This is a genomic window from Limosilactobacillus portuensis (assembly GCF_014838735.1).
Lineage (GTDB): Bacteria > Bacillota > Bacilli > Lactobacillales > Lactobacillaceae > Limosilactobacillus > Limosilactobacillus portuensis.
In genome coordinates, this window is sequence record NZ_JABUXQ010000008.1 from 1 (window position 1) to 57,671 (window position 57,671).

A 57,671-nucleotide genomic window follows, 5' to 3' on the forward strand; every position below is an offset into this window, starting at 1 on the left:
TAAAATAGTGGTGCCCATTAAGGTCCTTCTTTCTAATGGAATGTTGTGGTAACACCATTAAAGACCTTGATGGGTTTTTCTGTCTACTTAAATGTTCAACTTAAATTTTACAATCTGCCATAGTAAAAAGTCCCCGTAGTTAAATTAATACCGTCAGAATAAATTGTATATTCAAATTGTCCAGGAGCTACTTGATCGAGGCCCTTTTGTTGTTCAACCGCATGCAGATTATGAAAATAATTAGTGATATTTTCAATTTCCGATTTTCCCTTGGGTGCATGTGCTTTGGTGAAAACTTCTTTGACAAACCGGCTTTCTGAATCCATCCCACCCGGTAAGAAGCGGGAACCAAATCCACGGCTATAAGTATTGAGCTTAACTTCAGGGATCAAAGTGTTCTCTGGATAGGCTGGCGAAATACTCTGATAGTTACTCAAATTTAGCAATTGCTTAGGAAATTCAGGATTATTAGTCAAAACGCCAACAGGATTATCGTAAACATTTAATCCCTCTGCCGTTGACTCAACCACAATTGCCTCACCGGATTTATCAGCAATAAGCCAGTGAAGCGGTGATAAGTGGAGCTTTGCGGAGAAATCAATCTTAACTAAGTTCAAATTACTAAGTAGCTTGCGTGCTTCAGTAACATTTTTACATTGTCCTAATATGTAAGGGATAAATTCGAATGGGGTTACGTTATCCTTTGCTGGATCCTCCGGGAAATAGCGGCAAGGTCCGTCAAAATTTAACCCAGCCATTCCCAAACCTTCTTCATTTGCTCCATCAAAATACAATGGATAGCCATCTTCAACTAATGCCATCCCGGTAATGGCATAGTGGTGACCCAATGATGGCATTTTACGGAAATTAAATGGATAGTTTCGCGGTGTCACAACCACCTCTTGACCAAACGAAATTTCTAAATCAAGGTTCCGGCCGAAATAGCTGTCACCAGCCGTATAAATAATCGATGTACACATATTTCTTATCCCAATATAAAGCTACTTATTCAATTCTTCCTTAACGGTTTGGTTAACTGACTTACCGTCAGCTTGTCCCTTAACCTTAGGCATCACAGCACCCATGACCTTACCAAAGTCCTTCATGCTAGAAGCATTAACTGCCTTAATCGTTTCATCAACGATTTTCTTAACATCATCAGCAGAAAGTTGTTGTGGCATATACTTTTCAACAACTTTCATTTCTGCTTTAGTCTTGTCAACCAGATCTTGGCGTCCTGCTTGTTCAAATTCTTCAAGTGATTCTTTTCGTTGTTTATATTCACGAGCCATTACCGCAACTTCTTCATCTGAAGTTAAATCATGACCTTGTTCAATCTGTTCATTTTGAACAGCCGCCTTTAACATCCGGACTGTTGCTAACGTTTCCTTATCACGGTTTTTCATAGCAGAAACCATATCTGCAGTTAGATCATTTAATAAACTCATTATCCTGCTCGCTCCTTTAGCTAAAATTAAAGATGAAAAAACTCCTACCCGTCATGGAGAGGTAGGAGTTAAAAATTAATAACGACGGCGCTTGTTCTTACGCTTCCGTGCCGCTTCAGATTTCAACTTACGTTTTACACTTGGCTTTTCGTAAAATTCGCGTTTACGGTATTCTTGCAAAGTTCCGTTGCGTGAAACTGTACGTTTAAAGCGTCGAAGAGCGTCATCCAAAGATTCATTCTTACGAACGACTGTTTTTGACATGTTGATTCCCTCCCTCCGAGCTTAAAGTTACGTATTAGAACGGTATAATCCCGCTCTTTCACTACAAGAGCAATTGTAACCAATTAGATTCTGAGTGTCAATATTACTTCCTAAATATTTAAGATAAATTTTCTTACTATATTATCAATCTAATCTCTGCATCGAAAGCGCTTTTATTCATCCATGATTTAATTATTCATATTTACTGAATAAAATACACTATTTTTTAAATATCTATTGCATATTTACTCATTTAAGCGTATATTACATACCAATGTAATTATTTTAAGAAATTGAAGGAGTTATTGATTATGAAATGTTTCAAACATTGGTTAATGCTAATAATCATTGCGTTTCCAATACTATGCGCACCAGTGTCAGCATTAGCCGCCGATAAAAGTAGCAGCTCAAGTTCAGCTACTAATACTTCACAGGTAGCCGAGAATGATTCTCTGCAAAAGATTAAACAAAAAGGAACCTTAGTTGTCGGAACAAGTGCCGACTATCCACCATATGAATTTACGACCAAGGAACACGGCAAAACAAAGTATGTTGGGTTCGAAGTATCACTCATGAAGCAATTTGCTAAAGACATCGGTGTTAAATTAGTAATTAAAAACATGGACTTTGATTCACTTTTAGTTGCTCTAGAAACCGGGAAAATTGACTGTATTGCCGGTGCGATGAACATCACCAATGAACGGAAAAAGAGTGTTGACTTTTCCGATGTCTACTATACCGGTGACAGCTACTTCCTCATCAATAAGAGCGACAAGGATAAGCTAGTTAACGCCAAAAGTTTCAATGGCAAGACTGTTGGTGCCCAAAACGGGACCTTACAATCAACAATGATTTCTAAGGACATGCCACAAGCTAATGGAAAGGGATTAGCAAAACTTTCTTCATTAGTAATCGGTTTACAATCCCATAAATATGACGGTATTTTAATGGATGCGGCGACCGCAAAAGCATACGCATCTAATAATTCTAACCTCTACGCTTTTAACTCAAAATTACCGGTTACTGCCGGTGGAATCGCCCTCGCCTTTCCAAAGGGTGATACCTCCCTTGTAAATGCTGCTAACCAAACGATCAAAAAAGTCAACGATGAAGACTTAATTAATAAAAAATGGATTCCAGAGTCAGCCCAATATATGAAGAGCTATAAAAAGCAAAACACCGTTCTTAGTTACTGGCGTTACTTTGCAAAGGGGCTTGAGTACACACTGATTATTACGATCGTCTCAGTATTCTTCGGCTTCATTTTAGGGACCCTCTTCGCTCTTATGCGTCTTTCAAAGAATAAGCTTCTGCATACAATTGCGGTTTGCTATATCGAATTCCTCCGGGGAACCCCAATGATGGTTCAAATCATGTTTGTTTACTTTGGTATTGGTGCAATTATCCAATCCCTCCCCGCCTTACTTGCCGGGATCATCGCCGTTTCGTTAAACTCTGGGGCCTACGTTACTGAAATTATTCGTTCTGGGATTCAGTCAATTCCGCTCGGTCAAACTGAAGCAGCTCGAAGCTTAGGAATGGATAAAAATAAGGCTTTCCGTTATGTAATCATGCCTCAAGCACTTAAGAATATTTGGCCTGCTTTAGGGAACGAATTAATTACCTTGCTAAAGGATAGTTCACTAGTTTCCGTTATTGGTGTAACTGAATTAATGTTCCAAACACAATTAGTTCAATCTGCAACCTACAAAGGAGTTCTCCCATTATTCATTACTATGATGATTTACTTCATCTTAACGTTTACACTTTCTAGAATTCTACTTTACTTTGAAGGGAGAATGAAACATGTCCACTAAAATGATTGAAATTCAAAATTTGCAAAAAAAGTTCAAGAATAACATTGTCCTTAAAGATATCACCGAACATGTTGATAAAGGTCAGGTTATCTGTGTAATTGGTCCCTCTGGTGCTGGTAAAAGTACCTTTCTTCGTTGCCTGAACTGTCTCGAACAGCCAACTAGCGGCAAGGTCTTTTTTGAGGGAAATGACTTAACTAAGATTAACGATAAGCAACTTAATCAGTTACGGGAAAAGATGGGAATGGTTTTCCAAGGATTCAACCTCTTCCCAAATATGAACGTGATTGAAAACATTAAACTAGCACCAATGAAGGTCAAAAATATTCCCGAGAAGCAAGCCGAAGAAACCGGAATGAAGCTTCTGGAGAAAGTCGGTTTAGCAGAAAAGGCAAAGCAGTATCCTGACCAGCTATCTGGTGGGCAAAAACAACGGGTGGCGATTGCTCGTGCTTTAGCAATGGATCCTGAAGTAATGCTCTTTGACGAACCAACAAGTGCCCTCGATCCAGAAATGGTTGATGAAGTGTTAACCGTAATGCACGATCTTGCTGACTCTGGAATGACAATGGTAGTTGTTACTCATGAAATGGGATTTGCTCATGAAGTAGCGGATCAAATCTGGTTTATGGCCGATGGTTATATTCAGGAAACTGGTAAACCGGATGAGTTCTTTGCCCACCCGATAAGTGACCGGGCAAAGGAATTCTTAAAGAAGATTCTCAAGTAATCAAGGATCTACAATAATAATCATTGATAATATCCGATAAAATTAAAGAGACAGAAAAACCGGTTTGTTTTTCTGTCTCTTTAATTTTATTCTGCTAATTATTTATCCTGCTTATAATCAACCTGATCGTCAAACTGAACCTTCAAGTCATCCAGTTGTTGTTGACTAACCTTACCAGGTGCTGCTGTTAATGGCTCAACAGCCTTAGAGTTCTTAGGGAACGGAATGACATCCCGGATATTGTCTGCTTGTGCAAGTAACATTACCCAACGATCCAGTCCAAAAGCTAATCCACCTTCTGGAGGCATCCCCATCGTCAATGCCTTCAAGAGGAAGCCAAAGCGAGCTTCCGCACGTTCCTTAGTGTATCCCAATGCCTTCAAGACTTTTTCTTGAACCTTTGGATCGTGAATCCGGATTGAACCGCCACCAATTTCTTGACCATTAAGAATAATATCGTAACTTTGGGCATGCGCCTTGTGAGGATCTTCGCCATCTTCAAGGTAGTGAAGATCTTCTTCGTTTAACATGGTGAATGGGTGGTGAGCTGCAATCCACTTTCCAAACCCTTCATCATATTCAAACATTGGCCAGTTAACAACCCAAAGGTAGTTCCATTGGTTAGGCGCAATCATATCTTGTTCCTTAGCAATCTCACGACGTAAATAGCCAAGAGCATCACAAACAACGTGGAATGAATCAGCGACAAAGAGGATTAAGTCTCCTGGCTTAGCCCCCATTTCTTCATTAATTGCATCAGCGTTATCATTAATAAACTTTGCAATTGGCCCAGAATAACCGTCTTCAGTAACCTTAACCCAGGCAAGCCCTTTAGCTCCGAAACGCTTAATATACTCTTCCTTCTTAGAAATATCCTTCCGGGAGTACTTGTCAGCCCCACCAGGAACACAGATTGCTCGAACAAAGTTTCCTTTAGCTACGGTTCCAGAGAAGACCTTAAATGAACTGTCCTTAACAATTGAAGATAAATCATGAATTAACATTCCAAACCGGGTATCAGGTTTGTCAGAACCATACTTATCCATTGATTCCTGCCACTCCATCCGTGGGAATGGGGTCTTAACATCAACACCTAAAACTTCCTTCATAACCTTCTTAATTAATCCTTCGGTTACTGTTTGGATGTCTTCAGGGGTAGCAAAACTCATTTCAGTATCAATTTGAGTAAATTCAGGTTGGCGGTCACCACGTAAATCTTCGTCCCGGAAGCATCGTGCAATTTGATAATACTTATCAACTCCGGCAGCCATAAGTAATTGCTTAAATAGTTGTGGTGACTGTGGCAAAGCATAGAAATGTCCTGGATAAACACGTGATGGAACAATGTAATCACGAGCACCTTCTGGAGTTGAACGAGTTAAATCCGGTGTTTCAACGTCCATGAACCCTTGATTATCATAGTAATGATGAACAACAGACGTAACCTTACTCCGGAGCATCAAATTCTTCATCATTTCAGGACGACGAAGATCAAGGTAACGATACTTCATCCGTAAATCTTCACTTGCATCAACGTCATCAACAATATCAAATGGCGTTGTTTCAGACTTTGCCAGAACCTTAATCTGATCAACCGCAACTTCAACTTTTCCGGTCTTCATTTCAGGATTAATTTCTTTTTCAGCCCGCAATTGAACCTTTCCTTGAACTTCAAGAACGTATTGGTTCCGAACCGCATTAGCAACCTTAAATGCTTCGGGATTTTCCTTCTCATTAAAGACCAGTTGAACGATTCCTTCACGATCCCACAGATCAATAAAAATTAAGCCACCAAGATTACGACGTTTGGCAACCCATCCTTTTAGGACAACTTCTTGACCCACTTGCTTTTCACTGGTTTCCCCAGCGTAATTAGTTCTCTTCATTCTCTAATTACCTCTTTAACCATTTTTAGATTGGTAGTGTTAATACTAATTTCTAATAAAAAAAGCACCCCTTACATCATAAGGGTGCTTTTTGCACGGTACCACCTTAGTATCACTCATTGATAACGTCGAAATACCGACGGGGACAACTGCCCAGCCTCAAAAGCGTCAATTATTACCTCATTGTCATGGGCTTTCACCAGCTCCCACTCGCTATCGACTTAGGTAAATAAGCATTCTTTTTCATTGGCTATTAGTATTAAAATTACATTCTTACAGTACCCGAGTTCAGCAAAAATGTCAATAGCTATAGTTTCATTGGCTTTCTACTAACAAAAGTTTAAAATATAAGCCAAAAGAGGGTGTCTATTTTGAATAATCATCAATTATCTAATACATGGTTATCACAATTACCATTAGACAATATTACCAATTGCCAATCAGTTAGCGGTGGTGACATTAACCTGGCTTATCAAATCACTACTAACCAGGCGACATACTTTGTTAAAGTCCAACCACATCATCCGGCATCTTACTTTAACCATGAACTTGCTGGACTTAGGGAAATTGGTAAGACAGCTAATGTTCCTACTCCCGTGGCTAACGGTGAAATTGATGGTGATGCTTACCTAATATTAAATTGGATTAATAGCGGTTATGGTAATCAATACGCACTTGGTCAAGAGGTTGCCAGAATGCACCAACAACGAAGAGAAGAATTTGGCTTTATGGACAACCACCAAACCAAGGTGTTGGTTAAAAACAACCAGTGGAATCCCAGTTGGCGTGATTTTTATATTAACCAACGATTAAAGCCAGAGATTTCGGCAGCAATAAAGCAAGATTGCTGGAACAAGTGGCGACAAGAACACTTTGACCGGATGGTTGCCAAGTTCGACAATTACTATTCTACACATGAAGTTCGGCCAAGCCTGCTGCATGGTGATCTCTGGGCCGGGAACTTCATGTTTAGTCAAGATCACCAGCCGTACCTAATTGATCCGGATTGTGTTTATGGTGATCGGGAGTTTGATTTAGCCATGACAACAGTCTTCGGTGGCTTCGATGATCAATTTTACCGTGGCTATAATGACACATATCCAATTACTCCGGGAATTAACGAGCGACTTCCGTGGTACAGGTTTTACTATCTCTGCATGCACCTCATCTTATTTGGTGAAAGTTATGGTCCCGCAGTCGATAACATTTTAAGCAGCTATTAATGATTAATAATATAAAGGATCTCCAGAGGCAGTCCGACATTACCGTACTTTGGAGACCCTTTTTCGTACTATTTATTTACTTCTCATAAATAATTGTCGTTGGTCCGTCATTTTCCAGATCAACCTTCATCTCGGCACCGAACCGCCCAGTTTCAACATGAACACCAGTAGCAGCCAGTTTTTCATTAAATCGCTGATAAAGCGGCTCAGCAATTTCAGGACGAGCCGCATCAGTAAAGCCGGGACGATTACCATGTCTTGTATCAGCATACAAGGTAAATTGTGAAATCGAAAGAATGGCACCGTCAACATCTTGAAGGCCAAGGTTCATTTTACCGTTTTGATCTTCAAAGACGCGAAGGTTAACAATTTTATGGACAAGGTAATCCAGTTGCTCATCCCCATCATCAGGAGCAAAGCCAACTAATAACATATAACCACGCTTAATTGCCCCAACAACTTCACCGTCAATTGAAACTGAAGCATGGTTGACCTTCTGCAAAACTACTCTCACTAATCTTCCTCCTCACTAACGAATGGTTCGCTTAACGACATAAACATCCTTAATATTCTTTAACGAATCCATAATGAACTGCAATTGATGAAGATTCCGAACACCAATTGTCATACTAATAGTAACCATCTTGTTATGGTCAACCTTCCCGTTTACGGAGTTTAAGAATTTTGTAGTGTTATTTACTGAACGAAGGACATCGTTTAATAAGCCGCTCCGGTTATAACCCTGTACTTCAATATTCGAGTTATAGTTCGTCTTGTCCCCATTTGGATTAGCCCAATAAACATGAATAATCCGTTGACCACTCTTCTCGGCAGCTTTAATATTGGGGCAATCTGAACGGTGAACCGATACACCGCGCCCTTTAGTAATGTAACCAACAATGTCATCACCGGGAACTGGACTGCAGCAGTGACTGAGACGGGTCAATAGGTTATCAACACCCTCAACAACAATCCCTTCACTCGTTTCCTTAGCCTGTTTCTTTTTCTCTCGTTGATCAGGCTTTTCTAACGTTGCATGTTCTTCAAGAACGGCTTTCTCAGCAGCCTGTTTCCGTGAATCTTCTTCCTTTTTTCGTACATCAGCGGTAAAGCGATTCCGGACGCCAACCGGAGCCATATCGCCAAAGCCAATTGCAGCAAACATATCATCACTGCTTTGATAGTGCATCTGGTTGGCTACTTCTTCGTTCTTTTCCTCAGTCATCAAGGCAAACGGGTCAAAGCCGGCTTCCCGGATTTCCCGTTCAATCATTCGCTTACCTTCCTCGATATTTGTTTCCCGATCATGGGCTCTAAAGAATTGACGAATCTTATTTCGTGCCCGTCGTGTAGACACAAGTTCCAACCAATCACGACTTGGCCCGGCAGATGAAGAAGAAGTCAGAATATCCACAATATCTCCGGTTTTGATTTCATAATCCAGGGGAACAATCCGACCATTAACCTTGGCTCCGGTCGTGTGGTTACCAACTTCAGTATGAATCTGGTAAGCCATATCAAGTGGCCCTGATCCTTGTGGCAATTCGATTACATCACCCTTTGGCGTGAAAGCATAAACCTTATCAGCAAAGATGTCACTTTGGACACCCTGCATAAATTCATCCGTCCCATCGCTTTCGCTACGTAGTTCGAGAATTTCCTTAACCACATTCAGCTTTTGGCTATCGCGGGTCTGTTGAATTCCGTTAGTTTTTCCTTCCTTATAAGCCCAGTGTGCTGCAACACCATATTCTGCAACCTGATGCATATGGTGAGTTCTAATCTGAACTTCTAGCGGTTTACCTCCAGGCCCCATGATCGTCGTATGTAATGATTGGTAACCATTTGCTTTAGGCATTGCAATGTAGTCTTTAAACCTTCCTGGCATTGGCTTCCAGTTAGTGTGGATTGCCCCTAAGGCTGCATAACAATCCTTGATTGAATCAACAACGATTCGCACTGCCAACAGATCATAAATTTGACTAAACTGTTTATGCTGGTTAACCATTTTACGGTAAATTGAATAGATATGTTTAGGCCGACCATATATTTCAACGTTTGGTCCTAAATTGAGATCGCTAATCGCCTTTTTAATCTCTGCAATAGCCTCATCAATATATTCAACTCGTTGGTCCCGCCGCGAATTCATTAGGTGGACAATTCGGTAGTATTGTTGCGGATTAAGGTAACGAAGAGAGAGATCCTCCAGCTCCCATTTAATGGTACTAATCCCCAATCGATCAGCGATTGGCGCATAGATTTCTAAAGTTTCGTTTGAGATCCGACGCTGTTTATCTGGCCGTAAATGCTGAAGGGTTCGCATATTATGAAGCCGATCGGCAAGCTTAACAATCATCACACGAATATCTTTAGACATCGCAAGCAACAGTTTACGGTGAGTAGCAGCCATCTGCTCCTTATTTGATTTATACTGGATCTTCCCCAGCTTCGTATCGCCATCAACAATTAAGGCAATTGTTGGACCAAACAGCTCCTTAATGTCATCTAAAGTTGCCCCGGTATCTTCAACAATATCGTGAAGGTAGCCAGCACAAACTGTCTCCGGATCCATATGAAGATCAGCCAAGATTCCCGCAACTTGAATTGGGTGAATGATATACGGCTCACCTGATTTCCGCCGCTGATCTCGATGACAAACAGCAGCAAACTGATATGCCCGTTCAACTAAAGCAACATGCTCATCATTCATATATGAAGAAACCATTTTAAGAACATCTTCATGTGATAACTCTTTAACCTCTGACAATGTACCACCCCTCCAATCTAAACTACTTTGGTTAGCTCTGTGAACTAATCGACCAAGCTAGGTAAGTAACCCCTAAATAGAATAGAGCAAAATAAACAGTATACTTTGGCATGAATATGGATGAAACAAGAAGGTATAAGACTGGAAATACCAATAAGTTCCACCATTTCAAGCCATTTTTCTTTATATATTGACCGAGCCAAATACTAAAAAGCATATTAACCAAGAACAGAAAAAAGCCAACCATCCATACCCGGTGAATCAACCGAAATTTATCGCTAAATAATGGAAGAACAATTCCAAAAAGGATCCCGAATCCCCATACAGCAATGCTTTTGTTACTTTCAACTTTTTTTAGCCAATCCATAACCTAACTTCCTATACTTAATATGATGAAAATAATTGTACCACAAACTACTAATTATTCTTCGACAATTCAGTAACAAATGAGACGGTTGCCAAGAAATATAAGGGAGCCGTTTCCGTTCGTAAGATTCGTGGCCCAAAGCCAACCGGAATGATCCCGTTTTCTTCCATTATAGTAACTTCTGCCGAACTCAATCCACCTTCTGGACCAAATATGGCAAGAATGGAATCTCCTGTTTGTAACTTAGTCAGCGCTTGAAACAAACGACTGCTCTCTCCCTCCTTTGCCGACTCTTCCCAGGCAACTAAACGGATCGTTGCAGGATAATTAGCAAGGAGCTGTTTTAATGAAGGGCAATATTCAATCTGTGGCTTAACATTTCGGTGTGATTGCTCAGCCGCAGCGTCAGCAATTTTCTGCAAGCGGGCAATTTTCCGTGGTTGCTTTTGGCTATTCCAGTGACTAATCGAACGTTCAGCCTCAAAAAAGACGATCTTATCGGCACCAAGTTCCGTCCCCTTTTGAACAATCAGCTCAGGTTTTTCCTTAGTCTTAGGTAAGCCACAAGCAAGAATCGTTTTCACTGGGAGTTCACTATCTTTACCAAGGTTCTCGATCAATTTGGCTATGACATTGCCTGGAGTTATCGAAATCAGCTCAGCAAGATAAGCCTGATGATCCGCCATTACTAATTCAAACTTGGTTCCAACGGCTGCTCGAAGAACTGTCACAAGGTGGTGGGCAACTTCTTCTGGAAGGATAACTTTACCTGCTGTTTTACTTTGATCTATAAAATAACGTTGCATTATTCCTGACCCTCTACTGCTTTATGAGCAATCATTCCATACCAATCTTTCATTCGTAACTTCTGGTCAATAACAAAGTGGTGGCCCTTTAATTCCCGTTCAACTAAGTCTGCCTTATCCTTAATAATTCCGGAAACAAGGAACCGACCATCTGGTTTTAAATTTTTAAACGCCTGAGGGATTAATGGAACAATTATTTCAGCCAAAATATTTGCAACGATTAGGTCCACCTGGGTATGAATCCCATCAAGCAGGCTATTAACACCAACTTTAACGTCAGCAGCAACCGGATTTAAGTCGATATTCTTCTTTGCGGATCGAACAGCAACCTCATCGATATCATAAGCAGCTACTTGGCCTACCCCTAGCTGTTTTGCTGCAATACTTAAGACTCCAGAACCTGTACCAACATCAATCATTGATTCACCACCACGAGCAACAATTTCAAGTGCTTCAATCATTAAGCGCGTCGTTGGGTGAGTTCCTGTTCCAAAGGCCATCCCTGGATCCAAAACGATTAATTTCTCATTAGCAGAACTTGGTTGATAGTCTTCCCATTGAGGAACAATTGTTAATTGGCTGGTTACTCGCAATGGGTGGTAGTATTTTTGCCAAACGGTTGCCCAATCCTTATTATTGACTGCTTCTGAAACAACAAGGCCTGCTCCAGAATCAAGTTGGTAATCCTTTAACTTTGCAACCCGCCCTTTAATTGTTGAGATAAGTTCAGGAACAAAGACATTTCGCGGAAAGTATCCGGTAACTGCAGCCCCATTTTTCCGGTGGGGGATCTCCTGCGGATCAATGATTTCTCCGTATTTTCCATAACGACCAGGCTTTAAATTTGCGAAATCTTTCGCATCATCAATTTGAACCCCAACCGCTCCTTCGTTAGTTAAAATATAACTAACTGCTTCAACTGCTTCACTGGAAGTAATTACTTTTACTGCTGTCCAATCCATATTATTCTCCTCTTTAAATAAAAAATGACCACCAATATGATGGTCACAGTAATATCGCTCACCTATTCTTCATTCCCAAAATTAACAGGCTGCGATGGATTCTCCTCATCATCTTTTTGGGCAAAGTGACTCTTTAAATATTCAATCAAGTCAGCTTCAGTCCGAAAAATCCGTGGATGATGCTGGTGGTGCAGGCGAACATCAATCTCATTAATCCTTAGTCGCCCCGTCCATGTATGGGAGTAACGAATGATTACCCGATTGTTCAATCGATGCTTCCCAAACCGAAAGACATATACATGCTGCGGCGTCATCATTGGCCGAATATATTCTTTCTTATACATTAAGTCATTATCACGCATAAAACGCTTCGTTTGATTCAACACGGTAATCACCTCCTCTTTTTATATAATCAATTCATTAACATATGTTTCATTTTATCACATGGTTAAGATTGTGCAAAATGTTAACGTGAATTAATCTTTTCAATTTAAAAAATGATATAATTCCTTCACTATTTAGCTTAGGAGGTTAGTGAAGTTGGGAATTTTGATCACATTATTAGTTTTATGGATCATGTGGAAATTAGGTGTTTTTACCCTCAAAGTTCTCGGACTGCTCTTTTTAATTTTCGCGATCGGCTTCATTTTTCATGTCTTACTGATTCCTGCAATCGTAATTGCACTTTTTATTATACTAGTTAGCGGTCTCCAATCATGAGCCAAACTAGCAATTATTAGCTAGTTCCCATAAAAAATGACAATAATTCCGAATTTAATAGCTTTTTTCACAAGGAATGTTATAATTAGTCATGTGAGAGAAATCTCAAATAGCATATTTACTGGATGAAAGGGAGACTGTTTAATTATGTCTAAGAATCATCAAAAAGTTGTTCTTGTTGGTGACGGTGCTGTAGGTTCAAGTTACGCTTACGCATTAGTACAACAAGGTTTGGCTGAGGAATTAGCTATCGTTGATCTTGTTAAGAAGCGTACTGAAGGTGACGCTTTGGATCTTGAAGATGCTACTGTCTTCACTGCACCAAAGCAAATTTACTCTGCTGATTACGACACTTGCAAGGATGCTGACCTGGTTGTTATCACTGCTGGTGCACCACAAAAGCCTGGTGAAACTCGTCTTCAATTAGTTGACAAGAACTTGAAGATCATGAAGTCAGTTGTTGAACCAATTGTTAAGTCTGGCTTTAACGGTATCTTCTTGATTGCTGCTAACCCAGTTGACATTTTAACTTACGCTGTTCAAAAGCTTTCTGGCTTCCCAAAGAACAAGGTTATTGGTTCAGGTACTTCACTTGACTCATCACGTCTTCGTATTGCTTTGGCTAAGTTGTTCGATGTTGACCCACGCGATGTTTCAGCAAACATTCTTGCTGAACACGGTGACTCCGAATTCGCTGCTTACTCAAGTGCAACTATCGGTGGTAAACCACTTCTTGACATTGCTAAGGAAAACAATGTTTCAATGGATCAATTACTTAAGATCGAAGATGATGTTCGTAACAAGGCTTACGAAATCATTAACCGTAAGGGCGCTACCTTCTACGGTGTTGCTACCTGCTTGATGCGGATTACTCGCGCTATCTTACGTGACGAACATGCCGTATTACCAGTTGGTGCTCCAATGGACGGCGAATATGGAATTAACGATCTTTACATCGGTACTCCTGCTGTTATCAGCGCATCCGGTATTGACAAGATTATCGAAGTTCCTTTGGATGAGCGTGAAAAGAAGGCTATGGATGCTTCTGCTGCTGCCCTTGAAAAGGTTGCTAAGGACGGTATGGCTAAGCTCCAAAACAACTAATTTTCACTTATCAATATAAATAATTAAAGAAGACTAGGAAGAATTTGATTTCTTCCCAGTCTTTTTGTTTATTACTTATTAAATTCAGCATTATAGTTCTTCTTAGCGCCTGGTAAAGCGAAGGTATTCTCATAGAGATACTTTTTTGTCAGTTTTTCCAAATAACCATTATCATATAACTTTTTAATTTCCTTATTCAGTGCCCGCGTTAATTTTTTATTCTTTGCATCCTTATGTAAGAGCAAGTATGCTGACCGCTGATCAATTGATTTTGAAACTGTCAATTTCTTTCCATTTTTGGAATTAGCAACCTGTTTATAGGCAGCGTATGGGTATAGTGCAACGTCATATTTACCATTAGCCACTTGAGCTAACGCATCAGCTGAAGATTGGTCACCAATTGCTTTCAAGTTCACCTTTTTACTATGTGATTTATTATAGTCTTCTAAAACACTATAACGGGCATCATCAGTTGAAACGGGAACTAACTTTAAATTCTTCTTAGCAACATCATCTAATGAGCTAGCTTTCTTTCCACTCTTATTATAAACCAGACGTAAGTCGTCAAGCCCGACTGCCCGTGTATGATAGTATGTCTGGAAACGCTGCTTGTTGTACCAAGAATTATTTAAGGCAACGTCATACTTACCACTTTGCAATCCTGAAAAGACCGCGTTTTGGGATGTGAACGTAGTCTTAAACTTATATTGAGGTAAGTCCTGATCAATTTTTTTGATTAGTTCACCGTAATATCCCTCAGGTCCGTTATCAGTATTAACAATATATGCCGGATTACCATTTGGTGCAGCAACATTAACCGTTGTTGTCGCATGAACTGCTGTTGCTGAACTAACTGCACCAGTACTAACTAAACCAATCACCGCTAACTTTGTAAATAACTTTGAAATCTTCATAATAAATAACCTCTCTTTCCCTATACAACGAAATAGCGTTGCCGTAGTTTTCCTTCAACCAATCTAAATAATTGAGCAAAGATCCAGCAAATAATAATGTAAATAATTAATGCATCAGTGTAAGTTTCCAGATACTTAAACCCAATTGATGAAACAATATTTGCCTGTCCCATGATCTCGACTAAGCCAATATTGTAAATCAGCGCTGTGTCCTTGATTAAATCTAAAAAAATGTTCGTAAAATTAGGAATCAAATTAATAATTAACTGGGGAATTACAATTTGAGTCATTGCCCGGAAAGGCGTCATTCCAATTGATAACGCGGCCTCATATTGTCCAAAATCAATCGAATGGTAAGCTGCTCGAATGCTCTCCGACAAGTTAGCCATCGCATTTAAGCCGTAAGCAGAAAAGGCAATGATGATTGCTGGCAGACCATTTGGATTCGTGTTCCAGCCCCATTCATTCATCAATATTAACAATTGAGGTAGTCCATAATAAACAACATATAGTTGAACTAAAATTGGTGTCCCCCGAATAAACGATACTAGTATCGCTAAAAACTGAGAAAGGACCGGGATTCGCTTTTCTCTGGCAATTACTACTAAAATCGCTAGACCTAATCCAATAATAGTTGCAACTAAAGCTACAATTAGCGTTAGTGGTGTGGCTGCCAGAATTTGGTTAAACGAATCCTTCGCGAAATTCAAATCAAACACATAATCACATCCTTCCTAAGCTAGCCACTGGTAACGCCGTCTGATAAGACGAAATAAGACTTCAATTACTAATACCAATCCCCAATAGCTTAAAGCCAAAAGAATAAATATTTGCAACTGGTGTAAGCCGGCAGTTTGGTTTGAAAGATTAGATGCCTGATTATACATGTCATATAAACCAATAACATAAACTAATGAAGTTGCCTTAACCAGCCCCACTACCAAATTTTCAATATTAGGCAAAGCAAGCATTGCCGCTTGAGGCAAGATAATTTGCCTCAAGGTGGTCTGATCCTTCATTCCTACAGAACGAGCAGCTTCAATTTGACCCGTATCGACTGAGAGGTAGGCTGACCGAAACGCTTCCGCTAAATAACCACTCCACCCTAAGGAGAGCCCAAGAATTCCAAACATTAACCTTGTCCAATGATCAATATTGATCCCGATTGCTTTCAACAAAACCGGTAACCCATAATAAGCAAGTAACAACATTAGCAACGGTGGTGTTCCTCGAACCAGATTCAGGTATACTGTTGCAATTCCTTGAGCTAACCTATTTTTACGCAACCCAACCCAAGTTAAGAGCAATCCTAGAAGAGTTGCAAAGATAAAGGAAAAGATTAGCAATTCAATCGTGTTCGGAAAGCCTCGCCAAATAATCCCAATAATCTTCTGACTATTCATTGATCTACCTCCCATTCCTAATAGTTATCAGCCAAAGCATTTAAGAATTGTTTAGTTCTTTGTTTCTGTGGATGCTCAAAGATTTGCACAGGCGTCCCTGACTCGACAATCTCACCATCAGCAAAGAACAACACTCGACTTGCAACATTCCGCGCAAACCACATCTGATGAGTAACAACAATCATCGTTTGTCCCTGTTCAGCTAACTGTTGAATATCTTTTAAGACCGTTCCTACTAACTCGGGATCAAGAGCACTGGTGGGTTCATCGAACAATATAATTTCTGGATTAAGGACTGTTGCCCGAGCAATTCCGATTCTTTGCTGTTGACCACCTGATAGTTGCGAAGGATAATAATCTTTTCGTTTATCCAAGCCCAAATTTTTCAATGCTTGGACTGCTTTTTGGTTTGCCGTCTTAGCATTCTCACCATGACCATAAATTAATCCCTCAGCAATATTTTCTTGGGCAGTTTTGTTCTTAAACAGATTATAATTTTGAAATACCATTGCTGTTTTTCGTCGAACCATCTGAATTTCTGACTTAGTCGCTTGAGCCAGGTTAATTTTTTCTCCAGCAAATTCCATCAAGCCACGATCAGCTTGTTCGAGGAAATTTAAGTTTCTCAATAGGGTTGTCTTTCCTGAACCAGAGGGACCGATAATAACCACTACTTCGCCCTTGTTAATTGAAAGGTCAATCCCATTTAAAATTTGTTGACCATTAAATTATTTTTTCAAATCCGTTATTTTCAATAACATCCCCGATAACCTCCTAGCCCTGGTAAGCCGCTTCAATCGCCCAATTTAACCGTTCATAAGAAATATCACGGGGAACCGTGCAGTCAGCTCCCAAAATAATCCCCCGGTGACCGGCTTCATCAATTAGCCTTTTGACTTCCGTTTGAATTTGCTCCTTAGTTCCGCGATAGAGAATTCCGGTTGTACTATTATCAAAGCCACCCATTACTGGCCGATCACCAAACAGCTTTTTCCCCTCACCTAGCGAATAACCATCAATTCCCGTTGCCCAATTAACAACTTGCAACGGATAATTAGTGAACCATTCAAGATGATTAGTTGCACCATCAAATCCGCAGATATGAAGAATATTCAATCGTGACACTTGGTTAATTCCTTCTTGAACCTTAAGATCAATCGGTTCCATTACTTGCTTAAAGAATTGGGTGTCATCACGTAAACGTGAATCCTGAATTGACTGCGTACTGTAATAAATCCCATCGACTGTAGTGTTAGCCATTATTGCCTGGACAACTTTGATTTGATCGTCAGCAATTACTTCTAAGACCTGAAAAATTAGTGATGGATCTTGTTCATAAAGATCTGTGAATCGTTGATCCGCTAATAAAAGCGGTTCTGTATAATGCTTAATTAACGCCCACTTAAAAAGCAGCATTGGGGAAAACATCGTAATAAAAGTTGGCCGTTCCCCAGCAATCTGCTGTTGTTGTTGAGCAAGTTCAACTTGACCGGTAATCCACGGATCGTCCTGGTTCAGCGGCCGAAGTCTTTGAAGATTAGTTAAACTCCGTGGATCATCAACCCCACGAAATGGGTAAGCAAAATAGCCATCTAACATCGTTTTAGCAAAGTCAACATCTACTGCATCATAGTATTTTTGGTGACCTCCCAAATTTGTTTGGAGGACTGCTGGCTCTTGAAAGACATTCGTAAACTCATCTACCGCAAAATGGCGCCAAAAAGAAATTGGGATTTTACCAGTTTCTTGATTATTTAAAGCCGCAATTACTTCTTCACGTGCCAATGTCATTATCATCACTCTTTTCTCTAATTCAGTGCACAAAAAAAGCTACTAATCACTGACATGATTAGTAGCTTTGACCACTTATTTCGGAGTAGCCGCTCATTTTAAGATTTAATCAACCTCAAAAAGAATGGCCAACTGAACTCATGTCAGAATGTCCATTAATTTTTGAAGTTTGACAACAATTAAATAAACGGTTAACTAACATGAGCCCTGCTCCTTTCTAATAATTAATGACCTTAATATACCGGTTCCCTTACTTTTTGTCAACAGTAAATTCTAATTTTCTCAGATTATTTTAATTTAATAGTGTAAGTCATTTTCAGTAAGTGCTTTTCGCCGACCATCTTGCAAGATGTAAACCGCAATAATAACAAGAGCAATCCCAATTATTTCAATTAATGTTAAGTGCAGATTGAAGAAGAGAACACTTAATAACGAGGTGGTAATTGGCTGTAAAGCATCCATAATGCTTACAACATCGGAAGGAGCATATCGAGTGGCAACCATTAGTAAGCTAAACGGTAAAATTGTTCCAAAAAGCACAACAGTCGCAACTGCTGCGACCAACTCACCGCTAATTTGTGGCGGATTAACCCAAAATGGCCGATAAATGTTAAACAGAATACTTGCGATAATGGTTCCCCAACCTAACACGACAATCGGTGGGTTAGAATCAGCGGCTTTTTGAGGCAAAACAACATATAATGCTGCCGTAATTCCTGAACCAAGACCCCACAATAGTGAATCAACTGGAATATCTAACTGAGTGAAATTCCCCTTGGTTAAAGCAAAGAAAACCCCTAAAAGAGCTAAAACAAATGCAATCAGGTCACTTCTAAATGGGTGTTGACGTTTAAATATCACACCACCAAGAACAATAAATAATGGTGACAAATATTGGAGAATCGTTGCTGCTGAAGCATTTCCCTTTTGAATAGCATAGTAAAAGGTCAATAAATTAGCCATCAACCCAAAAACGGCGTAGGAAAGAACCGAAATTGTCGTATCGCGACGTTTAAACACATTGAAAGTTTTTTTGCCATACATAAACCCACTAATTACAAGTAAAATAATTCCTGCAGAAAATGTTCGGATAGAAAGCATCCATGCTGCCGGGATTGCAAGGTTTTGGGAGATCAATTGAAGTGTCGTTCCTGAAATCCCCCACATTACTGAAGCAGCTGCAGCAATGATAATCCCTTTCATTACCGGATTATTTGTTTTTTGCGCCATAAAGCACCCTTCTTCCTGTAAATTAATTCTTTTTTGTTTGCGAGTTAAGGTTAAAAATTGGAATCTTAGGACCCTGAATTTTTCTGGCATCCTGGTGTGAATAATTTGCCTTTCGTTCTTCAAATTGACGTTCATGCTCCTGAACATCATGAACCGACTTCAACCCTTGCCTGGACCAGTTTCTTAAGATGCGGTCCATGTACTGGAGGCTTAGTGCATTATTCATTACCGCCTGTCTCAGTGCAAGATCAATAATTGCAACTTTATAATGATCACGATCAATCCAATCATTGACAATTTGCATTTCCATTGGTGACAATGGTCGACCGACTTCTGCCTCAATTTTGTTGAACGTTTCTTTCCGTTGATTACCGGTACTAGTATTAACTTGTTCAGTAGCTTCCTGCTCGTTAAACGCACTAAGTTTATTTATCAGTGGTGTGAAGTCCCAAAAAGCATCTTCCTTACCATCATCCAACTTACGCATCTGCTGAACTACTAGTTTATTACTCATCATTTGGTGAAGAAGATCAAAAACTTGATTTTCATCCGTTTGCAAGTGTCGGGCAATCTGGCGAATATCAGGATCAATCACGCCCCGATCAAGATAAGACTTAAATTCGAGATAAACAACCAATTGGGCCATTGACATCCCCAATTCATGATAATGATGGAGAAGGATGTTGCTGATGGAAGTTTCCCCAGCTTTAAGATATCGGACTAGTGAATTAGTTTCTGTCATCATGAACCCCCTTAACAAAAATTAACCAAAAAAGATAAGGGCGTAACGATGATAAATCGTCCCCCTATCTTCACGAACTACAAATTATTAATTGTCTGAACAACCTTACCTGTTTTGAAGTTAATCAGATCATAGCATAATTGTCCTTTTTGGTTACGATAAGTAACTTCCCAAACTACTTTATCATTAAAGACTCCTGGAGCAGCTTTTAATACTTTTTGCGGGTGATGATCCTGTCGAACTTGCTGGATTACCTGCTGTGCTGTTAAGCCACTACTCTGTTTCAATACTCGAACATTGCCACCATGCTGAGGAACAACCACTAAAATTGGTTGATTTTGATCATTTCTTCCGGCAATGGTGTAATAAGTATTCTCCCGATTATAAATATAAAAACTCCCTGGATCCTTGAGGTGGGCATACTTTTTTGCAATTGAAACGGTTTGTCGTCTGGCTGCCGAACGTGGCTGGTTACTGATAAGGTAAAAGATCCCCACAATAACAATAATTGCAACAATGACAATCAAAAGATTACGAATCGTTTGTCCAGTAGAACGGTGTTGCTTATCACGCTGGACCTCACGACGACTTTGCATGTAACTTCCCCTCTTTAAAAAATTATTAATCTTAGAAATTATACCAGAAATTCTTACTTTTCGTTATTTGTCCGGTGCTTTTTTAAAAATTTTTTGGCATTTTCTACTAGCTCAACAGTCGATAATTCCTTTATCGGCAAATCTTTAGGAAGATTCTTAAGCATTGAACTTCCGTAACGCCGGGTGCTGATTCGCGAATCAAGGATAACACCTACTCCAAAATCATCTGGTGTTCGTAATAGTCGGCCAATTCCCTGCTGAAGTCTCATGGTTGCCTTAGGAAGGGCTGCATGGTAGAACGGATTTTTCCCTTCATGTTTCAGTAAATTATTGTGTGCACGCGTCATAATTTCATTTGGAGAATCAAAGGGCAATCTAGTTATGATCAGTAGTTCTAAAGATGATTTAGGAAGGTCAATTCCCTCCCAAAAACTCGATGCGCCTAACAAGATCGAACTTGTCCCGCTTGCAAACTGCTTTAATAATTTTTCTCGGCGTCCAGTAATCCCTTGAGCCAAAATGTCCCGCTGATTAAATAAGTCGGTTTCCTTAAGCTGACTATAAACCTGCTCAATTGTTACTAACGAATTGAAGAGAATCATTGTTTGGCATTGGTTATTTTTACATAATTGATAAATTGTCTGTGCCAAATAACGAGTATATTCCTCATTATTAGTTTGGTTTGGAATGGGTGCATCCTTAGCAACCAGCAACTCTGCTTGTTCCGCATAGTTAAACGGTGAAGCAAAGCGCTTTTGTAATGTCCGGGCTTTTTCTAAATCTAACTGTTCATACAAATAGTTAGACCGACTGGAGGTAAACAGTGTTGCACCAACAAATAATGGTTGCGCAAAATATGGGTAAACGTTCTCTGTTAAGAAGTGATTAACCGCCAAAAGGCCACCGCTAAGCTGCATTGAACTGTGCTCAGTCGACTGCTGGACGGTAAGCCAAAAAGCAGCGGATTCACCACGTTCCTCAAGGGTTTCAATAAATTGGTGAAGCTTATTATCTGCATCAGCAAGAACCATCCACTGGCTCTGAAACTGACTCATTAAGTACCGATCACTAAATAACCATCGGTCAGCCTGCTGTTCAAAAAGGTGTCGAAGAGCCATAAAATGAAGTTGAACACTTGCTAATGCCTGCTCAAGTTGCATGATCGGCTTATTACTTGGTGTTAATAGTGAGAATAGTTGTTGATTATCCAACGGCTGTTCAATTAATTCATTACTATTATTTCCCTGAACGTTAAGCATAAATTGGCGGTACAACGCTTGCTGAAAAGCATCTGTAGCTTCACTAAGCGAACGTAAATCATCCCTTAACAGTTCAACATTGTATGTCCCTAACGCGTGTTCTTCAAAAATATTTGCAAGGTTTCGTTCCTGATTATCGCTAACTAAATTCTCCAACACGTGGATCGCAGTTCTAATGTTTTGAAAATCAAGCGTTTGTCGTGAACGGCGGAGGATACTTTCACTTAAGTGCTGAGCCTCATCAACAACTAAGTATGGTCGTCTAGTACCATCCCCTAATTCTTGCGCATGCGCAACTAAGTAGGCATGGTTCGTAATAATTACATTTGCAGTATGCAATTGCTTTTGCCTGCGGATTAGGAAGTCATCTTTATAAAACTCATTATCTTCGCGCAGGGTTTTAACACCTTGGTGACGAATTTCAGCAAAATACGGTGAACGTTGCGCGTTTAAGTTCAATTCATCAAGATCACCACTGGTAGTCCCCAGCAGCCAGACAAGAATTTTTGCCTTAATTAACTGAATATAGTCAGAATCTTCAATAATACTTAAAGAATGAACAAACTTGGCCAGATCTAGGTAATGTGAATTGCCCTTAATTACTACCCCATTTAATTCAAATGGTAAGAGTTTGTTCAATTGCTTCATTGTCCGTTGCGCGATTTGTTGTTGCAAAAGATTAGTTGCCGTGCTGATAACAATTTTTTTATCTGGATACGCTGCATAGGCTAAGGGAAGAAGGTACCCTAATGTCTTCCCTGTTCCGGTTCCAGCCTCTACAATCATCGATTTAGGTTCATCATGAGTATAATTATTATAAATACTATTCATCATCTTTGATTGGGTAGGACGAAATTCCAGTAAGTCTCCATACAACTTAATCTTTGCCCGCTTTGTTGATGGATAGCGGACATTGGCTACTTCTCCTAAACTTGTTGCCGGACGAACCTTGTGGAGAACAATTCCGTGACTAACATATAGACTATCAGCTAATGGCAATGGATTAGCACCCCGCCGCTCTAACTCCTGTTCCAAAATCATTGTCGTTTGTTGAGGTAGGTTCAATTTAAGTTCAACAAGCTTTTCAAGGGTTAGCGTCGGCAATTCTCGTAACTGCTTCATTAAGTCTACTAGTAAATGAGCAGTTGCTTCTGCGTCAGAAACCGCGCTGTGAGGATGATCATGCTCAATTGATAATGAACTTGTCAGATCTCGCAAGCGGTAGCTCTTTGCAGTCGGCATTAATATTTGACTTAGCGTTACCGTATCAATGGCCTTAATTGATAACGGAGGGTAACCAGCACGTTCTAACTCAGCATTCAAAAACGGAAAATCAAAATTAACATTATGCGCCACAAAAATAGTGCCACTAAGAAGACTGTATAGTGTCCCAGCAACATCTTCAAATAACGGTGCATCCCGTACATCATTATTTTTAATTCCCGTTAATTGGGTAATCTGCCGCGGAACTGCTACTCGCGGATTAATTTTGGTTTCAAAATGATTAATGACTTCGCCATCTTGAACAAGTACACAGCCGATCTGGATAATGCGGTCACCATGATTAACACTTGTCCCGGTCGTTTCCAGATCAACAACCGAATATATTGGTCCACGTGACTTTTTTGCTTTCTGTCGACGTTTTTTCGTTGTTGACAAACTATCACCATGTTTCATTATTTATTCGATCAAAGTTCTGTTTTTATGATACACCATTCGTTTTTTAAATTATAGTAACAATTGCCGTTGTCCTTTGGCAAATCAGTAATTTTACGCTATTATTAATAATGGTATTTTACGAAGAAAGTAGGTTTTGATGTGAAAGAACAAGGAATCGGTCACAGTCATGCCAAAATAATATTAATGGGTGAGCATAGCGTGGTCTATGGTGAACCAGCAATTGCCCTCCCGCTTCCAGATGTTACGTTAACGGTAATAATTAAGTTAACGAATAAGGGCGGCCACCAAATTAAAAGCCGCTACTTTGAAGGACCATTAAATCAACTTCCCGAAAAGATGGCGGGAGTTCAACGATTAATTTCTTCATTAATGCAGCGCTTTAACGGTGAAAGCGATCAATGGACAATGACAATTAAAAGCCAATTGCCGGCAGAACGTGGTATGGGATCATCCGCTGCTACAGCGGTCGCTATCGTTCGCGCTTTTTTTGATTTATACGAAGAAAAACTTGAGCGCAAGCAATTGCTCCACCTTGCCGATATTGAAGAAGAAGTGACTCACCGCAGTCCTTCCGGTTTAGACGCGGCAACTGTCAGCTCAACATCACCACTTTACTTTGTTAAGGGTCAAGCAGGCGTACCACTAAAAATGAACTTACAGGCAACAATGGTCATTGCTGATACAGGAGTTAAGGGAGCCACTAAGGAAGCAATCACTGCTGTTAAACATGAATTAGAAACTAACCATAATACAGCATTGAGCCATATTAATCATTTGGGAAAACTGGTTAATTTAGCTAAAGATTACTTAAGTCATAATGAGGCAATGAGCCTTGGCATCGCACTTAATAGCGTACAAAGCGACCTGACTGCACTAAATGTTAGTGACGAGCACTTGGATCGATTAATCACTACTGCTAATCATAACGGCGCATTAGGAGCTAAACTAACGGGAGGCGGCCGTGGCGGTTGCATGTTTGCGATTACCAGAACTGCGCTTGGTGCCAGAAAACTAGCAGGAATTTTAAAAGATAATGGTGCTAAGCAAGTATGGTTACAACCACTTGGGGATACGGAGGAAATAAATTAATGATCACCGCACGGGCACACACTAATATTGCGTTAGTTAAGTACTGGGGGAAAAAAGATCAAAAGCTGATCATTCCGCAAACAGATAGCCTTTCACTAACGTTAAATGAATTTTACGCTGATACAGGAGTTGAATTCAGAGATGACCTAACAGCAGATGACATTGAAATTGATGGTCAACCGATCACTGGCCGCTCTGCCAAAAAAGTTAAGGACTTTCTCGATATTATTCGGCAAATTAGCGGCAGCCATAATTATGCTAAAGTGGTTTCCACTAATCACGTACCAATATCTGCAGGGTTAGCGTCTTCCGCTTCCGCATTTGCCGCTCTTGCAACTGCAGCTAGTAAGGCAGCTGGACTAAACCTTGACCGGCGTTCCCTTTCTCGCCTTGCTCGTCGTGGCTCAGGTTCTGCTACACGTTCCATTTATGGTGGCCTTGTTGAGTGGCATCGGGGAACTGATGATCAATCTTCCTTTGCTGAACCGATCATGGAAATAGTTGATTTTGGAATTGAAATGATGGCAATCCTAATCAATACCACCAAGAAAAAAATTTCAAGTCGTCAGGGAATGCAGTCAAGTGTTGAGTCTTCACCTTATTACCCCGCTTGGCGAAAAGTTGTTGCTCAGGACATGGTTGCAATGAAAAAAGCTATCTCGGACAAGAATATTGATCAGATTGGCCACATTGCTGAAGAAAACGCTCTCCGAATGCACGCCCTGACTCTTTCTGCTGATCCGGGATATACTTATTTTAATGGTGACACAATCCGCGCAATTCAAGCAATTAATGACTTGCGTTCACACGGGGTGAGTTGTTACTATACTATGGATGCTGGTCCAAATGTTAAAGTGATTTACGATCAAAAAGATCGCAAAAAAATTGTTCAATATTTGGGGAACCTTTTCAGTAAGCAAAGGTTAATTATTTCGCAGTCTGGACCAGGAGTAAAAATTATCGATAAATAGGATTTGATTGAGAGGTTATGTAAAATTGATTACTGAAAAAGCACCTGGCAAACTTTATATTGCTGGTGAATACGCTGTTGTGGAAAATGGTTATCCGGCAATTTTAGTAGCATTGGATCAATTTGTCACTTGTTCCATTGAAGAAAGTGCTGCAGAAGTTGGTAAAATTATTAGTCGACAATACCATAATAATGCTTTACAGTGGCATCGTCTTGGGGAACAAATGGTTTTTGATAATCGTGATAACCCGTTTTCTTATATCTTGTCCGCAATTAAGGTAACTGAAGAATACGCCCGTAGTTTTGCTCGTGAATTACGGATATTCGATCTCCATATTGACAGTCAGCTGGATAGCGACTCAGGGAAGAAATATGGTCTTGGTTCTTCGGCTGCCGTCACGGTTGCCACAGTAAAAGCCCTTTGCCATTTCTATAACTTGCCAGTTACTAAGGATGAAATCTTCAAATTAGCTGCAATTGCTCACTTTGAAGTTCAAGGAAATGGATCACTGGGAGATGTGGCAGCTTCCGTTTATGGCGGTTGGATCGCCTACCATTCATTTGACCGTCAATGGCTTGCTCAGCAACGAAAATATCTCGATTTAAGAACCCTCGTTGATCTACCATGGCCCGATCTCAAAATTGAATCCTTGAAGGCGCCAAGCAACCTTCAGCTCCTTATTGGGTGGACTGGGAAGCCGGCATCGACTTCGCAATTAGTCGATAAGATTTCCTTATTCAAGGCTCGGCAACAAAAAGAGTACCGACAGTTTTTGGAAGATAGTAAGCATTGCATTCAACGAATGGTTGAAGGGTTTCATAATGCCGATTTGGAATCAATTAAAAATGAGATCCGGTATAACCGGGAATTGTTAAAGCAGCTCGGTACGAACTCCGGTGTTCATATCGAGACCCCCGTCCTAAATAAGCTCTGCCAAATCGCTGAAGATTTTGGCGGTGCAGCAAAGACATCCGGTGCTGGTGGTGGTGATTGTGGAATCGTTGCTATCGATCGTGATAGTAACTTCAAACAGGTATTGAAGAAGTGGGCGGCCAATAAAATTGAACAACTCCCCCTTTCAGTTCACTTCATCGAAAATGTTAAGGGTGAGATCAAGCACCACCTCATCAAAAAATAATAGTTAATGATAAAAGAGTGTGATAATTGATCGATTATGATTCAAAAGTCACACTCTTTTAGTTAATTTTAAGAATCAAAGTACCGCAATTTTAATTCAGAATGTTATTTAAGGAGAGAAACTATGGAATCAAGTCATGCCCAACGAAAAAATGAGCACCTTTCGTTAGCAACTAAACTTTATAACCAGGTCCATACTAATTCATTTAACAGTATGCAGATCATCCACAAAAGTCTTCCAGAAATTAGTCTTGATCAGGTGAACCCCGTTACTAACTGTGGGAATTTAAAGCTGGCGGTTCCCTTTTTCATTGAGGCAATGACCGGTGGCAGTCAAAATGCATTTAAGATTAATCAAGGACTTGCAATGATTGCTAAAAAGCACCACCTTGCAATGGCACTTGGCTCAGCAAGTATTATCTTTCATGATCCAACTGCTAAAAAGAGCTTTAAAATTGTCCGTGATATTAATCCGGACGGAATTGTTATTGCTAACCTAAGTGCCAAAGCCAATTTAGAACAGGCAAGAGCGGTGATTGATTTGCTAGATGCCGATGCCCTTGAACTCCACATTAATACTACCCAAGAATTAATTATGGATGACGGTGATCGTGACTTTCACTGGCTAACTAATATTGAATCTCTGGTTAGCCACCTTAATATTCCGGTTATTGTTAAGGAAGTTGGCTTTGGCATGGATAGTTCAACAATTAACCAGCTGCAATCAATCGGTGTTTCCATAATTAACGTTAGTGGCCGCGGTGGAACCAACTTTGCTGCAATCGAAGATCGACGGAATCATACAGCAGATTTTAGTTTTCTCGATTATTGGGGGCAAACAACATTAGAATCAATGTTGGAGGCCCGTGAAGCACGGACTAAGGATACCCAAATTATTGCTTCTGGCGGGATCTGTTCCCCGCTAGACGTTATTAAAGCGGGGATTCTTGGTGCTAATGCTGTTGGTGTTGCTGGCTATTTTCTTAATATTCTCATTCGTGATGGGATTGATGCGCTTGATAAAGAAATTACTAATTGGCAAATGGCCCTTCCACGACTGCTCGCCCTTCTCGGTTGTAAATCATTTAACGAGTTACCATCAACTAATTTTGTCTTACACGGTGAAGAACTCGAATATGCTCAACAACGTGATTTAATTTAAGGATGGTGATTATCGAATGACAGCGTATCAAAACATTCTTTTTGACCTTGACGATACACTATTAGATTATGGAGCTGCCGAAAGCCACGCCTTAAAACAACTCTTTAGTGATTTTAACCTGAAATTAACACCAACCGTTAAACAAACATTTCAAAATTATAATGTCGGGATGTGGCAACGGTTTGAACGAAATGAACTCACCTGGGATCAACTTATGGAACACCTCTTTGCCGACTATTTTAAGGCTTACCACCAGCTAAATGTTCCTGGTAGAGAGACAATTCAAACCTACCTTAAATACCTCAGTAACAATCATCAACTTGTTTCCGGAACGCGAACGGTAATGGAGTACCTAAAGCAAAATAACTACCACGTATATGCCGTTACCAATGGGCAAAAGATAGTGCAAGATCAGCGACTGAAGGATGCTAAATTACTTCAATATTTTGATGATATTTTTATTTCACAAGTGATTGGACTTCAAAAGCCGAACAAAGAAATGTTCGATTTTGTGCTTCAACACATTAACGGTCACCGTAATAACACTTTAATGATTGGAGATTCATTAAGTTCTGATATTCAAGGCGGCATTAACGCTCATCTTGATACAGTCTGGTTTAACCCCCATTCATTGCATAATTCAACCCGCTTAAAGCCTACCTTTGAAATCCACCGTTTAACCGAGCTTAAAGCAATTCTTTAAAAAGAAAAAGATGTGATGAATTTTTCATCACATCTTTTTTATTACTACTTAATCAGGTAATTAACTAAACCAACCTTAGTCATCCCGTCAGTAGCAATTTTCTTCAAAGCTTCAGCTGACTTAGTCATTGCTTCACTTTCACGTTCATTTAATGGAACTTCGATAACCTTCGAAATACCAGATGCATTAATAACAGCTGGAGTTCCAAGATAGTTATCCTTAATACCATATTCACCATCAATGTAAGCACCAACTGGTAATACAGCATTTTCATCCCGTAGAATTGCCCGCGTAATTCTCATTAAGCAAGTTGCAACACCATATGCAGTAAAGCCTTTGCGGTTGATGATTTCGTAAGCCTTGTGACGTACGTCATCTTCAATCTTTAGCAATTCATCATTACTGATGCCTTGTTCTTCACAGATTTGAAGAAGTGGCTTCCCACCAACTGTTGCACTAGAATATGCAGCAAATTCTGAATCACCGTGTTCTGCCATCACATTAGCACTAATATCAAGTGGACTAACTCCCAACTTCTTTGCTAACGCAACACGTAAACGTGCTGAATCAAGCGAAGTACCGGATGAAATAACCCGGCTAGCAGGTAATCCTGAAATCTTTTGAACTGCATAAGTTAAAACATCAACTGGGTTTGTTGCAAGTAAAAGAATTCCGTCGAAACCAGTAGCCATAATACTCTTCGTAATTTGCTTCATGATTTCAAGGTTCTTTCCAACTAAGTCAAGGCGAGTTTCACCTGGCTTTTGGGCAGCCCCAGCACAAATTACAACTAGGTCTGCATCTGCACAAGCATCGTAATCAGCTTGATAAACTTGCTTTGGGGCAGTGAAAACAGTTGCGTCTTCTAAATCGAGGGCGTCACCTTCAGCTTGTTCCTTTGACAAGTTAACAATTGCTAATTCCTCAGCCAACCCTTGTTGAACTAATGCATAAGCATAAGCTGAACCAACTTGTCCGTCACCAACAAGAACAACTTTTTGATGATTTTTTGACATAATTCAGTTTCTCCTTAATGATAAATTAAATTACATGAATAAGTGGGCGTAGATTGGAACCAAGATATCCATTGCTAATGAAATAATCAGAACAGAAACACCAGCCATGGCACCTTGAACTTCACCAAGTGAAAGAGCCTTAACAGAACCAACGGTGTGCCCTGCAGAACCTAAACCTAAACCAGTAGCAACAGCTGAAATCTTCTTCAAACCAAGAACCTTAATAAGGAATTCGGCCAAAGCATAGATAACAACAGCGTTAAGGATACATGCCATTGCAGTAACGGCTGGAACACCATGAACACCAGCAGCAATTGGCATGGCAACAGCAGTAGTTGCGGCTTGTGGCAACATTGATGCAGTTGAAGCGGCAGAAAGACCGAATAACTTACATACAAGGTTGATAAGGAACAATGAAATAAATCCACCAACGAAGCAGATTACGATAATATCGAACCAGTACTTCTTGAAAATGTTGTTAACACGGTAAACTGGAATAGCGAAGGCCATAGTAGCTGGGTTCAAGAACCAGAAAATCATGTTACCACCAGGAAGGTAGAACTTCTTGTAAACAGCAGCGGTAGTGGAACCAGTGCCCTTAGCCCAAATTGCTAAGACAACGATACCAAGTACCATCCCAACAAGTAATGGGTTAAAAAGGAAGAATCCATTACTAATCTTTGTTAACCACATACCAATTAGGTAAACAATCAATGAAATGAAGATACCAGTAAATGGTAATGCTAGATTTGTAACAATCGTATTAGCCATAATTATTGTGCCTCCCTAGTCTTCTTTAGTACCAGTGATCTTGTGGTGAATGCTCATAACAAGGGCACCAACGTAGGCAATAACAACAAGAATGATAATCGTAGCAATAATAATTACGATAACGTCTTGAAGTCCTTCCTTCTTCATGATGTCAAGGTGAGCAGCTAATTGAATACCTGATGGAACGAACAGGAATGCAATTAGTCCGATCATAAAGTCACCAAACTTAGCAACTTGGTGAAGCTTAACAATATGAGTAGCCAACAGAATGTAAAGCAATACCATACCAATTAAAGGAGTTGGTACAACAAAGCTCTTTGGAAAAAGATCAGAGATCAATTGAGAAACAAATAAAATAGCAGCAAAGATTCCCATTTGAACATAAATGTTGGAATCCTTAGGTTGTTTGTCCTTTTCCATAACTTATTCCCTCCCACAAAAATAAAAATAAATTTTGTTCGGTACCGTTTTCACAGTGCCTCTTCAGTTATTTAATTTACACTTTTTTTACCATTTGTGTTGAATTTCACACTTAAATAGCCATATTTAAGGATGAAATGCCCTTATCAATAGATGAAATGCCCTCAAGATTGTTAATTTATTTACAATTAATTACTATTCAACCGATCTTTAACCATTAATCCTTTACTAATTCTTTTCTAAATTACTGTTATAACGGCTGTTTTACTATCTCCCATCTACTTTGTACATTACTGATCGAACGATTAACAGGAAACGAGGCAGAAAAACAAAATATTTTTCTGCCCCGTTTCTTATTTTTTTAATATTCTAAAACTATTAAAGTATAATCGCAGGAATTTAATTTACTAACTATACTCCTAATGCCTTCTTGGTGGTAGCAACAAATGACCGGCTCACAGGAACTTTACTCCCATCATCAAGGGTTAGTTCATAAGTATGATTAAAACTTGGTTGCAGTTCATGAACCTTATTCAGGTTAACAACAAAACTGCGGTGAACCCGAATAAACCTGTTAGGATCTAACAAATTAATAATACTATTGAGAGTTTGCTTACTAACGATCTCCTGATCTTCGGTATGAACAATAGCTTTCCCCGCTTGTGCTTGAATATAAAGAATATTTCGCTTCTGAATGACAATTGTTCGTTCATCATTAGTTAGTGAAATTCGCGGATTTCTTTGTTGAACAGTTGTTCCCCGACTGCCATTCTGGTTATCCATTAGTCTAACGACCCGTTTGACGGCATCATTAATCCGCTCTGCTTCAAAAGGCTTCAAAACATAATCGATTGCGTCCGCCTCAAAGGCATCTAATGCATATTGGTCATAAGCAGTGGCAAAAACAATGTAGGGACAATTTCCCTTTTTCTTCAAGCTCTTGGCAAATGCCATCCCACTACCATCATCCAACTGAATATCCAAGAAGATTAAATCCGGCCGATTATTTGCCACTTCTTCGCGAGCAGAATTAATTCCATCAGCCTCATTTATTTCGTCAATCAGGTCATTTTGTTCTAATAGGTAGCTAAGCTCGTCACGTGCTAACGGTTCATCATCCACAATTAAGACTTTCATTTACTTGTCCTCCCTTTTTGGTAAATGGAATAGAGATACTGACTGTTGTCCCCTGATTACTACTGGTAAAGTGAAGGCCGCTTTTCTTGTCATACAACCCGATTAATCGCTGGTTCAAATTATGCAACGCAGTCCCTGAACCATGCTTAGACGGGACTGCCTGTTGGCCGAGACGCTTTATCAAGTCTGGTGAGATTCCCTGACCATTATCTTTGACCGTAATTATTAACCGGTCTTTTTGCTGATAGACATCAATGATCACGTAATTACCGATTTTCCGTTCCCCAAACGCGTGCTTTAATGCGTTTTCCACCAAAACCTGAATTGTAAATGGGGGTAGTAAAACATCATCACTAACGGTCGTATGTAGTTGAACATCGTATTTTCCTGGAAAACGAGTCATTTCCAAACTAAGGTAAGCATTAACCTGTTGACGTTCTTGAGCTAGGGTAATTTGCGTCTCTCGAGCACCAATTAAATTTGAGCGGAAATAGGTACTTAACTGCAGAAGCAATTGACGCGCCTTATCACTGTCTCGTCGCATCATTGCACTAATCGTATTAATCGCATTAAAGAAGAAGTGCGGATTAACCTGTGCCTGTAGCGATTTAATTTCGGCATCACGAACCAATCGGGCCTGCATTTCAGCATCCCCTAAAGCAATCTGGTTAGCAAAGATTCCGCCTAAACCGGTTGCCAGCTGAATTTCAACCGGCGTTAGCTTCCAACTATCGGTATAATACATTTTTAAAGTTCCGGCCACTCTATCCGCAACTCGCAACGGGACAACAATTGCTGCCTGTAAGGGACAGTCAATATGCGAACAGCCAATCTCCTCAGCATTCCGTGCAACTTTTACCTGGCCACTCTGAATTACTGATTCAGAGAGCGTTGTCACCATCGTTTCCCCCGAAATATGGTGATCACTCCCTGCACCAATATGAGCAAGGATCGTGTTCCGATCAGTAATACTAATTGCATCAAAGTTTGTGTATTTTTTGATAATGCGAACTACTTGCTGGGCTGATTTAACATTAAGACCGTTACGGAAATAGGGTAGCGTCTGGTTAGTTAACTTCAGTACCGAGTGAGTTTGCGTAGCTCGAGTTTCTTCTTCCTGACGAAGATACATTGTAATAATTGAAATGAAAATTGATGTCCCTAACGAACTGATTAAAATCATTGGAACCGCAATGTAACGAACCAATAACCATCCCGTTGGACTAAACAGGAAGACGAAAATCATCTGAATTGATTCCATCGATAAACCAACAATAAAACTTCGCCATGGCGTCATTACCGTAAACGAACTATTTTTATCCTTATACAAATAGCCAGACAACAATCCAATCAGTGTTGAACTTGGGATATAAAACCAAGCTTCACTAGCAAAGCCAGCTTGAAACGCCCGGTGAAGTCCAGCGATCAAACCAACCGAACCACCAACCCATGGTCCACCAATAATTCCCGCCGTAGTTACAGCAAGAATTCTGGCATTGACAACCGAATAGTCATGAGAAACGGCCGTTAGTAAAACTTTATTATGCAGCTCATTAGCCGGGTCAATTTCAATTCCCGTAATATTCGCCATAATCGCAAATAAAGAGAAGATTACCACTAACTGGAGCTTTGCCGTAAGTGTTTGAGCAAAGAGACAACGACGAAACGCTGGAATATTAACCAAGAGGAAAGCACAAATAATAACAAAGCCGACCCGCTCGGTCATTAAAATTGTTAGATATAACATGCGCTTATTAACTCTAATTATTGTTGTGTTCCGGTATTAATTACTGGTTGCGTTCCCCGTTCACTAATGATCGCCACCATAATGTTATTAATAATTTGTAAACGTTGTTCGTCCGTTAATTCTAGATCTGCTTCCTTTGCCAAGCGATCAATTGCATCCTCAGTAATTGATACAGCTCCCTCAACAATAATCTTGCGGGCAGATAAGATCGCTGATGATTGTTGCTTTTGCAGCATCGCACTAGCAATTTCGGTTGCATAAGCAAGGTGAGTCAACCGAGTTTCAACAATTTTCACTCCGGCAACATTTAGCCGTTCCTGTAATTCACTTGCTAACCGGTTAGATACCTCGGTCGGATTACTTCGCAAAGTCAATGCATCCTCGTTTTCAAATGTATCGTAAGGATATTCACTAGCAACGTGACGAATAGCTGACTCACTTTGAATTTGAACAAATTGTTCATAATCATCAACCGAAAAGAGAGCCTTAGCGGTATCGACTACTTTAAAAACAATTACCGCAGCAATTTCAACCGGATTCCCCTTTGAATCGTTAACCTTGAGGATTTGACTATTAAAGTTTCGAACCCGAAGAGAAACCGGTTCCTTATCAGTAAACGGTACGGTCATAAATAGTCCCGCATCCCGAATTGTCCCGATGTAATTACCAAAGAACGTTAATGCCTTGGCTTCATTTGGTTGAATAATCGTTAAACTACTTGAAAGGACTAGAATAAGGACCACTAACACAATCCCTCCTATCATACTTAGCAGGTGACCAAAGCGAAATCCACTATATATAAGCCAAAGGCCAACTAATCCACCAAGAATTGCTATTAATAACCCTAAATAACCGTTAACATGAAATGCTTGTTTTTCTTTCATTTTATCTAACTCCTCTAAAATCTTAACCCCTTTGGATAGAAGTTTTTTACCGTCCTTTGTACTAATTTTCCAAACCCACAGGAATGATTATTACAAACTAGCAAGTACCAGCCACTAGCTAACTCTTTATCAATTGTGATCGTATCACCGTGAACATATTGCCGCCACTGCTCTTCACTCAATTCGAGCGTTTCCTTAACTTCAGTCGGTTTTAACGCTAGCGCTAATGCTAACGATGGTTCAAATCGTCGTTTCTTAAATGTCCCAAGATGTAACCCCGGCCGAAGTATATTGAGATCATCAATTTTATCAATCCCGACTGGCAAATCATATAGTTGTTCACCAAACAAGACTAATCTAGTAGGTTGGTAGTCAGGAATAACCGTATCCCGAAAATCATTAAATAGTTCTTGCTGATCCCTAGTCAGGGAATATGAACTTGCGTGCTTTTTCTTTCGCCGCCTCTTTCGTAAGGGCTTTTCAGCAACAGGCGTACCATAACGGAACTTAGCAATAAAGTGTCCCTCGCCCTTGATATGATGAGGAAAAAGACGAATTGCCTTTGCTAATTCCGGATTACCGTCTGCCCATTCAGGACGCCCATGATCCATCCCCGGAAATGCTTTAACTTCTTCCATTTGCATCGCGGGATAATTTTCAAGAATCCAATTAGCATTTTGTTCGTCTTCTTCAGGAGCAAATGTACAAGTTGAATAAACTAAAATACCACCCGGTTTTAGCATTCTAATCGCTGAAGCAATAATTTTACGCTGCCGATTAGCACATTCTGCTGGATAATCTGAATTCCAATATTCAATTCCAGCTGGCTCTTTTCTAAACATCCCCTCGCCAGAACATGGAGCATCGATTAATATCCGGTCAAAAAACTTGGGGAACTGCCTTTCTAGCTTCTCTGGACTTTCATTCATCACTACTGTATTGCGCGTGCCCCACCGTTCCAAATTTTCCGCTAAAATCAATGCCCGCTTCCGAAAGATCTCATTAGCGACCAATAGTCCTTGATCCTTCATTAAGGAAATGAGGTGGGTTGATTTCCCTCCTGGCGCTGCACAGAGGTCAAGAACTCGCTCTCCTGGCTGTGGATTAACCACTTCCCCTACGTACATTGCAGAAGGCTCCTGACTATATACCCAACCAGTAACATGATCCAGGGACTTTCCATTAACTTGACCATAATATCCAGTAGGGACGTACGGTACTTTCCCTTCAGCTTGACTAATTGTCTCTTGTGGCAAGGCATCCTTCAGCGGATTAACCCGGAAACCACTAAAACTTTGTTCATTCAACGCTGCTAAAAATGCCGAGGCTTCATTTCCCAATAGTTGCTGATACTTAGTTTTAAATGCACTTGGTAGCTGCATTCTCTTAATCACTCCATCAATTTAATCTTAAACAAATTATAACTTATTTTAACCCGTTCCTAAACATTTCCCGAAAGCATTCTTGGAATTCATTTAACTTTTTCTTAATTCCAGGTATAATAGTTAATTATTCGTAATAAAGGGAAGTGACACGCTTAATGGATCAACACCTAATTGCCATCGATCTGGATGGAACCACTCTCAATAATCAATCAAAATTAACCGCTGAAACAATTAATACGCTACGGGCTGCTGCTAAAGACGGCCATATTGTTAGTATTATCACCGGCCGACCTTACCGAATTGCTCAACACATTTATGATCAAATTGGGATTCAAACGCCGATGGTTAATTTCAATGGTGCTCTAGCTCATATTCCTCACCAAAACTGGGATAAAGAGTATGAAATCGAATTAACAAAAGAACTAGCACTAGATCTTTTGGCACATAAAGAAGAATTGGGAATTGATACCATTACCGTTGAAAGCAAGGATCATTTCTGGGCAAACCAGGCAACTAAGGATGTCCCTGAATTTCTTCCCAACCACCTTAAGCCCAGTCAGCTACTGAGTGAAAGGAATCTCAGTGATAATCCCATCGCAATGACAATTGAATATCAACCAGCCAGTAAAGATAAAATCATCCGTGCAGTCAACGAAAAATACGGTAACTTTGTTGAACCTCGGGTATGGGGCGGCCCGTATAATATCCTTGAACTAATTCATCGCGGAACCCATAAGGAATCAGGAATGTTCTATGTTGCTAAGCAGTACGGAATTGACCGTACCCATATTATCGCTTTTGGCGACGAGAAAAACGATCAAGAAATGATTGCTGCAGCTGGTCGTGGTGTTGCAATGAATAATGCAATTCCCGAAATCAAAGCCATTGCGGACGACGTTACCCCAATTGATAATGAACATAATGGTCTCGCAAAATACTTAAGGGATTACCTGAAATTAGCTTAAAATCCACTATAGTAAAAAAGCAACCTAAGATTAACTCAAGACGAGGGCAATCTTAGGTTGTTCTATTTTAAATGATTTAGCCTAAAGAAAATTAAACTTCAGGATCACCGGTAAATTTACCAACAACTGGCAAATCTTCAAGAACCCGCTTCATATGAAGTGAGCGTTGAATTGCAGCGCTAACATCATGACCTGCTAAGTTGCCATGATGCTTACCGTTACGCCAAGCCGGAACATTACTGACGTCATAAACCATTCCATCAATTGCGACATAAGCTGGGGCGCCATCTTAGCCATTGTATTTTGCAAGTTCTTCAGCAGTAAAGGTTCTTGTAGTCATACTAAAATATTCCTCCCGATCCTCATTGTTAATTTTATTATAGCACTTTTAATTTACCGATTAAGGCAATCGCAATCAGCACTTATTAGTAATAAAACAAAAATGAGGTGAAAATTAATTTTATCGTAAATAATACCTATATTATATAACAACTGTCAAAAATATTGTTATAATGTAAAAGAAGGTGATTCTGCAATCACTTTCGCTAAATACTTCTACTTGGGGATCACGGTGTGTCATGTTATCGCGATCCTCAATTTTTATTTAATCAGACTGTCTAAAAAGGTCACGATGTAATACAGTAAAATTGCAGCGATAATAAGGGAAAGAACATCTCTAACCTGGCGCCAAATGTTTTTCTTCATTCCATAACCCCCTCGAATCAATATTTCATATTATACACCACCTTTTCAACTCAATCGTTAAACTTTTAATTGTATTTTAAGTTAAGGCGTGTATAATACGTTGTCAAACAGGGATTAATAATCCTAAAGCAAAATAATCGATGTCAGTGAGCATCATTTTGGAGGAATTAAATATGGAACAGACAAGTAATCATGTCGGCCAAGCAATGACTAAAAACCAGAAATGGGTCCTAGCATCTACTGCATCCGGATTTTCATTAGAAAACATGGATATTATGTTTTTGTCATTTGCCCTTGCACCAATTATCGCTAGCCTACATATTTCAAGTACGGCTGCTGGATGGATTGGTTCTATTACTAACCTTGGAATGTTAGCGGGTGGTGCGATATTCGGTCTTGTCGGTGATCGAATCGGTCGTGTAAAAACATTTACTTACACGATCTTTATTTTTGCCTTGGCAACGGCCGCAATGTTCTTCGCCCACTCATTACCAACAATTTACCTTTGCCGTTTTCTTGCCGGAATTGGCGCTGGTGGTGAGTACGGTGTAGGGATTGCGCTAATTGCCGAGAACTTTGAGCCCCATCTTATTGGTCGATTGACTTCTGTCGCGGCTATCGGTGGTCAAGTTGGTGCAATTTTTGCTGCTATAATGGCCGCTTACATCATCCCTCATTTTGGGTGGAACGCACTTTTCCTTTTAGGTATTATTCCAGTAATCTTAACTTTCTTTATTCGGCGCCACGTTCACGAAAGTCAAGAATTTATTGTCGCTCACCAAAAGACAATTGCCAATCATCAAAAGATTTCTGTTAGTCGTCTCTTTGCTACACCACGATTAGCCTTACAAACCCTTGGCTTAATGGTAATGACAATTGTTCAAATTGCGGGATACTTTGGTCTAATGAACTGGCTCCCATCCATTGTCCAAAAGCAGCAAGGACTGTCCGTTTCGGGATCATCAATTTGGATGATCGCTACCATTGTTGGAATGAGCATCGGAATGATGGTCTTTGGGACAGTAATGGATAATTGGGGTCCACGTTGGGCTTTTGGGATCTTCCTTCTTGGTTCTGCCACGGTAATGTTTACCATCCTCATGGTCCAAAGCTCAATTGCCCTCATTCTTGCCGGCGCGCTAATCGGTTTCTTCTCTAATGGAATGTTTGGTGGTTATGGTGCAGTTATCAGTCAACTTTACCCAACTGCCATTCGTTCTACTGCCAACAGTATCATTATGAATGTTGGTCGAGCAATTGGTGGATTTTCATCAGTAGTTATTGGATTGCTAATGGACCACTACTCATTAGGAGTAACAATGGGCTTCTTATCAGCACTTTATATTCTCAGCTTCATTGTTATGTCTTCATTGCCTGGAATGCGGAAGCTCGCTAATCATTAACAATAAACGAAATAAGGTTCAGAGTTCAAATAAACGAACTCTGAACCTTTTATTATATTGATAGTAATTTACTTTTCGTCAACTTCTTCATCGGTCTTTAGAACCGCCATAAACGCCTCTTGAGGAATGTCAACTTTACCAACAGCTTTCATCCGCTTCTTTCCGCGCTTCTGCTTTTCAAGAAGCTTAGCTCGTCGATCGGGATCCCCCGTATGGATTCGTGCAGTAACATCTTTCCGATAAGCCTTAATATTAGTTCTGGCAATAATTTTTGAACCGATTGCTGCCTGAATTGGGATCTCAAAGTTTTGCCGTGGAATAATCTTCTTAAGCTTAGAGGTAATGTCACGACCTCGTTCTGCTGCAAAGTCTTTATGGGCAATGAAACTTAATGCATCAACCTTATCGCCATTTAGCAGGATGTCAATCTTGACTAACTTACTTGGCTTATAGTCGTCGATCTCATAATCAAGAGAAGCATAACCACGAGTTGAACTCTTCAGCTTATCAAAGAAGTCGAAGATGATTTCTGACAATGGAATATGATAGATTACGTTTACCCGCGTATCACTTAAGTATTCCATCGTTTCAAAAATTCCCCGTTTTCGCTGACAAAGCTCCATTACCGGCCCAACATAATCATTGGGAACCATGATTGAAGCTTTAACATAAGGTTCCTTAATGTCCTTAATCGATGAAGCATCTGGCATTTCAGCCGGGTTTTCGACTTCTTTTGTGGTTCCGTCTGCCAAGTCAACATGGTAAGTAACAGATGGCGCTGTAGTGATTAAATCAAGGTTAAATTCCCGTTCAAGCCGCTCTTGAATTACATCCATATGCAACAAGCCTAAGAATCCACAACGGAACCCAAAACCCAATGCTTGTGATGATTCAGGTTCAAAAGTCAATGCCGCATCATTCAACTGCAATTTTTCTAAGGCATCCCGTAAATCGTTAAACTTGGCATTATCGGTTGGGTATAAACCAGCATAAACCATTGGGGTCATTTGCCGATAACCTTCTAACGGTTTAGCGGTCGGATTATTAGCATCCGTAACGGTATCACCGACCCGCGTATCTTTAATATCCTTAATTGCGGCAGTAATATAACCAACATCACCGGCCATCAGGACATCTCGCGCTAATGGCTTAGGCGAGTTAATCCCGACTTCAGCAACTTCATACTCAGTACCACTATTCATTAACCGAATCTTATCGCCCTTTTTTACGGTTCCTTCAAATACCCGAACACTAAGAACTACCCCGCGGTAATCATCATATTTCGAGTCAAAAATCAACGCCTTTAATGGAGCTGTTAGATCTCCAGTTGGTGCCGGAACCTTCTTCACAATTTCTTCTAGGACTTGATCAACTCCTAGCCCAGTCTTCGCACTAACATCTAATGCATCATCTGTATCAAGGCCGATTTCATCTTCAATTTGCTTCTTTGTTCCTTCAGGATCCGCAGATGGCAGATCAATTTTGTTAATTACCGGTAAAATTTCCAAATCATTATCCAATGCCAGGTAAACATTCGCTAAAGTTTGTGCCTCCACTCCTTGAGTAGCATCAACGACTAACACTGCTCCTTCACAGGCAGCCAATGATCGAGAAACCTCATATGAAAAGTCAACGTGACCCGGAGTATCAATCAGGTGAAAAATGTAATCTTGGCCGTCTTTAGCATGATAAGTTAGGGCGACTGCATTTAACTTGATGGTAATCCCCCGTTCACGCTCTAATGGCATATCATCAAGGACCTGATCCTTCATTTCTCGCTTACTAATTGAATCTGTCATTTCCAAGATACGGTCGGCAAGGGTCGATTTCCCGTGATCAATATGAGCCACAATTGAAAAGTTACGAATCCGTTTTTGCCGTTCTTTCATTTCATCAAGATTCATTGTCATGAATTAGTTCACTACTTTCTAAACTTGTAAATACTAATACTAGTATACCAAAGACTATCCACGCTTGAAAAGCTAATCAAATCAGCATTCAGCAATGCTAAAAGAAATAGAATAAGCCAGCAATTCCGCTTTTCATGATCGGAGATTACTAGCTTAATTTAATTCTTTACTTATCTTCAAATGCATCCCGAAGCTTGTCAAGAACGGTTTTCTTAACTCCTTTGACGTTTTCACCACTAGCAGCAGCGAAAGCCATCATTGCCTCTTTTTGGCGCTTATTAAGACTCTTTGGTGTATGAACATGAACAGTAACATGTTCATCCCCGTTACCATTACCGTTCAAATGAGGAACACCCTTCCCCCGAAGACGGAAGTTTGTTTCAGATTGAGTACCAGCAGGAATCTTAAGATTAACATCACCATGAACAGTCTTGACCTTCACTTCATCACCTAATGCGGCTTGAGCAAATGAAATGTCTTGATCAACATAAATTGTTGAACCATCACGGCGGAATTCCCGACTTGGCGTTACACGGAAAACAATGTAAAGATCCCCATAAGGACCGCCATTTTCACCAGCATCACCCTGGTGTTCTAACCGCATTTGCTGACCATCGTCGATTCCCGCAGGAACCTTAACTTCTAATTCATGTCGCTCATGAATATGCCCAGAGCCATGGCATTTAGTACACCGATCTTCCGGCTTAATAATCTTACCAGTCCCATTACATTCAGGACAGGTAGTTTGAGTTTGAATATTACCAAGGGGTGTCCGCCGTACGGTAAGAATGACTCCACTACCATGACAGCGTGAACACGTTTCGGGAGACTTTCCAGGTTTAACGCCACTCCCTTTGCAGACGTCACATTGAGCATCCCGTTCATACTTGATTGTTGTGGTCTTGCCAAAAACAGCGTCCATAAAGTCTAGTGTCATTGAATATTGCAAATCACGACCCTGGCGTGGTGCAGTTGGATCAGCTTGACGACGACCGCCACCACCAAAGAATTGACTAAAAATATCACCAAAATCGCCACCAGCAAAATCACCATAGCCTTGTTGACCGCCAAAGCCACCAAATCCTTGACCAGCTCCTGCATTTGGCCCTGCCGAACCAAACTGATCATACTGAGCACGCTTTTGTGGATCACTCAGTACTTCATGTGCTTCATTAATCTTCTTAAACTTCTCTTCAGCACCAGGTTCATGATTAATATCCGGGTGGTATTTTGCTGCAAGCTTCCGGTAAGCCCGATTAATTTCCTTTTCAGAAGCATCCTTTTTTACACCTAGGATGTCGTAGTAACTTTCTTCTGCCATACGGATCCTCCATTTATATTGCTTGTTTAGTTATACCATACATGACAAACGAAAGTAAAAGCCAAAGTCCTTCCCTCCGGCCTTTGGCTTTTAACAATTGTTTATTAACAGCTGATAGAATTACTTCTTGTCATCTGGAGTAACATCCTTAAAGTCACCATCAACGGTCTTACCATCATCGGAACCAGAATTATTATTGTTTCCGTTAGTGCCATTGTTACCGGCATTACCAGCTTGACCGCCTTGAGCACCTTGGGCTTGTTGATAAAGCTTTACGCTAAGATCTTGGATAACCTTATTTAATGCGTCCTTCTTAGTCTTCATATCGTCTAAGTTGCCGCTTTCCTTAGCCTTCTTCAAGTCGTCACGAGCACTTTCGGCCTTCTTGATGTCTTCTTCAGGAACCTTACCCTTAACTTCCTTCAAGGTCTTATCTACTTGGAAGAGTTCTTGGTCAACTTCGTTCTTCAAGTCAACCTCTTCCTTCTTCTTCTTATCAGCTGCTGCGTGTTCTTCAGCATCCTTCTTCATTCGCTCGATTTCTTCATCACTTAAGCCAGAGTTAGACTTAATGGTGATGTTTTGCTTCTTATGAGTTCCTTGGTCTTCAGCAGAAACGTTAACAATCCCGTTTTTGTCAATATCAAAAGTAACCTTAATTTGAGGAACACCACGAGGAGCGGCTGGAATGTCGGTAAGTTGGAAGTTCCCTAAAGTCTTGTTATCAGCTGCCATTGGCCGTTCACCTTGAAGCACGTGGATATCAACAGCAGACTGATTATCAGCAGCAGTTGAGAAGATTTGGCTCTTGGATGTTGGAATGGTAGTATTCCGGTCGATTAACTTAGTGAAGACACCACCCATGGTTTCAATCCCAAGTGAAAGTGGCGTAACATCAAGTAAAACAACATCCTTAACATCACCAGTAAGAACACCACCTTGGATAGCAGCACCGAGGGCAACCGCTTCATCTGGGTTGATGGAGTGGTTAGGTTCCTTACCAGTTAATTCCTTAACCATTTCTTGAACGGCTGGAATACGAGTAGAACCACCATTAAGAATTACTTCATCAATATCATCAAAGCTTAAATCGGCATCCTTCAATGCATTCATAACTGGTTGCTTAGTCCGTTCAACCAAATCATTAGTTAATTGGTTGAATTGTGCCCGGCTCAATGTCTTTTCAAGGTGTAGCGGACCATTTTCACCAGCAGAAATGAATGGCAAACTGATTTGGGCTTCTTGAACACCAGATAAGTCCTTCTTAGCCTTTTCTGCAGCGTCCTTTAACCGTTGAAGCGCCATCTTATCCTTAGACAAGTCCACGCCATTTTCTTCCTTAAAGCCATCGATTAACCAATCCATGATCTTCTTATCAAAGTCATCCCCACCAAGGTGAGTATCACCATTAGTTGAAAGGACTTGGAAGACACCGTCACCTAATTCAAGAATGGAAACATCGAAAGTCCCACCACCAAGGTCATAAACAAGGATCTTTTCATCCTTGTCTTTCTTATCAAGACCATAAGCAAGTGATGAGGCAGTTGGTTCGTTAATAATCCGCTTAACATCTAATCCGGCAATCTTACCAGCATCCTTAGTAGCTTGACGTTGAGCATCATTAAAGTATGCAGGAACAGTAATAACTGCTTGGCTAACTGTATCACCAATATAATCTTCAGCGTACTTCTTCAAGTATTGAAGAATCATTGCAGAAATTTCTTGTGGAGTATACTTCTTGCCGTCAACTTCAACGGTATATCCGGCTTCACCCATATGACTCTTAATTGATGAAATAGTATTAGGGTTAGTAATTGCTTGACGCTTTGCTACTTCACCAACTTGAGTTTCACCATTCTTAAATGAAACAACAGATGGAGTTGTCCGACTCCCTTCTGGATTTGTAATAATCTTTGGCTCGTTACCTTCCATAACGGCAACGGCGGAGTTTGTAGTACCTAAATCAATACCAATAATCTTGTTACTTGCCATTGTTTATTCCCTCTCTTATTTTTATTGTGCAACTACAACCATTGCGGGACGAAGAACCCGATCCTTTAATTGATAACCAGCCTGCAGTACTTTTACCACTGTTTCGGCCTTCTGATCACCTTCCACCGGCACTGTTTGTACTGCCTGGTGAAGGGTCGGATCAAACGGCTTGCCGTCTGCATCAATCTCCGTAATTCCGTGGTCCTTTAATGCACTGATTAGGTGGTCATGAACCATTTGGATCCCCTTCTTTAACTGCTGACCATTTTCGTCGTAAACTTCAATCGTCAGTGCTCGCTTAAGGTTATCCAGAACAGGTAAAACGGACTTGGCTAAGTCTTGACCATCATACTTCAGTAATTGAGCACGCTCTTTCTTAAAGTGGGTAGTCATATTCTGTATTTCTGCTTCAGCCCGCAAATACTTATCGTCCTTATCATCTAATTGCTGTTGCAAATCTTTAACTTGACTTTCTAATTTTGTCACTTGAGTTTGTAACTTTTTAGCATCAAACTGGTCGTTCTTTTCAGAAGCAGCACCCTGACTTTGGTGCTTTGCTTCTTTACCTGTTTGCTTTGCAGCTTTGTCTTCTGCCAATCGACTCGCCTCCTATGAATCGTAGTAATGACGGTAAAAGTTTAAAAGTCGTTTTGCTAGCTCCTGACGAAATGCATTCATTAAACCAATCGTCCGTGAATAAGGCATCCTCGTTGGGCCTAGTACTGCAATAATGCCCTTACCATATTGGTCAACATCATAGGTTGCCGTGATCAAACTATAGTTATCCAAGGCCCTATCTTTTGAAATCTCAGAACCAATCTTAACGTTTACTCCATCGTCAGAAACATTTGAATCTAACAAATTCGATAACTGATCGTTATGGTCAAGCAAACTATACAGTGTCTGTAAGTCAACCGAATCATGCTTTTCTGAGAAATCTAAGAGATTTAGCCGGCCGCCAACAAAGAATTGCTCACGTGCTGCCCTTGACACGACACTATCAAAAAGATCCAAAAAGCCATCTGCACTTTGCATGTAGTGCATCACCCGAAGCGGAATATCATCATTCAGGCGCTTCATCACGTTAGCTAATGGCTGCCCCACCAGCTGGTCATTAATCATCCGAATAACCGCTTGAAGAGCATCTGTATCGTAATTTCGTGGTAACGTAAATGCCTGACTTTCGACATCACCGCTATCAGTAACTAAAATTGCGATCACCTTTCGATTACCTAACGGAACAACCCGAAATCCGCTCAACCGAACATCAGCTTGCTCAGGCTTTAGTGTAAAGGCTGTATAGGAAGTAAGATCAGATAAAATATCAGCTGAGTGCGAAATGATCTCATCAATCTTTTGAAAACTTGTTCCTAGTGAATTTTGGATTACTACCAAGTCGTTGTCAGTAATAACCTCTGGATCAAGCAAATGGTCAACATAATAACGGTAGCCCTTTTTAGAAGGTACCCGTCCTGAAGATGAATGTTCTTTGGTAACAAAACCAACTTCTTCAAGGACACCCATTTCATTTCGAACCGTAGCAGAACTTACCTTAAAAGGTAATTTTTCTGCCAGGTGTTTTGACCCGACAGGTTGACCTGTTGCGGTATATTGACGTACAATCGCTTGCAGGATCTTGTTTTGACGCTGTGTTAGCATTTGTATCACTTCCCCTTTTAGCACTCTATAGGGTTAAGTGCTAAACACATGTATAATATAACAATCTGAATAGTAAAAGTCAAGAAACGTCAAATAAAATCTAGGAGTTTTTCAATGAAACATAAGAAGCAACGATTTATTCCGCCAAGTGGTCCCGAAGATGCTATGCGAATTATTCAGAATCTCTTCAATAGTTACCGCAATGCCCCACTAACAAGGGAGTTGCTTGACTATCATAATAATTTGATTAATCGATTACAAACTGACATTCATGATGCTGTAATGAAGGCCAATAACGATCGCCTTAGTAAAGAGCTTGATGAAATGATAGAGATCATGCGTCGTTGGGTTTCAATACGACTATCAAACCGGCCATTCAACGCTAAAATGCGTCACTTCAAGTTAGTCACGGACGGCGGTATGAAGTTTAAGCGACACGTTCATAAAATTAGTCAATCAGCCAACCATCGAGCAAGTCGTCATTGATATTGGAAAAAGGGATTGGGAAAAAGTAAATTGCTTTTCCCAATCCCTTACTATTTCAATTGAAAAAATTAAGTTATCTCTAAACTAATGGCTGCTTTATACCAGGGATAATTTTTTGTAAATTCTGACGAGCTAATTGTTCATCCTGCTTCATCTGGTCAACAAGCTCATCAGCGCCATTAAATTTCATTTCACCACGTTGATAATAAAACCACCGAACTCTAACTTCTTCGCCGTATACCAACTGATCAAAGTCAAAAAGGTATATTTCAACAGTAAGTTTATTTTGATCACCAAAAGTAATGTTATGACCAACGCTCGCCATCCCACCATACCATTCTTGACCAATTTGCACTTGAACAGTGTATACGCCAATACCGGGAAGACGTTCACTTTCAGGAGTTTCAACGTTAATTGTTGGAAAACCTAGTGTGCGTCCCCGTGCTAAGCCATGGACAACGATCCCCGTTGTCGTGTAATAATAACCTAGCATCTGGTTAGCCAATTCAACATTCCCTTGATCAATCGCTTTACGAATAACCCGCGAACCAATCTTGTGGTTACCATTACCAGTAAACTTTGGAACCGTGATTACGTTAAATCGGCTGTTAGCGTACTCCGGTAAACGCGCCATCGTTGCCACCGCAGCTTTACCATAAGTATGATCAAACCCTGCCACCACTGTTTTGGCGTGAAAACCAATTAAATACTGATCAACAAATTCTTGTGGCGAGAGACTCGCAAACGAAGAAGTAAAGCTAACCAAATATACCAGATCTACTCCTAATTGTTTTAAAAGATCCAGCTTTCGTGGTGTTGTTGACAGGTATTTAAAACCACCTGGGTATTGCTGATAAACGATTCCGGGCGCATGATCATAAGTTAAAACTGCTAACGGGAGGTCCTCCTGTTCAGCAATCTTTTTAGCAGTATTAATCACTTGTTGGTGACCACGATGGACACCATCGAAGAAGCCCATTGCGAGTACTACCGGACCTGTAGGCACTAACTCCTTTTGCAACGGGTGGTGGATTCTTACTACTTCCACTTGTCCTTCCTCCTTTACTTTACAGAGAACATCTTTGTTGGCTTATATCCCTGAGCCGTTAAGTGGTATAGCGCCTTAGTCGAACCGTCATATTTCAGGACCACTTCATTTGCTACTGTCTGCAACTCATCCTCCTTAAGCCAGCCACCATGCTGAACAGACTGCCATTGTACTGGAGTTAATTCTACTGCTGGATAGTCTTTCAGGGCATAATCAATTGGGTAAAGATGACGATTAATTGTTTGATGAGCTACTGCATCTTGAATATCATTTAAGCTCAGAGTCTGGTCAAGCGTAAAACCACCACTTTCAAGCCGGGTTAACCACTTCATCGCACCAGGATAGCCAAGCGAGCGCGCTAAATCGGCGACAAGTGTCCTAATGTAAGTTCCTTTACTACACTTTACCTTAAAATAAACGTGTTGTTCTTGATGTTCTAAATCATATTCGTTTCGACACATAACAAAACTACTAATCAACGCTTTCCGTCGCGGTCGTTCCACGGTTTCACCAGCACGGGCATACTCATAAAGACGCTTACCATTCACCTTGACGGCAGAATACATTGGTGGAATCTGAATGATTTCTCCCGTCATTTTCTGCATTGCTCTCTTAATTAGTTCACTACTAATTGCTTCTTCGACTGGCTTAGTTTCAATCACTTCACCATCAAAGTCTTCAGTCGTTGTCGCTTTCCCGATTACTAGTTCTCCCTGATATTCTTTGCCCGACTGCATCAAGTATTCTACCACTTTAGTCGCATTACCAACACAAATCGGCAAAACACCATCAACAGAGGGATCCAACGTCCCTGAATGACCAATCTTCTTGGTCTTTAATATCCGCCGCAACCGACTGACACAATCAAAGCTTGTCATTCCACGTTCTTTGTACAAGGGAATAATTCCATCCATATAATTCTCTCCATAAAAAAACGAACTAAGAGATAGCTCCCAGCTCGTTCATCCTTAATTACTTATCTTGTTCTTGCTGGTGAAGCTTATTGATCAGCTGATCAATCCGACTTCCATAGGCAATTGATTTATCTCGTTCAAATTTAATTTCAGGTGTTTTGAAAATGTTCAACCGTGCACCTAATTCACTCCGAATTAAACCAGTTGCTTTATCCAAACCAGCTTGAACTTTTTCCATATCAGAAGCTTTATCAGACAAGATACTGTAATAGATTGTTGCTTGTTGAAGATCACCAGTAACATCTACACCAGTAATAGTTACTCCTTGTACGCGAGGATCACGAACCCGCTTTAAGAGAATATCGTCAACTTCACGTTGGATTTCCTGAGCTAATCGATCAACACGATATTGCTTATTAGGCATTTTAATCACCTCGGTTTACTTAACTGGTACTTCCTTCATTTGGTAGGCTTCGATAACGTCATTTTCCTTAATGTCATTGTAGTTTTGAATTGTCAAACCACATTCAAAGCCAGCCTTGACTTCCTTAACGTCGTCCTTGAACCGCTTCAAACTGCCAAGTTCACCACTATAAACGACAATTCCGTCACGAACAAGCCGAACCTTGGAGTCACGGGTAATCTTACCAGAAGTTACCATTCCCCCGGCAATTGTCCCAACCTTAGAAGCCTTGTAGATTTGCCGTACTTCAACTTGACCAATAGTTTCTTCTTTATAAACCGGTTCAAGCATCCCCTTCATTGCGTCTTCAACTTCTTCAATTGCGTTGTAGATTACTTGGTGGAGACGAATATCAATTTTATTTGAATCAGCTAATGACTTTGCAAGTGAAGTTGGCCGAACATTGAAACCAATAATAACGGCATTAGAAGCTTCAGCCAATGTTACATCGGATTCATTAATTGCACCAACGGCTTGGTGAATAATATCAACCCGAACACCGTCAACCTTAATCTTTTGCAAACTTTGACTAAGTGCTTCTACTGAACCTTGAACATCAGCCTTAATGATTAATGGGAGGGTCTTCATTTGCCCCTTCTTCATCGTATCAAATAAGTTATCCAATGTAACGTGAGAAGTCCGCTTTCGTTCTTCTTCTTGTGCTTGTTCTGCACGCTTCTCACCAGCAGCACGGGCAGTCTTTTCATCGTCAAAGACAACAAAGCGGTCCCCTGCTTCCGGAACAGAATTAAGCCCGGTAATCTCGACAGGAGTTGATGGGGTAGCTTCCTTAATCCGCCGACCATTTTCATTCGTCATTGTCCGAACACGGCCATAAGTATTTCCAACAACAATTGGGTCACCGACATGTAAAGTTCCTTGTTGTACCAGAACAGTAGCAACAGATCCTTTACCTTGATCGAGTCGTGCTTCAACAACGGAACCAGCAGCATTTTGGTCTGGGTTGGCCTTAAGTTCCATCATTTCAGCTTGGAGTTGAATCATATCAAGCAATTCATCAATGTTCTTCCCAAACTTAGCTGAGATGTTAACAAAGATTGTGTCACCACCCCAATCTTCTGGAATCAAGTTGTACTTAGCTAATTCCTCAATTACTCGTTCCGGATTAGCACCTGGCTTATCAATCTTGTTAACTGCAACAATAATTGGTGTTTTGGCAGCTTGGGCGTGGTGGATAGCTTCAACGGTTTGAGGCATAACACCATCATCTGCGGCAACAACTAATACAGTAATATCAGTGATATTAGCTCCCCGAGCACGCATTTCAGTAAAGGCAGCGTGTCCTGGCGTATCCAAGAATGTAATTAGAGCATCTTTGTAATGAACTTGGTAAGCACCAATCTCCTGAGTAATTCCCCCAGCTTCATGTTCAGTAACATGTGAGTGACGAAGCTTATCAAGCAACGTAGTCTTACCATGATCAACGTGTCCCATAACCGTAACAACTGGTGGACGAGAAACTAAGTGATCCGTATTGTTTTGCTCTTCTTCAAACATCTTATCGATATCTGAAATATCTTCTTCAACCTTTTCCTTAGCTTCAATTCCATAATCAGTTGCTAACAATTCAATTGTATCCTTATCTAAGGATTGGTTTTGGTTAATCATTACACCGAGCATAAAGAGTTTCTTAATAATCTCGGCTGGTGAACGGTGCAAAATTTTCCCAAGATCTTGCGCATTCATTCCCTCGGTATACTCAAGAACATCCGGTAATGGCTTATCTTTTCGCTGAGTAGGTTGTTGGTGCTTAACCTCACGAAGACGACCATTGTTGTTATGTTTCTTGTTTCGCTTTTTATTCTTCTTATTGAATCGCTTACCCTTTCGGCCAGATTCATTTAAGCTGCCGCCAAAGCGACCGTTGTTATCATTTTGATGACGGTTATTGCTTTGGTTTGTTTGCTTAGAAGAATGGTTATTATCACGATGCTTTTGATCATGATGTTCATTTTTCTTGTTATGGTTAGCTTGGTTTATTGATTGTTGGTTTCCCTTATGCCCTGCTTTTGCCTGAGAATTCTTTTCGTGGTGCTTAGCATGTTGTTTAGATTGGTTAGCGCCGTTCTTGTTGTTCCCCTTAACAACTTGACGTAACTTTTGTGCTTGATCAGGCGTTACAGATGACATATGGCTTTTAATATCCATCCCTTGATCCTTGGCCACCTTTACAAGGCTTTTGCTTGGCATCTTGAGTTCTTTGGCTAATTCATAAATTCGTTCTTTGGCCATGTACTCACGCTCCTTAATTCATCGTTAGTAGTTCCTCAAACTTTCTTGCAAATCCAGATTGCGTTACACAAATAACAGTTCTCGACTGTCCAATTGCTTGACTTAGTTGCTTTTTAGTAAAAAGCGTACAGAGTGGAACCTTGTAGAAGGTACATTTATCCGTAAACTTCTTTAATGTTGCTGAACCAGCATCTTGAGCTAAGAAAACAAACTGGGCTTTTCCTGTTTGAATTAATTTTAAGACACCGCCCTCACCACTTTGAATTTGTTTGGCGCGGCGTGCTAATCCGAGTAAGTTCAAAACGGATTGTTGATTATTTTTCATTATTACCAAATAACGCTTGTCGTGCTTGAAGATGATCCGTGTATTGAATTAATTCATCATAGAATGAATCATCCAACTTAACATGAAAGGCTTTTTCGAAAGTTTTTTCTTCCTTTGCCCGCTTAGCAATCTCTACATCTACCGCAATGTATGCACCCCGACCAGACTTTTTTCCGGTTGGATCAAGCGTAACTTCGCCTTCCTTATTCTTAACTACTCGGATCAATTGTCGCTTCGGCATCATTTCGCCAGTAACAATATCTTTACGCATCGGTATTTTTCTCTTTTTCATTTATTTCACCCCGCTGCTTTAATCTTCTGAAGCGTCAGTTTCTTTTTCAAGTGTATCAGTATTATTTTCCATCTCAGAAGCCGGCTTAATATCGATCTTGTACTTTGTTAATTGAGCAGCCAACCGTGCATTTTGGCCTCGCTTACCAATCGCAAGTGAGAGTTGGCTATCAGGAACTACAACCGTGCATGAACGCTCTTCAGTTGTTGCAACTGGTTCCTCTTCTTCAGTATTTTCCGTCTCAGTTGCGGCATCGGTGTTCTCCGTTACAGAAGCATCAGTTGAATCTTCTTCTGATTGTCCTTCAGTAACTGAAGCTTCCGGTTCGTTAAAAATAACGTCCAGAACTTCTGCAGGGTTGAGAGCATTAGCAATAAATTGAGCCGGGTCCTTAACATATTCAACAATATCCATGTTCTCGCCATCAAGCTCATTCACAATTGCTTGAACACGTGAACCACGAGGACCGACACAAGTACCAACGGGATCAACGTTTGGATCATTGGAATAAACAGCTACCTTAGCACGATCTCCAGCTTCACGGGCAATATTCTCGATTAAAACTGTCCCGTCCTTGATTTCAGGAACTTCCCGTTCAAATAGCCGTTTTAATAATTCTGGAGCTGTCCGACTGACAAAGATTTGTGGACCATGACGATCATCATTTACTTTTGAAACGTAAACTTGGATCCGGTCGTGAATATGGTAGTGTTCATTAGGCATCTTATCCCGGTAACCCATGGCACCTTCAACACCATCACCAAGGTCAACCCACGTAAAACGTTTATCCTCACGAGAAACTTCACCAGTAATAATTTCATTCTCGTAGTTCTTGTACTTATTATAGATGATCTTCCGTTCTTCTTCGCGTAACCGTTGCATTACAACTTGCTTTGCCGTTTGCGCTGCAATTCGGCCGAAATCACGTGGCGTAACTTCTTCACGAATCTCATCACCAACATCGTATCCTTGACCATGTGGCAACTTCCGCGCATCGGCAAGGCTCATATACTCGTTGTCATCTTCCTCAACCAAGTCTTCGTTATCGGTAATCGTCTTAACAGCATAAACCTTGATATTACCAGTAACCCCGTCAAAGTCAACTTCAACGTTCTTTTCACCGTAATTTTGCTTATATGCGAGTTCCAAAGCCTGTTCCAAGGCTTCAATAACAATTTCCTTCTTGATTCCCTTTTCTTTCTCTAAGTAATCAAGAGCGGCGATCATTTCAGTATTTGTTTTTGCTTTGCTCACCTTTTAACACTCCCTTTAAATCTTACTAAAGTCGATTGCTAATCGTGCTTGCGCGATCATTTTACGTTCAATTTTAATTCGACGCTGACGAGTCTTATCCATGTATTCCAATGTTAGTTCGTCAGGCGTAAGTTCAACCAATGTTCCCTCATATGCCTTTTTTCCTTCTATCTGCTGGTAAAGGGAAACGTGAATGTAATCATTGATTGCCCGCTCATAATCAGCTTCCTTCTTCAATGGACGTTCGGCACCAGGAGAAGATACCTCAAGGAAATATGCCTGAGGAATCGGATCAGGTTCGGTATTATCAAGCGCCTCACTCAATTCATCACTAATATCAGCACAGTCTTCTAGGGTAACTCCCCCATCCTTATCAACATAAACTCGTAAGTACCAGTTTTTACCTTCCTTAACGAATTCAAGATCGTAAAGGTAGCAATCATATTTGGCTAAAATCGGTTTAGCTAATCCGGTTACTATTTCAACGACATTGCTCAACTGCGTCACCTCCATTATTTGCAATAAAAAGAGCGAGCATCTCTGCTCACTCCAACGAGTTATTTACCATAATTAATTGTAGCATGAACTCACTCAACTAGCAAGCGACTATCCCTAGAACAGACTTAATTGGTTTTCATCCGGCAATCCATCTAAGACATGATTCTGAGTCATAAAATCTATAATTGTCTGTGAAACCTTTCCCCGCTCAGCTAGATCCTGCTTTGAGAGGAATTTCTTTTCTTCCCGAGCAGCAACAATCTGCTTAGCAACGTTTAGTCCCAAACCAGGAACCGCACGGAATGGAGCAATTAATGAATTACCATCAATTAACCAGTTGCTTGCGTCAGATCGCTCAAGATCAACCATTTTGAACTTAAAGCCCCGCTCTAACATTTCATTAGCTAATTCAAGGATCGTCAACAAACTCTTGTCCTTAGCACTTGCATCATTTCCTTGAGAATTAATCTCTTTCATCCGTGTCTTAACAGCATCTTTACCGTGTGACATTGCAACTACGTCAAAGTCATCAGCACGGACAGAGAAGAAGGCACAGTAATAAACAAGCGGGAAGTAAACCTTAAAGTACGCAATCCGTAACGCCATCAAAACATAGGCGACCGCGTGGGCTCGTGGGAACATATATTTAATCTTCAAGCACGAGTCCATATACCATTGTGGAACGTTCGCCTCACGCATTTTCTCTTGCCAATCGTCAGGAATTCCTCGGCCGTGACGAACCGATTCCATTACCTGGAATGAAGTTTCAGAGTCAAGACCATAGTGAATTAAATCGGTCATAATGTTATCCCGACATCCAATCACATTGGCAATTGTTGCGACTCCCTGCTTAATTAACTCTTGAGCGTTGTCCAACCACACGCCCGTTCCATGAGAAAGTCCAGAGATTTGCAGGAGTTGCGAATAGTTCTTCGGGTGAGTATCTTCAAGCATTCCCCGAACAAAACGAGTTCCAAATTCTGGTAAGCCAAGAGTTCCCGTTTTACTTTGGATCTGCTCTTCACTCACCCCCAACGCCTCGGGACTAGAGAACAGGCTCATTACTCCCGGATCGTTCATCGGAATAGTTTGTGGATCAACCCCAGATAAATCCTGTAAGGCACGAATCATCGTTGGATCATCATGTCCCAAAATATCCATCTTTAAAATATTATCGTGGATAGAGTGGAAATCAAAGTGAGTTGTTTCCCAAGCTGCATCTTGATCATCAGCCGGATATTGAACTGGTGTAAAGTCATAAATCTCCATATCATCAGGAACAATAATAATTCCAGCCGGGTGCTGCCCTGTTGTTCGTTTAACACCAGTAGCACCATGAGAAAGCCGATCCTCTTCTGGTCCCCGAAACTGCTTATCCGTATCACGTTCATAAGCCTTAACGTAACCATAGGCAGTCTTATCGGCAACAGTACCAATCGTCCCAGCACGAAAGACATTCTTTTCACCGAACAATACTTTCATGTAGTTATGAGCAATCGGTTGATAGTCTCCAGAGAAGTTCAAATCAATATCTGGAACCTTATTTCCCTTAAACCCTAAGAACGTTTGGAACGGAATATCATGTCCATCCTTAACTAATAGTGTTCCACACTTAGGACACTTCTTTTCTGGAAGGTCAAATCCTGAACTATATTCACCCTTAGTATAGAAGTGAGAATAATGACATTTAGGGCATCGGTAGTGTGGTGGCAATGGATTAACCTCTGTAATTCCAGAGAGTGTAGCAACCACACTTGAACCAACAGATCCCCGAGAACCTACCAAATAACCATCCTTATTTGACTTTGCTACTAGCCGTTGAGCAATCAAATAAATTACCGAGAACCCATTTTTAACAATACTATTTAACTCAAGCTCAACCCGGTCTTGAACAATCTTTGGTAACGGATCACCATACCATTTCTTAGCAGTATCCCAAGTACGATCTTGAATTTCTTGTTCTTCGCCCTTCATATGGGGAGTATAGAGCTTATCTTTAACTGGGCAAATACCGTCATCAATCATATCCGCAACCTGATGGGTATTTGTGACAACGATTTGGTGTGCTTTATCAGCCCCAAGAAAACTAAATTCATTGAGCATCTCATCGGTTGTCCTAAAGTGAACGTCCGGTCGTCTGGTTCGGTTAAGCGGGTTCGCACCACCTTGAGAATTAATGAGGATCTTACGATAAATAGCATCGTGAGCATCCAAATAGTGGACATCTCCCGTTGCAACAACTGGTTTCTCTAGGTTTTCACCTAGTTTAACCATGTTCTTCAAAATATCTTCTAAGTGGGCGTCATCAGCAATGACCTTCTGATCCAACAGTGGCTGATAATTAGGCTTCGGCTGAACTTCAATAAAGTCATAGTATTTAGCCTTTCTCTCGGCTTCAGCAAATCCCTTTTCCATCATTGCGGTAAATACTTCACCTGAAGAGCAGGCAGTGCCAAAAAGGAGCCCCTGGCGATACTTGGTCAGAATACTACGCGGAATTCGTGGTACCCGTGCAAAATACTCGACATTAGATAGCGAAACCAACTTGTAAAGGTTTTTCAATCCTTCTTGAGTCTGGGCAAGAATTGTAACATGAAATGGCCGTGCATGGCGGTAAGCATCGTTATCTGCCATATGCTTGTTCAAATCATTGATTCGTTTAATTCCATACCGCTTTTCTGCATCCTTCAAAAAGATATGCAGCAGCTTCCCTGTTGCTTCGGCATCGTAATTTGCCCGGTGGTGGTGCTCAAGAGCAACCTTGAATTTTTTACTTAAGGTATTTAAACGATATCCACGCATATGAGGATAGAGGAATCGTGCTAACGGCAAAGTATCAATAACGGGAGCCGTGATCTCTTCCATATTATGACGACGATAACCGGTATTCATGAATCCCATATCAAAGGAAACGTTGTGACCAGCAATAATACACCCTTCACAGAAGTCCTTAAACATCCTGAAGACTTCTTCCTCGCTTTTTGAACCTTGAACCATCTCATCAGTAATCGATGTTAGGTTAGTTGTCTGTTCAGAAAGGGGGAAACCAGGATCAATAAATTCATCGAACCGCTCCAAGACTTCACCATCTTTCATCTTCGAAGCGGAAAGTTCAATCACCTTATCATAAATTGCTGAAAGTCCCGTCGTTTCAACGTCGAAGATAACATATGTCTGACCATCTAGCGGTGTATCATTTTCGTTATACACTAACGGGATCCCATCATCAACCACGTTTGCTTCCACACCGTAGAGCATTTTGATCCCTGTTTTTTTAGCTGCCTTGAATGCTTCTGGAAATGCTTGAACGTCCGCATGATCAGTAATTGCAATTGCAGGCTGTCCCCACGAATGAGCACGGTTAGCTAATTCGGTAATTGAATTAGTAGCATCCATTTGACTCATTTCTGAATGGGCATGTAATTCAATTCGCTTATCATCAGCTGGCGCCTTATCCTGACGCTCTTCATGCTTAATTTCATTAATGTCAAAAGCATTAATAACTAAATCATGCATCCATGTATCTTCTTGCACCGGGCCACGAACTTTAAGCCACATTCCCTCTTTGATATTTGCAAATTGGGCTTCATCAGCTTCATTACGGGAGAACTTCTTTACCGCAAACGAAGAAGTATAGTCAGTAATTTCAAATGTCAATAATTGCCGACCTGAGCGTAGTTCCCGTACTTCAGTGCTAAAGACATACCCTTCAACAACAACTGAGCGCTCTTCCTCAGCAATATCTTTCATCTGCTTAACTTCTTGGGAATCATTAATTACCCGACCAAGTTGAACAGGTCCATCGGCAGGTGCCACGTTGCTTTGCTGCTTTTTCTTTTTAGCAACATTATTCTTTTTAATCTGTTCCATCGCCTTAGCAGCAAGTGCAGCATCATCCGCTTCATGCTTAGCCTTTAATTCCTTAATCCGGGCTTCCGAAGCGGATTCATCAACGAACGGGTGAATCCGAAATTTAGGAAAACCAAGGTCAACATAATCCTCTTCAATCTTTCCTAAAACATTTTTAGTAAGGAAGTCCTTCATCATCTCAT

51 protein-coding genes and 3 pseudogenes (1 of these 54 running past the window's edge) are annotated in these 57,671 nt (G+C 40.5%); 12 read left to right on the top strand and 42 right to left on the bottom strand.

Annotated elements, in window-relative coordinates:
- Window positions 1–107: 107 nt before the first annotated feature.
- The 3 genes from bsh to rpsU form a co-directional block, all read right to left on the bottom strand.
- A complete protein-coding gene (gene bsh, locus HUK49_RS03690) occupies window positions 108–980 on the bottom strand; it encodes a choloylglycine hydrolase (RefSeq protein WP_191912703.1) in 873 nt (290 codons plus the stop codon).
- A 21-nt stretch (window positions 981–1,001) separates the two neighbouring features.
- Entirely contained in the window at window positions 1,002–1,448 is a 447-nt protein-coding gene (locus tag HUK49_RS03695; protein ID WP_191912704.1) for a GatB/YqeY domain-containing protein, read from the bottom strand.
- 75 nt (window positions 1,449–1,523) lie between these two features.
- Entirely contained in the window at window positions 1,524–1,712 is a 189-nt protein-coding gene (rpsU, locus tag HUK49_RS03700) for a 30S ribosomal protein S21 (protein ID WP_003716981.1), read from the bottom strand.
- A gap of 311 nt (window positions 1,713–2,023) precedes the next feature.
- Between rpsU and HUK49_RS03705 the strand changes: the two genes are divergently transcribed.
- Both HUK49_RS03705 and HUK49_RS03710 read left to right on the top strand, forming a co-directional pair.
- On the top strand, window positions 2,024–3,529 hold the full coding sequence (locus HUK49_RS03705; RefSeq protein ID WP_191912705.1) for an ABC transporter substrate-binding protein/permease: 1,506 nt from the start codon (window positions 2,024–2,026) through the stop codon (window positions 3,527–3,529).
- Entirely contained in the window at window positions 3,519–4,259 is a 741-nt protein-coding gene (locus HUK49_RS03710) for an amino acid ABC transporter ATP-binding protein (protein ID WP_326515759.1), read from the top strand. The genes HUK49_RS03705 and HUK49_RS03710 overlap by 11 nt, the downstream gene beginning before the upstream one ends.
- A 98-nt stretch (window positions 4,260–4,357) precedes the next feature.
- Here the strand turns inward: HUK49_RS03710 and aspS are convergent, their stop codons facing one another.
- Window positions 4,358–6,145: an aspartate--tRNA ligase gene (gene aspS, locus HUK49_RS03715; RefSeq protein ID WP_102168678.1), complete on the bottom strand. Its 1,788-nt coding sequence runs from the start codon at window positions 6,143–6,145 to the stop codon at window positions 4,358–4,360.
- Between the two features lie 368 nt (window positions 6,146–6,513).
- On the opposite strand from aspS, the gene HUK49_RS03720 reads away from it, so the two are divergent.
- Entirely contained in the window at window positions 6,514–7,368 is an 855-nt protein-coding gene (locus tag HUK49_RS03720; protein ID WP_413230862.1) for a fructosamine kinase family protein, read from the top strand.
- 76 nt (window positions 7,369–7,444) lie between these two features.
- On the opposite strand, the gene dtd is transcribed toward HUK49_RS03720, so the two are convergent.
- The 6 genes from dtd to HUK49_RS03750 form a co-directional block, all read right to left on the bottom strand.
- The gene (gene dtd / locus HUK49_RS03725; protein WP_003716975.1) at window positions 7,445–7,882 is read right to left on the bottom strand and encodes a D-aminoacyl-tRNA deacylase; all 438 of its coding nucleotides are present in this window, start codon (window positions 7,880–7,882) and stop codon (window positions 7,445–7,447) included.
- A 15-nt stretch (window positions 7,883–7,897) separates the two neighbouring features.
- Window positions 7,898–10,135, bottom strand: a complete 2,238-nt coding sequence (locus HUK49_RS03730) for a RelA/SpoT family protein (protein ID WP_191912707.1) — start codon at window positions 10,133–10,135, stop codon at window positions 7,898–7,900.
- Window positions 10,136–10,166: 31 nt separating this feature from the next.
- A complete protein-coding gene (locus HUK49_RS03735) occupies window positions 10,167–10,502 on the bottom strand; it encodes a hypothetical protein (protein WP_102168681.1) in 336 nt (111 codons plus the stop codon).
- Window positions 10,503–10,552: 50 nt separating this feature from the next.
- A complete protein-coding gene (locus HUK49_RS03740) occupies window positions 10,553–11,308 on the bottom strand; it encodes a 16S rRNA (uracil(1498)-N(3))-methyltransferase (RefSeq protein WP_191912708.1) in 756 nt (251 codons plus the stop codon).
- The gene (gene prmA / locus HUK49_RS03745; protein ID WP_191912709.1) at window positions 11,308–12,270 is read right to left on the bottom strand and encodes a 50S ribosomal protein L11 methyltransferase; all 963 of its coding nucleotides are present in this window, start codon (window positions 12,268–12,270) and stop codon (window positions 11,308–11,310) included. Before prmA ends, HUK49_RS03740 begins: the two co-directional genes overlap by 1 nt.
- A gap of 62 nt (window positions 12,271–12,332) precedes the next feature.
- Window positions 12,333–12,632, bottom strand: coding sequence for a hypothetical protein (locus HUK49_RS03750; RefSeq protein WP_191912750.1), 300 nt, complete (start codon window positions 12,630–12,632; stop codon window positions 12,333–12,335).
- A 505-nt stretch (window positions 12,633–13,137) separates the two neighbouring features.
- On the opposite strand from HUK49_RS03750, the gene HUK49_RS03755 reads away from it, so the two are divergent.
- The gene (locus HUK49_RS03755; protein WP_191912710.1) at window positions 13,138–14,094 is read left to right on the top strand and encodes an L-lactate dehydrogenase; all 957 of its coding nucleotides are present in this window, start codon (window positions 13,138–13,140) and stop codon (window positions 14,092–14,094) included.
- Window positions 14,095–14,165: 71 nt separating this feature from the next.
- Here the strand turns inward: HUK49_RS03755 and HUK49_RS03760 are convergent, their stop codons facing one another.
- The 9 genes from HUK49_RS03760 to HUK49_RS03800 form a co-directional block, all read right to left on the bottom strand.
- Window positions 14,166–15,008: a transporter substrate-binding domain-containing protein gene (locus tag HUK49_RS03760; RefSeq protein ID WP_191912711.1), complete on the bottom strand. Its 843-nt coding sequence runs from the start codon at window positions 15,006–15,008 to the stop codon at window positions 14,166–14,168.
- A 20-nt stretch (window positions 15,009–15,028) separates the two neighbouring features.
- Window positions 15,029–15,727 carry an amino acid ABC transporter permease gene (locus HUK49_RS03765; protein WP_191912712.1) on the bottom strand — a complete coding sequence of 233 codons (699 nt, stop codon included), beginning with the start codon at window positions 15,725–15,727 and terminating at the stop codon, window positions 15,029–15,031.
- A gap of 15 nt (window positions 15,728–15,742) precedes the next feature.
- On the bottom strand, window positions 15,743–16,411 hold the full coding sequence (locus HUK49_RS03770; protein ID WP_235980972.1) for an amino acid ABC transporter permease: 669 nt from the start codon (window positions 16,409–16,411) through the stop codon (window positions 15,743–15,745).
- 17 nt (window positions 16,412–16,428) lie between these two features.
- Window positions 16,429–17,124: an amino acid ABC transporter ATP-binding protein gene (locus HUK49_RS03775; protein WP_191912751.1), complete on the bottom strand. Its 696-nt coding sequence runs from the start codon at window positions 17,122–17,124 to the stop codon at window positions 16,429–16,431.
- Between the two features lie 61 nt (window positions 17,125–17,185).
- Complete coding sequence (locus tag HUK49_RS03780; protein ID WP_235980974.1) at window positions 17,186–18,202, bottom strand: uroporphyrinogen decarboxylase family protein; 1,017 nt, start codon at window positions 18,200–18,202, stop codon at window positions 17,186–17,188.
- A gap of 297 nt (window positions 18,203–18,499) precedes the next feature.
- Window positions 18,500–19,432, bottom strand: coding sequence for a DMT family transporter (locus tag HUK49_RS03785; protein ID WP_191912715.1), 933 nt, complete (start codon window positions 19,430–19,432; stop codon window positions 18,500–18,502).
- A 22-nt stretch (window positions 19,433–19,454) separates the two neighbouring features.
- Window positions 19,455–20,174: a DnaD domain-containing protein gene (locus tag HUK49_RS03790; protein ID WP_191912716.1), complete on the bottom strand. Its 720-nt coding sequence runs from the start codon at window positions 20,172–20,174 to the stop codon at window positions 19,455–19,457.
- Window positions 20,175–20,251: 77 nt separating this feature from the next.
- A complete protein-coding gene (locus tag HUK49_RS03795) occupies window positions 20,252–20,770 on the bottom strand; it encodes a cell wall elongation regulator TseB-like domain-containing protein (RefSeq protein ID WP_191912717.1) in 519 nt (172 codons plus the stop codon).
- 53 nt (window positions 20,771–20,823) lie between these two features.
- Entirely contained in the window at window positions 20,824–23,688 is a 2,865-nt protein-coding gene (locus tag HUK49_RS03800) for a helicase C-terminal domain-containing protein (protein ID WP_191912752.1), read from the bottom strand.
- A 159-nt stretch (window positions 23,689–23,847) separates the two neighbouring features.
- Between HUK49_RS03800 and mvk the strand changes: the two genes are divergently transcribed.
- From mvk to HUK49_RS03825, 5 genes are all read left to right on the top strand, one after another.
- Entirely contained in the window at window positions 23,848–24,798 is a 951-nt protein-coding gene (gene mvk, locus HUK49_RS03805; RefSeq protein ID WP_191912718.1) for a mevalonate kinase, read from the top strand.
- Window positions 24,798–25,769, top strand: coding sequence for a diphosphomevalonate decarboxylase (gene mvaD / locus HUK49_RS03810; protein WP_191912719.1), 972 nt, complete (start codon window positions 24,798–24,800; stop codon window positions 25,767–25,769). Before mvk ends, mvaD begins: the two co-directional genes overlap by 1 nt.
- Before the next feature lie 25 nt (window positions 25,770–25,794).
- Window positions 25,795–26,907 carry a phosphomevalonate kinase gene (locus tag HUK49_RS03815; protein WP_191912720.1) on the top strand — a complete coding sequence of 371 codons (1,113 nt, stop codon included), beginning with the start codon at window positions 25,795–25,797 and terminating at the stop codon, window positions 26,905–26,907.
- A 123-nt stretch (window positions 26,908–27,030) separates the two neighbouring features.
- On the top strand, window positions 27,031–28,068 hold the full coding sequence (gene fni, locus HUK49_RS03820; RefSeq protein ID WP_191912721.1) for a type 2 isopentenyl-diphosphate Delta-isomerase: 1,038 nt from the start codon (window positions 27,031–27,033) through the stop codon (window positions 28,066–28,068).
- A gap of 16 nt (window positions 28,069–28,084) precedes the next feature.
- A complete protein-coding gene (locus tag HUK49_RS03825; RefSeq protein WP_102168696.1) occupies window positions 28,085–28,771 on the top strand; it encodes a YjjG family noncanonical pyrimidine nucleotidase in 687 nt (228 codons plus the stop codon).
- 44 nt (window positions 28,772–28,815) lie between these two features.
- Here the strand turns inward: HUK49_RS03825 and HUK49_RS03830 are convergent, their stop codons facing one another.
- From HUK49_RS03830 to HUK49_RS03860, 7 genes are all read right to left on the bottom strand, one after another.
- A complete protein-coding gene (locus HUK49_RS03830; RefSeq protein WP_003716953.1) occupies window positions 28,816–29,787 on the bottom strand; it encodes an L-lactate dehydrogenase in 972 nt (323 codons plus the stop codon).
- A 30-nt stretch (window positions 29,788–29,817) separates the two neighbouring features.
- A complete protein-coding gene (locus HUK49_RS03835) occupies window positions 29,818–30,558 on the bottom strand; it encodes an LrgB family protein (RefSeq protein WP_182581543.1) in 741 nt (246 codons plus the stop codon).
- Window positions 30,559–30,573: 15 nt separating this feature from the next.
- A complete protein-coding gene (locus tag HUK49_RS03840; protein ID WP_003716951.1) occupies window positions 30,574–30,978 on the bottom strand; it encodes a CidA/LrgA family protein in 405 nt (134 codons plus the stop codon).
- Window positions 30,979–31,389: 411 nt separating this feature from the next.
- Window positions 31,390–32,115 carry a LytR/AlgR family response regulator transcription factor gene (locus HUK49_RS03845; RefSeq protein WP_191912722.1) on the bottom strand — a complete coding sequence of 242 codons (726 nt, stop codon included), beginning with the start codon at window positions 32,113–32,115 and terminating at the stop codon, window positions 31,390–31,392.
- Window positions 32,093–33,862, bottom strand: coding sequence for a sensor histidine kinase (locus tag HUK49_RS03850; protein ID WP_191912723.1), 1,770 nt, complete (start codon window positions 33,860–33,862; stop codon window positions 32,093–32,095). Before HUK49_RS03850 ends, HUK49_RS03845 begins: the two co-directional genes overlap by 23 nt.
- 17 nt (window positions 33,863–33,879) lie before the next feature.
- A complete protein-coding gene (locus tag HUK49_RS03855) occupies window positions 33,880–34,746 on the bottom strand; it encodes an SPFH domain-containing protein (protein WP_191912724.1) in 867 nt (288 codons plus the stop codon).
- A 14-nt stretch (window positions 34,747–34,760) separates the two neighbouring features.
- Window positions 34,761–36,128: an RsmF rRNA methyltransferase first C-terminal domain-containing protein gene (locus tag HUK49_RS03860; RefSeq protein ID WP_191912725.1), complete on the bottom strand. Its 1,368-nt coding sequence runs from the start codon at window positions 36,126–36,128 to the stop codon at window positions 34,761–34,763.
- Between the two features lie 158 nt (window positions 36,129–36,286).
- Between HUK49_RS03860 and HUK49_RS03865 the strand changes: the two genes are divergently transcribed.
- Window positions 36,287–37,096 (top strand): Cof-type HAD-IIB family hydrolase, encoded by an 810-nt coding sequence (locus HUK49_RS03865; RefSeq protein ID WP_191912726.1) that lies wholly within the window; start codon window positions 36,287–36,289, stop codon window positions 37,094–37,096.
- Window positions 37,097–37,187: 91 nt separating this feature from the next.
- On the opposite strand, the pseudogene HUK49_RS03870 reads toward HUK49_RS03865, so the two are convergent.
- Window positions 37,188–37,436: pseudogene (locus HUK49_RS03870) on the bottom strand (cytochrome b5 domain-containing protein).
- A 538-nt stretch (window positions 37,437–37,974) separates the two neighbouring features.
- Between HUK49_RS03870 and HUK49_RS03875 the strand changes: the two are divergent.
- The gene (locus tag HUK49_RS03875; protein ID WP_191912727.1) at window positions 37,975–39,204 is read left to right on the top strand and encodes an MFS transporter; all 1,230 of its coding nucleotides are present in this window, start codon (window positions 37,975–37,977) and stop codon (window positions 39,202–39,204) included.
- Between the two features lie 68 nt (window positions 39,205–39,272).
- Here HUK49_RS03875 and lepA read toward each other — a convergent pair whose 3' ends face one another.
- From lepA to hrcA, 5 genes are all read right to left on the bottom strand, one after another.
- Window positions 39,273–41,108, bottom strand: a complete 1,836-nt coding sequence (gene lepA, locus HUK49_RS03880) for a translation elongation factor 4 (RefSeq protein ID WP_148444538.1) — start codon at window positions 41,106–41,108, stop codon at window positions 39,273–39,275.
- 172 nt (window positions 41,109–41,280) lie between these two features.
- Window positions 41,281–42,435, bottom strand: a complete 1,155-nt coding sequence (dnaJ, locus tag HUK49_RS03885) for a molecular chaperone DnaJ (RefSeq protein ID WP_191912728.1) — start codon at window positions 42,433–42,435, stop codon at window positions 41,281–41,283.
- A gap of 120 nt (window positions 42,436–42,555) precedes the next feature.
- Entirely contained in the window at window positions 42,556–44,427 is a 1,872-nt protein-coding gene (gene dnaK, locus HUK49_RS03890; RefSeq protein ID WP_191912729.1) for a molecular chaperone DnaK, read from the bottom strand.
- A 21-nt stretch (window positions 44,428–44,448) separates the two neighbouring features.
- The gene (gene grpE / locus HUK49_RS03895) at window positions 44,449–45,024 is read right to left on the bottom strand and encodes a nucleotide exchange factor GrpE (RefSeq protein ID WP_191912730.1); all 576 of its coding nucleotides are present in this window, start codon (window positions 45,022–45,024) and stop codon (window positions 44,449–44,451) included.
- A gap of 12 nt (window positions 45,025–45,036) precedes the next feature.
- Window positions 45,037–46,086 carry a heat-inducible transcriptional repressor HrcA gene (gene hrcA, locus HUK49_RS03900; RefSeq protein WP_191912731.1) on the bottom strand — a complete coding sequence of 350 codons (1,050 nt, stop codon included), beginning with the start codon at window positions 46,084–46,086 and terminating at the stop codon, window positions 45,037–45,039.
- Between the two features lie 114 nt (window positions 46,087–46,200).
- Between hrcA and HUK49_RS03905 the strand changes: the two genes are divergently transcribed.
- Window positions 46,201–46,572, top strand: coding sequence for a hypothetical protein (locus tag HUK49_RS03905; protein WP_191912732.1), 372 nt, complete (start codon window positions 46,201–46,203; stop codon window positions 46,570–46,572).
- Between the two features lie 79 nt (window positions 46,573–46,651).
- Here the strand turns inward: HUK49_RS03905 and ribF are convergent, their stop codons facing one another.
- The 10 genes and pseudogenes from ribF to HUK49_RS03950 all read right to left on the bottom strand — a co-directional run.
- Complete coding sequence (gene ribF, locus HUK49_RS03910; RefSeq protein ID WP_191912733.1) at window positions 46,652–47,620, bottom strand: riboflavin biosynthesis protein RibF; 969 nt, start codon at window positions 47,618–47,620, stop codon at window positions 46,652–46,654.
- Window positions 47,621–47,634: 14 nt separating this feature from the next.
- Window positions 47,635–48,534, bottom strand: coding sequence for a tRNA pseudouridine(55) synthase TruB (gene truB / locus HUK49_RS03915; RefSeq protein WP_102168712.1), 900 nt, complete (start codon window positions 48,532–48,534; stop codon window positions 47,635–47,637).
- A 58-nt stretch (window positions 48,535–48,592) separates the two neighbouring features.
- Window positions 48,593–48,958, bottom strand: coding sequence for a 30S ribosome-binding factor RbfA (gene rbfA / locus HUK49_RS03920; RefSeq protein ID WP_003716934.1), 366 nt, complete (start codon window positions 48,956–48,958; stop codon window positions 48,593–48,595).
- A gap of 15 nt (window positions 48,959–48,973) precedes the next feature.
- Window positions 48,974–50,908: pseudogene (infB, locus tag HUK49_RS03925) on the bottom strand (translation initiation factor IF-2); the annotation flags it as partial.
- 176 nt (window positions 50,909–51,084) lie between these two features.
- Window positions 51,085–51,250: pseudogene (locus HUK49_RS11635) on the bottom strand (translation initiation factor IF-2 N-terminal domain-containing protein); the annotation flags it as partial.
- Window positions 51,251–51,263: 13 nt separating this feature from the next.
- The gene (locus tag HUK49_RS03930; RefSeq protein ID WP_102168714.1) at window positions 51,264–51,575 is read right to left on the bottom strand and encodes a L7Ae/L30e/S12e/Gadd45 family ribosomal protein; all 312 of its coding nucleotides are present in this window, start codon (window positions 51,573–51,575) and stop codon (window positions 51,264–51,266) included.
- A complete protein-coding gene (rnpM, locus tag HUK49_RS03935; protein WP_102168715.1) occupies window positions 51,565–51,867 on the bottom strand; it encodes an RNase P modulator RnpM in 303 nt (100 codons plus the stop codon). Before rnpM ends, HUK49_RS03930 begins: the two co-directional genes overlap by 11 nt.
- An 18-nt stretch (window positions 51,868–51,885) precedes the next feature.
- Complete coding sequence (gene nusA / locus HUK49_RS03940) at window positions 51,886–53,121, bottom strand: transcription termination factor NusA (protein WP_191912735.1); 1,236 nt, start codon at window positions 53,119–53,121, stop codon at window positions 51,886–51,888.
- A 15-nt stretch (window positions 53,122–53,136) separates the two neighbouring features.
- Window positions 53,137–53,619, bottom strand: coding sequence for a ribosome maturation factor RimP (rimP, locus tag HUK49_RS03945; RefSeq protein WP_102168717.1), 483 nt, complete (start codon window positions 53,617–53,619; stop codon window positions 53,137–53,139).
- 114 nt (window positions 53,620–53,733) lie between these two features.
- Window positions 53,734–57,671, bottom strand: partial view of a PolC-type DNA polymerase III gene (locus tag HUK49_RS03950; RefSeq protein WP_191912736.1) — the 3' portion only. 391 nt of this gene lie beyond the right edge of the window; 3,938 of the gene's 4,329 nt are visible here — the last part of the coding sequence; its start codon lies off the right edge, out of view; its stop codon occupies window positions 53,734–53,736.

Excerpts from the sequence above, each read along its gene's own strand:
- prmA (WP_191912709.1), bottom strand. The coding sequence starts at position 12,270 with ATGGATTGGACAGCAGTAAAAGTAATTACTTCCAGTGAAGCAGTTGAA.
- HUK49_RS03735 (WP_102168681.1), bottom strand. The coding sequence starts at position 10,502 with ATGGATTGGCTAAAAAAAGTTGAAAGTAACAAAAGCATTGCTGTATGG.
- HUK49_RS03905 (WP_191912732.1), top strand. The coding sequence starts at position 46,201 with ATGAAACATAAGAAGCAACGATTTATTCCGCCAAGTGGTCCCGAAGAT.
- HUK49_RS03835 (WP_182581543.1), bottom strand. The coding sequence starts at position 30,558 with ATGGCTAATACGATTGTTACAAATCTAGCATTACCATTTACTGGTATC.
- HUK49_RS03865 (WP_191912726.1), top strand. The coding sequence starts at position 36,287 with ATGGATCAACACCTAATTGCCATCGATCTGGATGGAACCACTCTCAAT.
- bsh (WP_191912703.1), bottom strand. The coding sequence starts at position 980 with ATGTGTACATCGATTATTTATACGGCTGGTGACAGCTATTTCGGCCGG.
- hrcA (WP_191912731.1), bottom strand. The coding sequence starts at position 46,086 with ATGCTAACACAGCGTCAAAACAAGATCCTGCAAGCGATTGTACGTCAA.
- dnaJ (WP_191912728.1), bottom strand. The coding sequence starts at position 42,435 with ATGGCAGAAGAAAGTTACTACGACATCCTAGGTGTAAAAAAGGATGCT.
- lepA (WP_148444538.1), bottom strand. The coding sequence starts at position 41,108 with ATGAATCTTGATGAAATGAAAGAACGGCAAAAACGGATTCGTAACTTT.
- fni (WP_191912721.1), top strand. The coding sequence starts at position 27,031 with ATGGAATCAAGTCATGCCCAACGAAAAAATGAGCACCTTTCGTTAGCA.
- HUK49_RS03760 (WP_191912711.1), bottom strand. The coding sequence starts at position 15,008 with ATGAAGATTTCAAAGTTATTTACAAAGTTAGCGGTGATTGGTTTAGTT.
- truB (WP_102168712.1), bottom strand. The coding sequence starts at position 48,534 with ATGGATGGAATTATTCCCTTGTACAAAGAACGTGGAATGACAAGCTTT.
- HUK49_RS03825 (WP_102168696.1), top strand. The coding sequence starts at position 28,085 with ATGACAGCGTATCAAAACATTCTTTTTGACCTTGACGATACACTATTA.
- HUK49_RS03755 (WP_191912710.1), top strand. The coding sequence starts at position 13,138 with ATGTCTAAGAATCATCAAAAAGTTGTTCTTGTTGGTGACGGTGCTGTA.
- HUK49_RS03930 (WP_102168714.1), bottom strand. The coding sequence starts at position 51,575 with ATGAAAAATAATCAACAATCCGTTTTGAACTTACTCGGATTAGCACGC.
- HUK49_RS03790 (WP_191912716.1), bottom strand. The coding sequence starts at position 20,174 with ATGACAGAAACTAATTCACTAGTCCGATATCTTAAAGCTGGGGAAACT.
- HUK49_RS03780 (WP_235980974.1), bottom strand. The coding sequence starts at position 18,202 with ATGACATTGGCACGTGAAGAAGTAATTGCGGCTTTAAATAATCAAGAA.
- dnaK (WP_191912729.1), bottom strand. The coding sequence starts at position 44,427 with ATGGCAAGTAACAAGATTATTGGTATTGATTTAGGTACTACAAACTCC.
- rbfA (WP_003716934.1), bottom strand. The coding sequence starts at position 48,958 with ATGCCTAATAAGCAATATCGTGTTGATCGATTAGCTCAGGAAATCCAA.
- HUK49_RS03785 (WP_191912715.1), bottom strand. The coding sequence starts at position 19,432 with ATGGCGCAAAAAACAAATAATCCGGTAATGAAAGGGATTATCATTGCT.
- mvaD (WP_191912719.1), top strand. The coding sequence starts at position 24,798 with ATGATCACCGCACGGGCACACACTAATATTGCGTTAGTTAAGTACTGG.
- HUK49_RS03875 (WP_191912727.1), top strand. The coding sequence starts at position 37,975 with ATGGAACAGACAAGTAATCATGTCGGCCAAGCAATGACTAAAAACCAG.
- HUK49_RS03845 (WP_191912722.1), bottom strand. The coding sequence starts at position 32,115 with ATGAAAGTCTTAATTGTGGATGATGAACCGTTAGCACGTGACGAGCTT.
- aspS (WP_102168678.1), bottom strand. The coding sequence starts at position 6,145 with ATGAAGAGAACTAATTACGCTGGGGAAACCAGTGAAAAGCAAGTGGGT.
- HUK49_RS03850 (WP_191912723.1), bottom strand. The coding sequence starts at position 33,862 with ATGTTATATCTAACAATTTTAATGACCGAGCGGGTCGGCTTTGTTATT.
- HUK49_RS03705 (WP_191912705.1), top strand. The coding sequence starts at position 2,024 with ATGAAATGTTTCAAACATTGGTTAATGCTAATAATCATTGCGTTTCCA.
- HUK49_RS03860 (WP_191912725.1), bottom strand. The coding sequence starts at position 36,128 with ATGCAGCTACCAAGTGCATTTAAAACTAAGTATCAGCAACTATTGGGA.
- HUK49_RS03840 (WP_003716951.1), bottom strand. The coding sequence starts at position 30,978 with ATGGAAAAGGACAAACAACCTAAGGATTCCAACATTTATGTTCAAATG.
- rnpM (WP_102168715.1), bottom strand. The coding sequence starts at position 51,867 with ATGAAAAAGAGAAAAATACCGATGCGTAAAGATATTGTTACTGGCGAA.
- rpsU (WP_003716981.1), bottom strand. The coding sequence starts at position 1,712 with ATGTCAAAAACAGTCGTTCGTAAGAATGAATCTTTGGATGACGCTCTT.
- HUK49_RS03770 (WP_235980972.1), bottom strand. The coding sequence starts at position 16,411 with ATGAATAGTCAGAAGATTATTGGGATTATTTGGCGAGGCTTTCCGAAC.
- HUK49_RS03855 (WP_191912724.1), bottom strand. The coding sequence starts at position 34,746 with ATGAAAGAAAAACAAGCATTTCATGTTAACGGTTATTTAGGGTTATTA.
- HUK49_RS03750 (WP_191912750.1), bottom strand. The coding sequence starts at position 12,632 with ATGCGTGATAATGACTTAATGTATAAGAAAGAATATATTCGGCCAATG.
- HUK49_RS03740 (WP_191912708.1), bottom strand. The coding sequence starts at position 11,308 with ATGCAACGTTATTTTATAGATCAAAGTAAAACAGCAGGTAAAGTTATC.
- HUK49_RS03795 (WP_191912717.1), bottom strand. The coding sequence starts at position 20,770 with ATGCAAAGTCGTCGTGAGGTCCAGCGTGATAAGCAACACCGTTCTACT.
- HUK49_RS03710 (WP_326515759.1), top strand. The coding sequence starts at position 3,519 with ATGTCCACTAAAATGATTGAAATTCAAAATTTGCAAAAAAAGTTCAAG.
- HUK49_RS03695 (WP_191912704.1), bottom strand. The coding sequence starts at position 1,448 with ATGAGTTTATTAAATGATCTAACTGCAGATATGGTTTCTGCTATGAAA.
- HUK49_RS03830 (WP_003716953.1), bottom strand. The coding sequence starts at position 29,787 with ATGTCAAAAAATCATCAAAAAGTTGTTCTTGTTGGTGACGGACAAGTT.